The organism is Burkholderia paludis, from assembly GCF_000732615.1.
Classification (GTDB): Bacteria; Pseudomonadota; Gammaproteobacteria; order Burkholderiales; family Burkholderiaceae; genus Burkholderia; species Burkholderia paludis.
The window spans coordinates 1-55,872 of record NZ_JPGL01000032.1 but is presented as its reverse complement, the minus strand read 5'-3'; the positions used below and the strand labels follow the sequence as shown (position 1 = coordinate 55,872).

Below are 55,872 nucleotides of genomic sequence, written 5' to 3'. Positions count from 1 at the left end.
CGCCACGCAACTCGGCGAATTCACGACCCTCGACCCAAGCGGGATCTACGAGCTGGTGCCGTCCGAGTACGTCGCGAACACCTACGAACGGCTCGTGCGCGTCGACCTGAAGGACCCGACGCGCTTCGACGGGCAGATCGCGCAATCGTGGACGGTCGGCGCCGACGGCGTGACCTACACGTTCAGGCTGCGCCCCGGCCTCACGTTCCATTCCGGCAACCCGGTCACGGCCGACGACGTCGCGTGGTCGCTGCAGCGCACCATCCTGCTCGACAAGGGGCCGGCCGGCGTGCTTGCCGACCTCGGCCTCACGAAGGCGAACGTGGCGCAGAAGGTGCGCGCGCCCGACCCGCAAACCGTCGTGCTCGAAACCGACCGCAAATACGCGCCGAGCTTCGTGCTCAACGTGCTGAGCGCCTGCCCGGCGTCGGTCTTCGACCGGAAGCTGCTGCTGTCGCACCAGCAGGGCAACGATCTCGGCAGCGGCTGGCTGCGGACCAACGACGCGGGCTCGGGCCCGTACCAGCTCGTCAAGTGGACGCCCAACGAGACCATCGTGCTGCAGCGTTTCGACAAATACCGCACGCCGTACCCGATGAAGCGCGTCGTGCTGCGCCACGTGCCCGAAGCGTCCGCGCAACGGCTGCTGCTGGAGAACGGCGACGCCGACGCCGCGCGCAACCTGAGCCCCGACAGCCTCGCCGCGCTGTCGAAGGCCGGCAAGATCAAGGTCGCGTCGTGGCCGGTGTCCGCGCTGCTGTACCTGAGCCTGAACACGAAGAACCCGAACCTCGCGAAACCCGAGGTGCAGCAGGCGATGAAGTGGCTCGTCGACTACGACGGCATCCAGCGCAACATCGTCAGCACGACCTACAAGGTGCATGAAACCTTCCTGCCGGAAGGCTTTCTCGGCGCGTCGAACGCGCGGCCGTACCGGCAGGACGTCGCCAGGGCGAAGGCGCTGCTCGCCAAGGCCGGCTTGCCGAACGGCTTCGACGTGACGATGGACATGCCGAACGACTATCCGTACCTCGAGATCGCGCAGGCGCTGCAGGCGAACTTCGCGCTCGGCGGCATCCGCGTGAAGCTGATCCCCGGCGATGCGAAGCAGGCGATCGGCAAGTATCGCGCGCGCCAGCACGACATCTTCGTCGGCGAATGGTCGCCCGACTACATGGACCCGAACAGCAATGCGCGCGGCTTCGCGTGGAATCCGGACAACTCCGACCAGTCCCCCACGAAGATGCTCGCGTGGCGCAACAGCTGGAACATTCCGCAACTGACGAAGGACACCGAGGACGCGCTCGTCGAGCCGTCGCCCGCGAAGCGCGCGCAGCGTTACGAAGCGCTGCAGAAGGCCGTGCTCGCGAACTCGCCGTTCATCATCATGTTCGAGAAGGTCGTGCAGGTCGCGACCCGCCCGGGCGTGACCGGGCCGGAAATCGGGCCGATCAACGACCTGGTGTCATACCGCACGCTCGCGAAGTAATCGGGCCGGCCCGCGCGGCCAGCCCTGCCGGCTCGCGGGCAATCGCCGCGGCCCGCCGCGCCGGCGCTATGCCCTGCGGCGACGGCGATTTACAATGGCCGGCACCGCCGGGGCGGGAGCGCCCGCCCGGCGGCGCCCTCGCCATCGAATCCACTTCGCCCAGGACACCAGGATGCGCACGCTACAGCAACTGCGGATGGAATTCCTGCAGTACAAGATCGAACCGACCGGCTGGCTCGGCGACAGCCCTTCACGCTTCGACTTCTATACGGAAACGGCGCTCGGGTGCGACAGCATCCTCGAGCTCGGCGTATTCACCGGGCTGACCACGACGGCCTTCCTGCTCGCGCAGCCCAGGCGCCTCGTGTCGGTCGACATCTCCGACGAGTATTTCCACATCCGGCACGAACTGGAACAGGCGGCGAAGGATCTGTCGGTCGACTTCGAATTCAGGGTTGCCGACGATCTGGCGATGGAGCCGCTGGCATCCGACCTGCTGTTCATCGACACCACCCACACCTACGAGCAGACGCTCGCCGAACTGAACCGGTTCGGCCCGCTGGCTCGCAAGAAGATCGTGCTGCACGACATGAGCGAGTCCGGCGTGTACCAGGCCGTGTTCCAGTGGCTGTGGGAAAACCGGCAATTTCATATTACGTATCACGACAGCCGCGGCTGCGGCGCGGTGGTCTGCGAGCGCCACGTCGGCTACTGAGCCGGGCGCGCGCAACAGGGGGAGAACATGCATTCGAGCGAGCACGCGGTCTGCGTGGCGATCAACGACAACAACCGCGCGTGGTACGAAATGCTCGTGCCCTTCCTGCTGTCGCTGCGGCAGACCGGCTACGACGGGCGGATCGCGGTGATCGGCTACGGGCTGTCCGAACGCAAGCGGCAGATCCTCGCCAGCCAGTCGGTCGACGTGATCGAAGCGTCGGCCGAGTACGCGCTGCCGGTCGGCCGCTTCATCGAGGCCGCCGAATATTGCGCGCGCCACCCGCAGATCCGCAAGCTCGCGCTGTACGACGCCGACATCTGGTTCTGCGCGCCGACGTTCGACCTGTTCTCGCACATCGGCGACGACCGGATCCACGCGTGCCCCGACCCGCTGTTCTGCACGTTCGTCGTCACGCCGCTGATCGGCGAGCGACGCGACCATCACTGGCGCCTCGTCGTCGACGAAGTCAGGGCGCGCCACGGCGGCGCGCTGCAGGCCGGGCTCGTTGCCGGGACCGCCGACGCCTGGGCGCGTTACGCGAATCACCTGCGCGACTGCATCGCCCGCGTCGGCACCGATTTCCAGGAGTGCTTCGGGCTCGACACGACGTTCCTGCACCTGTGGAGCGCGCAAGGCGAAACGGCGCTGCTCGACCCGGTCCAGAACTTCGTCAGCAAGTACGGCATCCACGAGTCGTTCGACGAACACGACGGCCGCACGACGCTGCGGTACCACGGCGAGCCGATCCGCGCGTTGCACATGACCGGCGACATCCGCTTCCTCGACCGGTGGCGCTACTACGCCAACCACATCGACGCCGCGCTGCGCGACGGCGCGCCGTTCGCGCTGTCCGACGGCACGCGGGCCCCGGCGGACGCGATCGCCGCCCGGATCGCGGCAACGGACTACGTGCGATCGGCCGGGCTGTCCGTGTCGTCCGCGTCGCTCGAGGGGAGCGCCGGCGCCTACCTGCAGGCGCTCGACGAGCCGGGCGGCACGATGCTCGTCGGCAGCGGAAATCATGAAGTCGTGTTCACCGCGACACGCGACATCGCCAAGCTGAATGTCTATGTCACGCACCCGTCCGGCTCGCCGTCGCCGCTGCTGAGCGAAGTGCTGGTCGACGGGCAGGCGCAGCGCAAGGGCACCGAACTGACCGCGCATTTCGCGTACCAGGTGGTGGCCGGCACCGTCGTCACGCTGCGCTCGACGAGCCTCGGCGGCCAGCAGTGCAACGCGATCTGGCGGCTGCGCGAGGCGCCGGACATGCAGCAGTAGGCGCCCGCCCGCCGCCCCGTTCAGGCGAATGCCGCCCACACCAGGTACGCATTGAGCCCGACGATCGCGACCGTCGCCGCACCGGCGACGATCCGCAGCGGCATCCGCATCGCGTAGGCGCCCATCACGTCCTCGCGCGCCGACAGCATCAGCAGCGCGATCATCGGCATCGGCAGCACGAAGCTCAGCACCACCTGGCTTGCGACCATCGCACGCGTGACATCGCAGCCGAGCGCCACCACCGCGAACGCCGGCACGACCGTCACCGCGCGCCGCACCCACACCGGCAGGCGGCGGTGGATGAAGCCCTGCATCACGACCTGCCCGGCCATCGTGCCGACCACCGAACTCGACACGCCCGACGTCAGCAGCGCGACGAGAAACAGCGCGCCGGCAGCCGGCCCGAGCACCGGCACCAGCGTGCGATACGCGTCGCCGATGTCGGTCATGCCGGGCGCACCCAGGTGGAACGCCGACGACGCCATCATCACCATCGCGAGATTCACGAACCCCGCCAGCCCCAGCGCGACGACGACCTCGCGGTTCGAGAAGCGCACGAGGCGCCGCCGCTGCGCGTCGTCGCGCGGCGGGGTGCGATCCTGCGTCAGGCCGGAATGCAGATACAGCGTGTGCGGCATGATCGTCGCGCCGACGATCCCGACCGCGATCGTCAGCGCCGCGTGATCGGGAATCTGCGGCACGACCAGGTGGAACGCGGCCGCGCGCCAGTCCTGCGGCGCGATCAGCAGTTCGCCGAGATAGCACGCGCCGATCACGCCGACCAGCGCCCCGATCGCGGCCTCCAGCGGCCGGAAGCCGCGCCGTTCGAGCGCGAGGATCGCGCAGGTCGCGAACGCCGTCGCGATCATCCCGGCGAACAGCGACAAATGGCACAGCAGCCCGAATGCCAGCGCGCCGCCGAGGAATTCGGCGAGGTCGGTCGCCATCGCGGCGATCTCGGACGCGATCCACATGCCCCACACGACCGGCGCGGGAAACCGGTCGCGGCACAGCTCCGCGAGATTGCGGCCGGTCACGATGCCGAGCTTCGCCGACATCGCCTGGAACAGCATCGCGATCGCGTTCGCGGCCAGTACGACCCACAGCAGCCGGTAGCCGTACGCGGCGCCGGCCTGGATGTTGGTCGCGAAGTTGCCGGGATCCATATAGCCGATCGACGCGATCACCGCCGGGCCGACGAACGGCAGCAGCGCGGCGACGCCGGTGCGGCGCCCTTCCAGCGCCGCGCATGCCGTGCTGTCGGTACGCGCGGTGGACAGGCCGGGCAGCGCGAAGCCGCCGGCGGGTTTGCTCGTGACGGGAATCATGGTGACGTTCCGTTCGGATGAGGGAGTGTTCCTGACATTCGGGCGCCGCAGCCGGCCGGCCGCGGCGGCGGCGACGTTACAGCGGCACGACGTCGGGACGGGTGCGCGGGAATTGCGCGAGCACCTCCGGCGCGACGTTCAGATGCGCCTCGACGAGCTTCGGCGGCGTATGCGCGAGCCAGTCGGACAGCGACACTTCCGCGTAACGGTCGGTCCTGAAGATCTCGAGGAACACCAGATCGGTGGCGCCGGTGTTCTGCACGTAGTGCCCGAGGCTTTTCTTCACGTAGCCGACGTCGCCCGCGCGGAAATCGGCCGTTTGCGCCTTCGGCCCGGTATCGAACACGGTCATCCGCGCGCTGCCCTGCAGGTAGTACTGCCATTCGTCCGCGTTCGGGTGCCAGTGCAGTTCGCGCATGCCGCCCGGATGCACGGTGACCAGCGCCGCCGCGACGGTCGTCGACACGTTGAAGTTGGTGCTGTCCGCGATCCGCACTTCGCCGCCGCGCGTCTTCCTGACCGGCTTCATGTCGCCGAGCGCGAACACGAACGGATGCGGCGGCGCCCCGGCCGACGATGCCGCCGCGCGCTGCGCTTGCTCGAGCGGGCCCGGTTCGTCGCCCTGGAAGATCCACAGGTTGTCGAGCGGAATGTTGCCGAACGCATCGGCCGGCACGCCGAAGTTGAGCGCGAGCACCTCGGGTGGCGTATGCGCGACCCAGTCGGTCAGCAGCAACGTGTTGAATTCCGACGCGCGGCCATTGTCGAACGCGAGCAGGAATTCGGCGCCGTCGGCGCCGAGCCCCTGCAGCGAATGCGGCAGGCCGGGCGGGAAATACCAGAGATCGCCGGTCTTCACGTCCTGCACCGAGGGCCGCCCGAGTTCGTCGAGCACCGTGATCCGGCAGCGGCCGTCGAGCATGATCGCCCACTCGGCCTGCTGGTGCCAGTGCATCTCGCGAATGCCGCCGCGCGTCAGGCGCATGTTCACGCCCGAGATGGTTTCGGAAATCGCAAAATCGTCCTGCGTGACTTCACGCGCCCAGCCGCCATCCTGAATTCTTTTATGGGCATTATTGAACGACGCCCAGAATAACGGCATGCCGTTGATATCGGTGGCGGGCGGATCCTGAAAAGACGGAAACTGACTGGCGATCGCCGGGTTCTTCGGCCCCGGATCGGTCAGGCTCTGGCGATTGCGCGCATTGACCGCGCCTTCCGGCGGACGGTCCGGATTACCGAACGAAGCGGCCTTCGCCGATGCCGCGAGACCCGCGGCGGCAATGGCGCCGGCCGTCCCGGCCAGCATTTTGCGTCGAGAAAGATTCGTCATGGTTTCTCCTTCATTCTTTCAATCGAGTGAATTCCCATTACGGGAAAAATGCCGTTTTCGAATTATCGAAAATCGAACATCCCGTCACGCAAGTTAAATACAGTTCGCCGAAAAACTTAAATGAATTATTAATATGAATTAATGATTTAAGCTGATCTTCTTTATTTTTGTAATTATTGCGGTGCAGCGGGATGGCGAATGCGGAAGGCGTTCGATGGATGCGGAAATGCGATGCGCCCGGCCATGAGGGCATGCATGACATGCGATACGATTCGGATTGCTGATCGTTTCGATTCGATATGGCCGAAACCGGAACGCCGGCTACCGGCTACCGGTGCCGCAACCTGAAGCGGTTCAGCCTCGCGGCATCGCGTCGAGCCGTTGCGCGGCGAGGCGCAAGCCGCCCAGAATCCGCTCCGCGACCCGCGCCGAAAAACCCGGCGGCAACGCCGCGCCGACCGACTCGATCACCTGCGGCGTCATCGCGACGAGCCGTTCCACGATCGGCGTCGCGATATCGCCGAGCAGGCAATGCTCGGCCATCGCGCTGAAGTGGCGCCGCGTGATGTCGCGCATCGCATAGTGCTTGCGCTTGCCGTGCACGGCCATTGCGAGCTTCGCCTTGTGCCACGACCACTGGTTCGCGCCGTCGCCCTCGACCGGCCAGATCGACATCACGTCGTAGAGCGGCGTCAGCCGGAAGCGGCCGCCCGGCAGCAAGCGCAGGCTGAAGTTCTTCGCATGCCCGTCCGGTGCGGCGAGCATCCAGAACACGATCAGGGCTGCGAACAGCGTGTCGAGATCCTCGCGCGCCGTTTCGGAGCGGCGCAAGAGGCCGGCCAGATCGGGCACGCCGGGGCCGCCCTGCGACTCGTACTTCAGATGAGGCGGCACGCCGAGCGCCTGGCAGAAATCCTCCTGCGGCAAGCGCAACAGCCACCGGCCGTCGCGATGCAGCACGCGATCGAAGCGCTCGACGGACAGAACCTGATGCGCGCCGAAACGCACGATTTCCGCCTGCGCGGCCGGCAGGCCGAACGCCCGCAGGATGGCGAGACACAGCCACTCGTTCTCGACCGAGGCCGTCAGGTCGGCCCGCTTGTTGCCGACCAGCCCGAGCGGCAATTTCAGGATATGCGTCGTCGGCGTGGCGCCGTGCGGGCGCATCCACCGCCCGCGATGAAACAGCAATGCGGTCTTTTCCTGCGCGCCGGCCAGCGACAGCCGGAAATCGTCGTCGTCGCCGGCTGCCGTCGCCACCCCGCTCGCCTGATCCAGCACGCGTGCGACGTCGTCGTCGGACAGCGGCGTACCGTCGATACGATCCAGGCCGGCGGGCGCATCATCCTCGTCGAGCAACTGCACGGCCCCGACGCAGTCGCGGCCGAGCGCGGCAAGCAGATCGAACGGCTCGGTCGTCGCCGTGCCGAACCGGGCCGCCAGGCGGCGCCGAATGGCATCGCTGTCCGGCAGCAGGTTGTCGAAGAAGTGCGTCACGCGTTCGCCGCGCAACGGCGCCTCGCCGACACCGAACGGCAGCGACAGCGACAACGGGCGGCCAGCGGCCGACTGTTTCCAGCCGGCGTCGTACAGCAGCTCAGTGTCGCCGCGCGCGGGAATCCGCCATGTACCGACCCGCTGGCCGTTCGTCCAGATCGACAACGCGCGCGTGTGCGATTTGCGCCCCATCGCTTACCACTCGACGTCGGCTGCGTCGCGCCCGTCCTTCGTGCGGATGCTGATTTCGAGGCCGTACAGCGCGGTCAGCTCGAGCAACTGGCTGAGCGACAGACTTTCGGTACGCGTGGTTTCGAGCGACGACAGGCGCGGCTGGCCCACGCCGATTCGCCCGGCCGCTTCCGCTTGCGTCAGGCCCTTTGCCTGACGCGCGGAAGACAGGATTTCGCCCAATTGCGCGGGCGTATTGACGATGAAGTTCACGGCATGTCTCCCGGAAGACGATCGATGCAGTATATGCCTGACAGGCATATATGCATATTATTCCTGTCAGACATAAACGCAATATATGCCCGACAGGAATAAACACACCTCCTTCGCATCCGTCCGCCCTCACCGACGAACGCGCATCCGACCCTATCGTCTATCGTCACACCATAGTTTTTATCCGCTGGCGCGAATGATTTTGGCTTCGTTAGATGCATGACATTCGAGCATCAGACGACAACGATCTAACAGCCGATGACCTGCGCATTCGCCCGTACCGTCGAATCCCGCTATGCCGAGCTTACGCCGACCGCGAAGCGCATCGCGAGCTACATGCTCGCGAACCTCGACCGGCTCGGGCTCGAAACGGCCGACCAGATCGCGCGGCAGGCCGGCACGAGCGGCATCTCGGTCGGCCGCTTCCTGCGCAGCGTCGGCTATCGCAATCTCGACGACCTGAAGCGCGAGTTGCGCGGCGGCGGCGATCGTCCGTGGATGATCACCGACCGGCTCGACGAATACCGCCGCATCACCGGCACGCAACCGGCGCACGGCAGCGGCAACGGCAGCGACGGCGCGCTCGCGTCGTCGCTCGAACGCGAACTCGACGCGATCCGCCACGTGTACCGGCTCGCAGAAGGCCCGGCGTTCGCGCAGGTCGCCGACCGGATCGCGCATGCGGACGCGGTATTCATCCTCGGCATCCAGTCGACGCGCGGGATCAGCAACGCGTTCAGCAGCTACCTCGAATACCTGCGGCCGCGCGTGTTCTATTCCGATGGCCAGTCGGGCTCGTACGTCGATTCGCTGAACTCCGAATTCGAGCGGCCGTACTCCATCGTCACCGACACCCGCGCGTATTCGCGCGGCGCGCGCCGCTATTGCCAGGCGGCCGTCGAACGCGGGCAGCCGTTCGCGCTCGTCACCGATCTCTCGTGCCCGTGGGCCCGCGAATGGCCGGCCGACCTGCTGCAGGTGAAGACCGACGTCGGCCAGTTCTGGGATTCGCTCGCGCCGCTCACCTGCCTGTTCAACCTGCTGATCACGGCCGTGGTCGACCGCCTCGGCTCCGCGATCGACCGGCGCGTCGCGCGCAATCGCGAGCTGCAGCACACGTTCGACCAGTTCGAATCCTGAAGGCAAGTAACCTCCGAACCGCCGATGACTCCTTCCCGCCTCGTCGAAATCACGCCCGCCACGCATCGCGTCGAGATCGATCTCGTCTACGCGACCGGGCGCAACCTGACCGGCAAGCCGATCTACCGCCACGCGCACTGCCTGCTGCTGGAGCCGGCCGAGGCCGCGTTGCGGCGCGCCGTGGCGATCGCGGCGCCGGCCGGCCTCACGCTGCGCATCTACGACGCGTACCGGCCGCCCCAGGCGCAACAGGTGCTGTGGGATTTCCTGCCCGATCCGAACTTCATCGCCGATCCCGGCCGCGGCTCGAATCATAGCCGCGGCACCGCGCTCGACCTGACGCTCGTCGCGGCAAGCGGCGAGCCGCTCGACATGGGCACGGGCTTCGACGAGATGGTCGCCGCGTCGGGCCACTTTCACGCGGGGCTGCCCGAAGCCGTGCAACGCAACCGCCTGCTGCTGCTCGGCGTGATGCAGGCGGCCGGCTTCGCCCACATCGACAGCGAGTGGTGGCACTACGAGCTGCCCGGCTCGCGCGCGCTGCCGCAGATCGACAACGCGGCGAGCGGCCCGTGGCGCCTGATGTGACCGCCACGCGCATGCCCCGCGGCGCGCAGGTTCAACGACTCGAAAGACTTCAACGACAGATGGAGCGCACATGAAACCCCTGACATCCCGGCTCGTCGCCGCGCTGGCCGCCGCGTCCGTACTCACCGCCGTTCCGCTGGCCGCCGCGCGCGCGGAAACGCCGAAGGACATGTTCGTGATGGCCACGCTGCTCGACGAATTCACGACGCTCGACCCGGGCGAGATCTACGAGCTGGTGCCGGAGGAATACGTCGCGAATACTTACGACCGGCTCGTGCGGGTCGACCTGCGCGATCCGGCGAAATTCAACGGCGACGTCGCGCTGTCGTGGACGGTGAGCGCCGACGGGCTGACCTACACGTTCAGGCTGCGCCCCGGCCTCAGGTTCCACTCGGGCAACCCGCTGACGGCCGACGACGTCGCATGGTCGATCCAGCGCGCGGTGCTGCTCGACAAGGGCCCCGCCGCCGTACTGACCGGCATCGGGCTCACGAAGGCGAACGTCGCTGCGAACGTGAAGAAGCTCGACGACCTGACGGTGGCGGTCACGACCGACCGCAAGTACGCGCCGACCTTCGTGCTGAACGTGCTCGGCTCGTGGCCCGCGTCGGTGCTCGACAAGAAGCTGCTGCTGTCGCACCAGCAGGGCAACGATTTCGGCAACGCATGGCTGAAGACCAACGAGGCCGGCTCCGGCGCGTACCGGCTCGTCAAGTGGACGGCCGGCGACAGCCTCGTGCTGCAGCGCTTCGACGGCTATCGGCTGCCGCTCGCGATGAAGCGGATCGTGCTGCGCCACGTGCCCGAGGCGGCGAGCCAGCGCCTGCTGCTGGAAAGCGGCGACGTCGACGCGGCGCGCGACCTGAGCCCCGACGATCTGGCGTCGATCGCGAAATCCGGCAAGGCGAAGGTGTCGGCCTCGCCGCAGGCGACGCTGCTGTATCTCGGCCTGAACACGAAGAACCCGACGCTCGCGAAACCCGACGTGCAGGAAGCGCTGAAGTGGCTGGTCGACTATGCCGGCATCCAGGGCAACGTGGTGAAGACGACCTACAAGGTGCACCAGACCTTCCTGCCCGAAGGCTTCCTCGGCACGCTGAACGCGAACCCGTACCGGCTCGACGTCGCGAAGGCGAAGGCGCTGCTCGCGAAGGCCGGCGTGCCCAACGGCTTCCAGGTGACGATGGACGTGCGCAACGATTACCCGTACACCGAGATCGCGCAGGCCGTGCAGGCGAACTTCGCGCAGGCCGGCATCAAGGTGCAGCTGATCCCCGGCGACAACAAGCAGACGCTCGCGAAATACCGCGCGCGCCAGCACGACATCTACATCGGCGACTGGTCGGCCGACTACATCGACCCGCACAGCAACGCGCAGGGTTTTGCGTGGAATCCCGACAATTCCGACAAGTCGAGCTATAAAATGCTGGCCTGGCGCAACAGCTGGGACATCCCGCAACTGACGAAGGAGACCGACGCCGCGCTCGCCGAACCCACCGCCGCGAAACGCGCGCAACAGTATCAGGCGATGCAGAAGGAAATGCTCGCGCGCTCGCCGTTCGTGATCATGTTCGAGAAAGTCGCGCAGGTCGCGACGCGGCCCGGCGTGAGCGGGCTCGAAATCGGGCCGATCAACGATCTCGTGTCGTACCGTAACCTGAAAAAGCAATAAGATTCGCCGCATGTCGACTCCCGTCTCCTCCCTCGAAGCGCTGCGCACGCTGCCCGCGCGGCGCCCGGCCGTACGCTGGGCACTGCGCGGGCTGCGCTGGGCGCTCACGCTCGCCGTCACGTTCGCGGGGCTGCTCGCGCTGACGTTCGTGATCGGCCGCAAGGTGCCGATCGATCCCGTGCTCGCGATCCTCGGCGATCGCGCGTCGGCCGAAGCCTATGCGGCCGAACGCATCGCGCTCGGGCTCGACAAGCCGCTCGTCACGCAATTCCTGATCTATGCACGCGACGTGCTGCACGGCAATCTCGGCGTCTCGCTGCTGACCGCGAACCCGGTGCTCGACGACATCAAGCGCGTATTCCCGGCCACGCTCGAGCTGGCGACGATCGCGACGCTGATCGGCATCGCGATCGGCGTGCCGCTCGGCGTCGCGGCCGCCGTGAAGCACAACCGGCCGATCGACCACATCGCGCGCTTCGTCGGGCTGATCGGCAATTCCGTACCGCTGTTCTGGCTCGGGCTGATGGGGCTGCTGCTGTTCTATGCGCGGCTGCGCTGGGTCGGCGGGCCGGGCCGGCTCGATCCCGTCTACGACGGCATGGTCGAGCCGCACACGGGCAGCCTGCTGATCGACGCGGCGCTCGCGGGCGAGTGGGACGTCTTTCGCAACGCGCTGTCGCACATCGTGCTGCCGGCGGCGATCCTCGGCTACTACTCGGTCGCGTACCTCAGCCGCATGACGCGCTCGTTCATGCTCGACCAGTTGAGCCAGGAATACATCGTCACCGCGCGCGCGAAGGGCCTGTCCGAGCGCCGCGTGATCTGGCGTCACGCGTTCGGCAACATCGCGGTGCCGCTGCTCACCGTGATCGCGCTCACCTACAGCAACCTGCTCGAAGGCTCCGTGCTGACCGAGATCGTGTTCGCGTGGCCGGGGCTCGGCTCGTACCTGACGGGCGCGCTGCTGAACGCCGACATGAACGCCGTGCTCGGCGCGACGCTCGTGATCGGCGCGATGTTCATCACCGTCAACCTGCTGACCGACGCGCTGTACCGCGTGTTCGATCCGCGGGCGCGCTGAGGGCGGCTCCGACATGACCGCTTCCCCCCTGCTTCTTTCATCGTCCATGCCGAAGGTCGTCCAATCATGAACGCCGAGCACCTCACGCTGCGCGCGTGGCTGCTGTCCGACACGCCCGCGTCGCGCTCGCAGGCCGCGCTCGGCCTCGCGTACCGGCGCTGGCGCCGGTTCGCCGCCAATCCGCTCAACCTGTTCGGGCTCGCGATCCTCGTCGTGCTGATCGTCGTCGCGATCGTCAGCCCGCTGATCATGCCGCACGACCCGCTGCGCCAGGTGCTGTCCGACCGCCTGCTGCCGCCCGGCTCGCCGTCGTACTGGCTCGGCACCGACCAGCTTGGCCGCGACATCCTCTCGCGGCTGATCGCCGGGTCGCGCCTCACGCTCGGCATCGCGCTGCTCGTCGTCGTGATCGTCGTGCCGATCGGCCTGCTGATCGGCACGACGGCCGGCTATTGCGGCGGCTTCGTCGACAGCGCGCTGATGCGCGTCACCGATGTCGCGCTCGCGTTCCCGAAGATCGTGCTGGCGCTCGCGTTCGCGGCCGCGCTCGGGCCCGGCGTGATCAACGCGGTGGTCGCGATCTCGATCACCGCGTGGCCCGCGTATGCGCGGCTCGCACGCGCGGAGACCATCCGCATCGCGCAGGCCGACTACATCCACGCGGCACGGCTGCAGGGCGCATCGGGCCCGCGCATCCTGCTGCGCTACATCGTGCCGCTGTGCATGTCGTCGGTGATCGTGCGCGCGACGCTCGACATGGCCGGCATCATCCTGACCGTCGCCGGCCTCGGCTTCCTCGGCCTCGGCGCGCAACCGCCGAGCCCCGAGTGGGGCTTCATGGTCGCGTCGGGCCGCAACGTGCTGCTCGACGCGTGGTGGGTCTCGACGCTGCCCGGCGGCGCGATCCTGCTGGTGAGCCTCGCGTTCAACCTGCTCGGCGACGGGCTGCGCGACGTCTTCGATCCCCGCCACGGAGCCTGACATGCCGATCCATACCGCCACCGCCGCCGCGCCCGCGCCGCTCTGCGAGATCGACGGCCTGAAGATCGGCTTTCGCGGACACGACGGCGTCGTGTCCGACGCCGTGCGCGACCTGTCGCTGACGCTCGCGCCCGGCGAACGGCTCGGCATCGTCGGTGAATCGGGTTCCGGCAAATCGCTGACGGGCCGCGCGCTGCTCGGCCTGCTGCCCGACGCCGCCCGCTGGTCCTCCCGCACGATGCGCTTCGCGGGCCGCGACCTGCTCGCGATGTCGCCCGGCGAACGCCGGCGGCTGTGCGGCAGCCAGATGGGCATGATCCTGCAGGACCCGAAGTATTCGCTGAACCCCGTGATGACGGTCGCCAGGCAGATGGGCGAGGCGTTCCGGCGGCACGAGCCGGGCTTGCGCGGCCGCGCGCTGCGCGAGCGGATCGTCGATGCGCTGGCGGCCGTGCAGATCCGCGACCCGGCGCGCGTCGCCGATGCGTATCCGCACGAGCTGTCGGGCGGCATGGGCCAGCGCGTGATGATCGCGATGATGGTGTCGACCGGCCCGCGCCTGCTGATCGCCGACGAGCCGACCTCCGCGCTCGACGTCGCGGTGTCGATGCAGGTGCTCGCGGTGCTCGACGCCATGATCGCGCGGCACGGCACGGGCCTGATGTTCATCAGCCACGACCTGCCGCTCGTGATGTCGTTCTGCGATCGGGTCGCGGTGATGTACGCGGGCCGCGTGGTCGAAACCTGCGCCGCGCGCGACCTGCGCGACGCGTCGCATCCCTATACGCGCGGGCTGCTCGCGGCGAATCCGCCGCTCGCGAACCCGCCGGACGAACTGCCCGTGCTGCGGCGCGATCCGGCGTGGCTCGATCCCGCACCGCATGCCGACCGGCAGGAGGCCGCACGATGATCGACGTCGATCACGCATCGATCCGTTTCCCGACCCGCACGGGTCACGTCGACGCCGTGCGCGACGCCAGCTTCGCGGTGCGCGACGGCGAGGTGTTCGGGCTGGTCGGCGAATCGGGTTCCGGCAAGTCGACGCTGCTGCGCGCGCTGACGGGCCTCGTGCCGCTCGCGTCCGGCAGCCTGTCGATCGACGGCCGGCCGGTGGGCGGCAAGCCCGACCGGGCCGCTCGCCGCCACGTGCAGATGGTGTTCCAGGATCCGTACGCGTCGCTGCATCCGCGCTTCACGGTCGACCAGACGCTGCGCGAGCCGCTGTCGATTCACGGCATGGACGACGCCGACGCCCGCATCGCCCGCGCGCTGTCCGAGGTCGGCCTCGGCCCCGCGTTCCGGTTCCGCTACCCGCACCAGTTGTCGGGCGGGCAGCGGCAGCGCGTCGCGATCGCGCGCGCGCTGATCGTCGAGCCGCGCGTGCTGCTGCTCGACGAGCCGACCTCCGCGCTCGACGTGTCGGTGCAGGCCGAGATCCTGAACTTGCTGCGCCGCCTGCATCGCGAACGCAACCTGACGATGATCCTCGTCAGCCACAATCTCGCGGTGATCGGCTTCCTGTGCCAGCGCGTCGCGGTGATGCAGCACGGCGAGATCGTCGAGCAACTGCGGATCGAGGACGTGCGGGCCGGGCGGGTCGCGCGCGACTACACGCGCACGCTGCTGAACGCGACCGAAGGCTATCGCCGTCTCGACCCGGTGGCGGATACGCCGGCCACCTGAGCTCGGGGCGACGCGCCGGCGCGCGATACGCCGCACGCCGCGCGTGCGGCCGCCGCCGCATGGAACCCTCGCGCGCCGCGGGGGTCCACTTCCTTTCGACCATCGCTCAACTGCAATAGGGAGGCGTTCATGCTGCAATTCATCGAAACCCTGGTCGTCGGGCTCATCGTCGGCCTTCTCGCCCGCGCGCTCAAGCCCGGCGACGACAAGATGGGCATCCTGATGACCACCGTGCTCGGCATCGTCGGCTCGCTGTTCGCCGGCTATGTCGGCCGCGCCGCCGGCTGGTACGCGCCGGGCCAGGGCGCGGGCTGGCTCGCGTCGATCGTCGGCGCGATCGTGCTGCTCGTGGTCGTCGGCGCGGTGCGCAAGCGCATGAACTGATCCGCCGCCGCACGGCGCCACGCCGTTCGCGAACACGGCCGCTCCTCGCACGAGCGGCCGTTTGTCCTTGGCGCGGGAAATTCATCCGTGCATCGCCCGTCCATCCGTCAACTCGTTGACTGCGCAACGACCGGCGACGGCCCGCCCCGGCGGGCGGTTCTTCCGTTCAGCTTACAAGCCCGGCGCGACTCCCGCCTTGTGCTCCCGCAAATCCGGCCTACATTGAAACAGGCAACGCCGCGTTATTTGCTTATTACCGCTATTTCCGATTTTTCATTCAAGAGACCCGATGGATTTGCCGTTTACGCATACAGCCTCGCAGCGTTGACGGACTGCCACCCGAGCGGCCTCGCTGCGACGCGCTTCCTCTCTGGAGCCTGTCATGAAGCATCGTCCCGTCGCCGCCGCGTTCATCCTGGCTGCATCGCTTCTGGCCACTTCCTCGTCCTTCGCCGCCGGCACGTCCGGCATCATCCACTTCTCCGGCATGATCGTCGAGCCGCCCTGCTCGTTCGCGCTCGACACGACCGACGCCGCCTCCGCTCGCGTGCGCCCCGACTGCCCGCGCCCGGCAACCGGCCAGATCGCGTTCGTCGATGCAGCGAGCCAGCAGGCAATCAAGACCACGACCTTTACTCAGGCCTCGCGCGCAATCGTTTTACCTGACCGTCCGGGCAACAATCATGGGCCGATCATCGCGGTCGTGACCTACCAGTAAAGCCGTTCGCCGACGCGGCCGGCGGCGGCGCCGGTCAATCCCGGTGACGGGCGATCCAGTCGCTGAACGCGCGGATCTTCTGCTGGCTGCCGATGGTCTCGGGATACACGAAGTAGTAGCGCGCGCCCGTCTCGAGCACGATGTCGAACGGCCGCTCCAGCCGGCGCGCACTGACGTCGTCGTCGACGAGCGTCACGTCGCCGATCGCGACGCCGAAGCCCTGCATCGCCGCGTTCGTCGCGAGATCGAGCGTGTCGAACGTCGGCCCGCGCGCGGGATCGACACCGCGCTCGCCCGCATGTTCGAGCCAGGCGCGCCAGTCGCGATGGTCGCGGGTCGGGTGCAGCAGCGTATGGCGCGCAAGATCGCCGACCGCGCCGAGCGGCGACGCCTGCCGCAACTCGGGCGCGCACACGGGCGTCAGCCGTTCGTCGAACAGCGGCAGCGCGACGACCCCCGCGCCCGGCGACGTGCCGTAGACGATCGCCGCATCGAACGGCTCGGCCGAGAAATCGACGACATGCTGCCACGCGGTCGTGATCTGCACGTGGAGATCGGGATGTTCGCCCTGGAAGCGCATGATGCGCGGCAGCATCCAGCGGATCACGCAGGTCGGCACCTTCAGCGCGAGATCGGTGCGCTGCCGTGTGAGCTTCATCGAGATGTCCTCGATCCGCGCGAAGCTCTCGTCGACGACCGGCAGCAACTGCTCGCCCTCCGCCGTCAGCGTGAGGCCCTTCGCATGTCGCTTGAACAGCGGAAAGCCGTAATGCGCCTCGAGCGTCTGGATCTGCCGGCTCACCGCGCCCTGCGTGATGCACAGCTGCTCGGCCGCGCGCGTGAAGCTGCGGTGGCGGGCCACCGTCGAGAAGATCTGCAGCGCGTGCAGGGGCGGAAGTCGGCGCATGGCGAGCGGAGAACGAGGAACGGCGCGGGAGAAGAACCGCGCGCCGACGCCGGCGCGCGCAGACCGACACGATAAGCCAAACGCCCGCTTTGCGCGAGACGCCGCTCGCTCAGGCCGTCGTGGTCAGCGCGCCTGCCGCGATGCGGGCCGCCGATGCGACGACATCCGCACGGGCCGCCGCGTCCGCCTGCGGCTGCGTGAACGACACGGCCATCACGATCGGCGCGCGCGACGGCGGCCACAGCACCGCAACGTCGGTGGTCGTGCCGTAGCCGCCCGTGCCGGCCTTGTCGGCCACGCGCCAGCCGGGCGGCACGCCCGCCGCGATGCCGGTCGCGCCGGTCGCGCCGACGGCCATCCATTCCGCAAGTTGCGTGCGCTGCGGCTCCTGCAGCGCATCGCCGAGCAGCAGCCGCTGCAGCGTATCGACCATCGCGACCGGCGTCGACGTGTCGCGCTCGTCGCCGGGGGCGGCACGGTTCAACTCGGGCTCCCAGCGATCGAGGCGGAACGTCGTGTCGCCGCTCGCGCGCGCGAACGACGTGACGGCCTGCGGGCCGCCGAGCACGCCCATCAGCAGGTTGCCCGCGCCCTTGTCGCCCGACTGCAGCATCGCCGCGCACAGCTGCGCGATCGTCATGCCCGTGTCGACGTGGCTTTCCGTGACCGGCGAGCCCGACACGACTTCATAGCGGCGGTACAGGATGCGGCGCGGCAGCAGCGACGCGTCGAGCGAGCCGCGCGCGAGCATCGCGGCGGCCGCGACGACCGCGTAGGTGCCGCACAGCGGGAAGCGCTCGCGGGCGTGATGCGCGATGCGCACGCCGTTCGACGTATCGAGCGCGGCGACGCCGAGCCGGCCGTTCGACGCCTTTTCGAGCGCGCCGAGTTCGGCTTGCGCCGTATGCGCATGCCCCTGGTCGGCAACCGGCGCGGACGTGCACGCGGCGACGAACGGCGCGGCGACGGCGGCGAGCAACAGCGAGCGGCGAGTCGGAGAGTGTTCCATGGATGAGGTGTGTTCGGTCGGAAACGATGGCACGAAGCAACGCGGGCGCGCACCGGCGGCCTTCGCCGTGCATCCGCGAAAGACGGCCGCCGGCCCCGCGGGCAGCGCGGGATTCGCATGAACAGTCCCTAGCGTAGCAGCGACCGCCGCCACGATCCAGCGCAACGGCCCCGCGTCACCCTTGCGACGAAGGCAGGTACGGCACCGGATTCACCGGCTTGCCGTCGCGCCGCACTTCGAACAGCAGCGCGACGCGCGAGTTGTCGAGGTCGCCCATCTCGGCGATCTCGTCGCCCTGGCGCACGATGTCGCCCGTCTTGACGAGCAGCTTGCGGTTGTGCGCATAGGCGGTCAGGAAATCCGCGTTGTGCTGGACGATGATCAGGCTGCCGTAATCGTTCAGGCCGGTGCCCGCGTACATCACGCGGCCGTCGGCCGCCGCGCGAACCGGGTCGCCCGGCCGGCCGGCGATCTGGATGCCGCGGTTCTGCCCCGGCCGGAACCCGTCGACGATCTTGCCGTCGGCGGGCCACTTGAGCGCGACACCGCCGGCATGCCGGCGCATTTCCTTGACGACCTGACGGTCGCTCGCGCTCGATGCCGTGACCTGCACGGCCGCCGGGCGCCCGGCCGCGTCATTGCCCGCGGTTTGCACCCCGGCCGCATCCGATGGCGGCGTCTGCCGCCTGACGATGCGCAGCACCTGTCCCGTGCGCAGCCTGCCGCGCGCGTTCAGCCGGTTCCAGCTGCGCAGGTCGGCAACGCTGCACGCGTTCGCGGACGCGATGCGCGCCAGCGTGTCGCCGCGCTTCACGACGTACTGCCGGGCGACGAGAATCGGCGCGGGCGGCATGGCCGACGCGGCGGCCGGCGATGCGGCGGACGGGCCCGACGGCGATCCGCCCGCCTGCGTGTCACCCGGCGCGGCGGATTGCGGGCCCGCGCAGCCGGCCATGACGAGCACGGCGGCCAGGCCCGGCAACCACCCCGCGTGACGATGAATCCCGCGCGTTTTCATGGACGATCCGACTCCGGTTTGACAATCTTTCAAGCATCTCAAAAACGGAACGGCCGACGTGTAACCGGATGCAAACAGTGATGACAAACGATCACGAACCGGGTGCCGGCCAGCATTGGCTACCGGTAATACGGTCCGTTCCGGAAAAACTTGATGGTTGAATCGCAGGAAAGCGGAAGGATTTTCGTTCTAAAAAACTATGACGCGACACATTTCGATAGGCATCGGACGGCACCCGCCGCGCGCGGCGGCGTTCAATGCAGCCATGCGACGCCTTCGGAACAGGCCCACGCGATGCCGATGCACAGGAACAGCAGGTGCAGCGCGATCTTGAACGACACGCCCCACGATGGATCGATCCGCATGACGGGCTCCCCGGTTGAAGTGCGCCCATGATCGGCCATCGATCCTGCCCCGAAAATGCGGAAGCGGCGAATCGGGCCTCAGGCTGTGCCTGAGACCGGGGCCGCGGTTCCCTGCTACCTTATCGGCCATTCCAATACGATCGCCCCGCCCATCATGCGTTTCGACCTGACCGACCTGCGCCTCTTCCTGAACATCTGCGACGCCGGCACGATCACGAGCGGCGCCGAGCGGACCCACATCACGCTGCAGGCCGCCAGCGAGCGCATCCGCGGCATGGAGGACGAACTGGGCGTGCCGCTGCTGCACCGGACCAAGTCGGGCGCGCAAGCCACCGACGCGGGCCGTGCGCTCGAACACCACGCGCGCACCGTGCTGCAGCAGATCGACCACATGCGCGGCGAGTTGCAGCAATACGGCCAGGGGCTGCGCGGACACATCCGCCTGCTGTGCAACACCGCGTCGCTGAGTGAATACCTGCCCGACGCGCTGGCCGATTACCTGCCGCATCATCCGAAGCTGTCGATCAGCGTCGAGGAGCGCTCGAGCCAGGAGATCGTGCATGCGATCCGCAACAAGACGGCCGAGGTCGGCATCGTCGCCGATTCGGTCGGGCTGGGCGGGCTCGAACAGAAGCCGTTCCGCGAGGACTGGCTGATCGTGGTCGTGCCGGCCGCGCATCCGCTCGCGTCGCGCGACGCGGTTTCGTTCGACGCGATCGCCGACGCCGACTTCATCGGCCTCACCGACGGCAGCGCGCTACAGGTGCATCTCGCCGATCAGGCGCGCGCGCTCGGCAAGCGCATCCGCTATCGCGTGCAGCTCAAGAGCTTCGACGCGATCTGCCGCGTGATCGCAAGCGGCGTGGGCATCGGCATCGTGTCGCGGCATGCGGCCGAGCGCGCGATGCAGACGATGGACGTGCAGCTCGTCGAGCTGTCCGATCCGTGGAGCCACCGCAAGCTGACGCTGTGCGCGCGGTCGTTCGACGCGCTGCCGAAGTACACGCGGGAGTTCGTCGCGTTCCTGTCCGGCGAAGCCGCGCCCCGGTAACGGGCGCCGCCCGCACGCGACGCCCCGTTTCATGGATCGAGTCGCCTCGATCCTTATGGATAACGTTTTCTCTTCAATATCAGTCAACAGGCGCCGCCGGACGATCCCGCAGCCTGCCGCTTCCGTGCCTGCCTTCGTCGCGACGCACCATCGCCTTCCGAAAGAAACTCCCGCTATTTCCGCACAATCCTGATTCCCTCACCCGCTCCAGCCTGATCCTCATTCGGGTTTTTCCCGGCCCGTCCGACGTGAAAGTTAATTGACATCATGCCGATCGATGCCTAAATTTGGAAAACGTTTTCCATCGTAACGGCGCGGCACCGGACACGGCCCGCGCAGGGAGAACGCTTGCCCGCTCGCGTCGTGATTCAGGCCGTCCGCCTTCAGGGATCAGGGTTGCAAGGCGGCGGCCGGGTACGGGCACCGAGCGAGGCAACAGCCGCACCCGCCCGTCCTTCATCACCATTCAAAAACTGGAGACACAATGCATCCGCGCAGCAGATTCGCGCTCGGCGCCGCGCTCAGCGCCCTTTCCGTCCTGTTCGTCAGCGCATGCGGCGGCAACGACGTGACCGCCACGCCGCCCTCGCCGACGCCGGCGCCGCCTTCCGGCTCGACGCCTGCCGCCGCGCTCGCGCCGAACTCGCTGCAGGCGCTCGTCTACGGCGCGGCCGACACCAGCGTGCCGGCCGGCACGAACGTTCCCGCCACGATGATGGGCCAGATGCGCGCGCTGTTCGACCTGATCCGGAAATCGCCCGACTTCACGCAGGTCGTGATGGATCTCGGCGACGGCACGCCGGTCCACGTGCTCGACACGAACACCGGCGACAAATTCCTGCCCGGCAAGCTCGCGCTCGGCCTGTCGTACATCCTGATCGATATGAAGGCGAAGAACGACCCGCAGTACGCGAGCTACCTCGCGACCTACCGGACGATCACGACCGCGATGATGGCGCAGTCGGGCGGCAACTACACGTATGCGAATACGTCGTGGGGCGAGTACTACTACCTCGTCGCGCTGAACAACCTGAAGGCGCACGGCATGCTCGGCGAAGCGTTCAGCGACGCGATGCTCGCGACGCTGCAGCAGCGGCTCACGTTCTGCGACATGTTCGGCCCCGACGCGAGCGGCAAGACCGATACGTGCCCGGCCGCCGGCACGCCGATCGACATCGCGTCGCTCAACACCGCGCAGAACTACTATGCGGTGTCCTACGGAATTGCCGGGCTGCGCCAGAAGCTCGGCTGGAGCAGCCCGTCGTTCGCGTCGAAGACCGATCCGTCCGTCGCGACGATGGGCGCGCGCGATGCGCTGCTGTACACGCTGACGAACCACATCCGAAACGACTCGTCGGGCGGGTTCTCCGACGAAGCGTCGAACACGCACACAACCTATTACGACCAGGCGCGCTTCGACCGCTACAGCACGCTGCTGATCGGCGAAGTGACCGAGCGCACGTTCGAGATGGGCAACGAGGCGAACCTCACGCCCGAGCTGAAGGGCTATCTGCGCAAGTCGGTCGACCTGATCCTGCCGCAGCTCAACGCGGATGGCGAGGGCTTCAACTACGGCCGCTCGATCGGCCCGTACGGCGATTCCGCGTTCATGGAAGTGCTGACGGCCGCGGCCAACGCGGGCGTGCTGTCCGACCAGGAGAAGCAGATCGCGTATGCGTTCATCTACAAGGCCGCGCAACGCTTCGATACGGTCTGGTACGACCCGACGCTGCCGACGCCGTCGGTGAACATGTGGGTCAAGGGCCGCGGCACCGACGCGTATCGCGGCAAGCCGCGCGTGATGGGCGAGAACTTCAGCCTGCTGCACCAGTACCTGTACGTAAACGCGTGGTGGAACAAGCTCGGCTTCGGCGGCAAGGCGCCGATGGCCGACGCGGACTACGGCGCATGGCTCGACGCGCTGCCGCGCTACACGCTCACCTGGTACAACCAGCCGGGCGACACCGCGCATCCGTACAACGCGGCGCTGCTCACCGTGCGCGACGGCCGGCGCGTGATCAACCTGAACCTCAGCCAGGCGCCGGACTACAACTCGTACACGCCGTACTACCCGGTGCCGTTCTCCGACAAGCTGATCTACGGCACGACCGATCTCGGCTACGCGCTGCTGGTGCCGCAGGTGACGTACAACGGGAAGACCTACATTCCCGTCACCTACTACCGGAACCTGAACGTGCAGCAGAGCAACGGCCAGGTGATCGTGTCGTTCGATACGGCGAAGTTCCGGCTTGCATCGAAGAACGCCGCGTACACGACGGACCTCGACCTGCAGGTGCATACGGTGCTGACCTTCGCGCACGGCACAATCGCGCGCAGCGATACGCTGAGTTCGGGCACGCTCGCGGGCAACCTCGCCGTCGAGACGGACTTCACGTCGTTCGCGGATTTCGCGTCGACGCGGGCGAACGGCGACGGCGTGTCGGTGACGTACGCGAACGGCGCCGCGACCGGCTATACGGCTTCCGGGTTCGACAACTGCGCGCTGTCCGCCTTCGACACGGTGAACGGGACGACGAATCCGCTGTCGACGACGCCGATCGGCCAGCTGCATTCGGACTTCGCCTGCACGACCCGGCCGTTCGCGCTCGGCGCGGGCGCGACCCGCACGTTCGGGTGGACGCTGAAGTACGCCGACCCGGCCTGAGCGGCGTGACGGCCGCCGTCCCGCGACCGCCCCCGGCCCGGATGTCGAGGCCCGGGGCGGGCCGGGGCGGCGGACGGCTCGCCCGCCGCGCGACGCCCGCTCACAGCCACCCCGACGCGCTCATATACGCGCCGAGCGCGATCAGCCCCACGAAGAAACAGCGCTTGAACGCCTTCTCGCTCATCACGCGCCGCGCATACTGCCCGCCGGCCATCCCGACCAGCGCCGGCACGAGCGCGAGCCCGGACACGCCGAGATCGACCGTCTGCAGCGCCCCCGTCACGTGCAGCTGCACGCCGAGCACGATCGTCGACGCCGTGAAGGACAGCCCGAGCGCCTGGATCAGGTCGTCCCGGGACAGCCGCAACGCCTGCAGGTACGGCACGGCGGGCACGACGAACACGCCGGTCGCGGCCGTCACGACACCCGTCAGGTAGCCGACCGCGGCCGACAGCCATCGCTCATGGCGCCCCGGCGCGGGCAGCCGTGCGGCGGCCAGCCCCCACAGCCCGTAGAGGATCAGCACCACGCCGAGCGCGGCGTGCGTCCACGTGCTGCCGGCCGCGAGCGCGGGCAGCCCGCCCGTCAGCGTGCCGATCGCCAGGCCCGCGAGCAGCGGCCACAGCCGGCGCAGCAGCGGCCCGAACGACGGGCCCAGCCACAACTGCCACACGTTGGTGATGAACGACGGCACGAGCAGCAGGCTCGCCGCGGCCGACGGCGGCATCGCGAGCGTCAGCAGCCCCATCGCGATGGTCGGCAGGCCGAGCCCGATCATTCCCTTGACCGCGCCGGCCAGCAGGAACACCAGCACGACGATCGTCAGCGTATGAATTGGCATGGAAGGCATCCCGTCAGGTCACGTCAGGTCACGTCAGGTCACGTCAGGCGCCGATGGTGCCGCTCCGCCACGCCGTCCGCCATCTGGTTTTGCCTGAGGCTGGCTCGGGCCCGCCGGATCGGGCCCCTTGCATCACCCCCGCCCGTGCTCGCTGTCGAGGTGCGCCATCTGTGCGGCCGGATAGCGCTCGCCGGCAGCCGCCCCGGCGGGAACCGCCGCTTCGATGCGAGCCAGATCATCGACCGTTAGTTGCAATTCAGTCGCGAGCAGGCCGTCCTTCAGTTGCGTGCGCTTGCGCGCGCCGACCAGCGGCACGATGTCCGCGCCGCGCGACAGCGCCCACGCGATCGCGACCTGCGCGGGATTGCTGCCCTTCTCGTCGGCGATTGCGCGCAGTGCGTCGACGAGCGCGAGGTTGTGCGCGAGGTTCTCGCCCTGGAAGCGCGGGCTCGCCGCGCGAAAATCGCGCTCGCCCTGCCGCGCCGTGCTCCAGCGCCCGCCCAGCAGCCCGCGCGACAGCACGCCGTAGGCCGTCACGCCGACACCGAGCGCGCGGCAGGCGGGCAGGATGTCGGCCTCGACGCCGCGCGACAGCAGCGAGTATTCGATCTGCAGGTCGGCAATCGGCGCGACGGCCGCCGCGCGGCGGACCGTATCGGCGCCGGCTTCCGACAGGCCGATATGGCGCACGTACCCGGCCTTCACGAGATCGGCGATCGCGCCGACCGTGTCCTCGATCGGCACGGCCGGATCGACGCGCGACGGCCGGTAGATGTCGATGTAGTCGGTGCCGAGCCGCTTCAGCGAATACGCGACGAAATTCCGGATCGCGTCGGGCCGGGCATCGTAGCCGGCGAACCCGCCTGCCGGATCGCGCAGCGCGCCGAACTTCACGCTGAGCAGCACCTGGTCGCGCGCCCGACCGCGCAGCGCGTCGCGGATCAGCATCTCGTTGTCGCCCATCCCGTAGAAATCGCCGGTGTCGAGCAGCGTGATGCCGTTGTCGAGCGCCGCGTGCAGCGTCGCGATGCTTTCGTCGCGGTCGGTCGGCCCGTAGAAATCCGACATCCCCATGCAGCCGAGCGCGATCGCCGATACCTGCGGGCCGGTGCGGCCCAGTTGACGCGTGTCCATGTTCGTTTCCTTCCGGTGGCGGGTGAATGAACCGGATTCTGGGCGCATGGCCGCGCGCGATAAACGCGAAACGCTCCACCAAACCGTTCGACGCTGATTAACAATGGAGGCTGTTCCAATCCGTCAACGCACCCGCCCCGCATGGACCATCTGCAAGCAATGCGCATCTTCGCGCGCGTCGCCCACCTCGGCAGCTTCACGAAAGCGGCCGAGCAACTCCAGTTGCCGCGCCCCACCGTCAGCAACGCCGTCCAGTACCTGGAAAAGCACCTGAAGATCCGCCTGCTGCAGCGCACGACGCGGCGCGTCGCGCTGACCGTGGAGGGCACGACCTATTACGAGCGCTGCGTGCGGCTGCTGGCCGATCTCGACGATGCGGAGACGCTGTTCGAGGACGCCGGCGCATCGCCGCGCGGCGTGATCCGCGTCGACCTGCCCGAACGCTTCGCGCTGAACCAGGTGATTCCGGCGCTGCCGGATTTCCACGCGCGCTACCCCGACCTGCGCGTCGCGATCAGCACCACCGATCGCCTCGTCGATCTCGTGGCCGACGGCATCGACTGCGCGGTGCGGATCGGCGTGCTGTCCGACACGTCGCTCGTCGCCCGGCGCGTCGGCGAGATGACGCAGATCAACTGCGCGTCGCCCGCGTATCTCACGCGTCACGGCACGCCGCGCTCGCCGGACGAACTGCCCGACCACGTCGCGGTCGGCTATTTTTCGAGCCGTACCGGCCGCGAGCTGGACTGGGAATACATGGACATGGATTCGGGCGAAATGCACGCCGTGAAGATGCGCAGCACCGTGTCGGTCAACAGCTCGCAGGCTTACCTGGCCTGCTGCGTGGCCGGCCTCGGGCTGATCCAGGTGCCGCGCGACGGGCTCGCGCCGCTGCTGGCCGACGGCTCGCTGGTCGAGGTGCTGCCGGAATGGAGCGCCGGGCCGCTGCCCGTGTCGGTGGTGTTTCCGAGCGGCCGGCATCTCGCGCCGCGCGTGCGGATCTTCGTCGACTGGCTGGCGGAAACGCTCCGCGGCACGCCCCGGACGGACTGACGACGGCCGGCGCCGGGGGCGCCGGGCGCCGCCCGATCAGAACTTGTGGCGGATCGCGGCGCGCACCGCGAACTGATTCGACGACGACGACGGGCCGTCGGTCCCGACGATGTAGCCGCCGTCGGCCGCCGTGCCGGTCTTGTCGCCGGCGACCTTCTGCCATGCGCCCTGCAGGTAGACGTCGGTGCGCTTCGACAGGCTGTAGTCGGCCATCAGGCCGACCGTGTGGTACTGCGGCTTGATCGAGCCGGACGCGGCATCGAACTTGCCGTCCGTGTACACGTACTGCGCGCCGAGATAGAAATCGGGCGTGAGCTGGTACTTGCCGTTGATCTCGAAGTTCTGGAACTTCGTCGCGGTCAGCCCGAGGCCGGCGAACGTCGAGGCCGGCAGGTAGACCGTCGACACCGGGTTCTTCATGTCGGCCTTCGTGTAGACGAAACCGATCGTGGCCGCCCCGAACGTGTAGTTGACGCCGCCGCCGAAGATCCGCAGGCGGTCGGCGATGAAGTTCGCGTCGTCGGCCGCGATCGCGCCCGCGCTGCCGGCGCCCGGATTGTTCGCCTGCAGGTACGCCGCCGCGACCTGCAGCCCGGCCAGCGAATACTGCGCGCCGAGGCTGTACTGGCGGTTGTTCGAAAAGCCCGTGCTGTTGCTGAAGCTGTAGGTGCCGCCGAACGTCAGGCCGTTCCAGTCGTTGCTCGCGTACTTGACCGTGTTGTTGACGCGGAACGAGTTGTCCGTGTTGTCGTTGTCGAACGGGTGCGAGAACAGCGTGCCGCCCCAGTTGCCGTTCGCGGTCAGCGGCGCGAGATAGTCGACGACCGAGTCGTACTGGCGGCCGAAGGTCAGCGTGCCGAAGCGGGAATCGCTCAGGCCGACGAAGGCCTGGCGGCCGAACATGCGGCCGCCCTGGCCGAGCCGCCCGTTGTTCACGTCGAAACCGCTTTCCAGCGTGAAGATCGCCTTGAGCCCGCCGCCCAGGTCCTCGCTGCCCTTCAGGCCCCAGCGGCTGCCCTGGGCGTAGCCGCTCGCGAGCTGGTAGTTCGTCTTTCCGACCCCGTTGACGTTCACGTTGTTCGTGTAATTGAAGCCCTCGTCGATCACCCCGTACAGCGTCACGCTGTTCTGGGCAAAGACCGGCGCGGCGAAAGCGGCGAGCGCGGCGGTAATAATGACGTGCTTCTTCATGACGGATCTCCGGAGCCGGGGGCCGGGCAGGTCGAGCGCCCGGCGAATGTTTGGTCTGTTGTATGTGTGGCCCGCAGGGCGGACGACGCGGTGTGCGGCCGCGTGAGGACAAAATGGTGTCACGTCGCAAACCGTCCGTCCATCGGGGTAAGTGAACCCTGCGCAAAACGTTGCGCTCGTCCAACTGCCCCGTTGCGCAGACTGCCTGACCGGGCTTATCGGCAGCGACGCGCGTGCCGGCCATCCGCGTAAACCCGATATCCCCGGCATCGGTGGCACAATGCGCATCCGTTCGTCATTTCTTCACGAAGTCATGCTTCACCCCGATTCATGCGCGGCGCGTGCCGCCCGCGCGCGCCGCCCGCGCCGGGAGCCGGGCCGATGACCGCGCCGGCCCGGGCCGGGCGCTACGCCGAACTCGATTTCTTCCGCGGCCTCGTGCTGCTCGTCATCGTCGTCGACCACATCGGCGGCAGCATCCTGTCGCGCGTGACGCTGCACGCGTACGCGCTGTGCGACGCGGCCGAGGTGTTCGTGTTCCTCGGCGGCTTCGCGACCGCGATCGCGTACAACTCGCTCGCCGAGCGGCACGACGAAGCCGCCGCGCGCCAGCGCTTCATCCGCCGGGCGTTCGAGATCTACCGCGCGTTCCTCGTGACAGCCGGCCTGATGCTGCTGATCACGGCCGCGCTGAACGCGTTCGCGATCGACGGCCCGAACATGCCGACCAACGACCTCGACGGCCTGCTCCACAAGCCGCTCGCCGCGCTGCGCGACATCCTGCTGTTCCGCCGCCAGCCGTACCTGGCGTCGGTGCTGCCGATGTACGCGTTCTTCGCGCTGCTCGTCCCGCTCGCGCTGCCGCTCGCGCGCACGCAGCCATGGCTGCTGGTCGCGTTCAGCGGATCGCTGTGGTACGCGGCGCCGCATGTCGCGCGCTTCCTGCCGACCGTCGAGGGCGCGCCGTGGGATTTCAATCCGTTCGCGTGGCAGTTCCTGTTCGTGATCGGCGTGATCGCGCGCTGCCGGCCCGTCTACCAGACGCTCGCGCCCAAGCCGCAGGGCTGGCTGCTGACGGCCGCCTCGCTCGCGGTCGTCGCGGCCGGCGCGTACTACCGGCTGCGGATCGAACCGTTCCCGACCGATCCGTCCATCAAGCAGAACCTCGGCACGGTGCGGCTCGTGAACTTTCTCGCGATCGCGTGGCTCGCGGCCAAGCTCGTGCACCTCGGCTGGATGAAGAAAGTCGCGCACGCGATGCCGTGGATCGGCACCATCGGCCGGCAGGGCCTGCTGTGCTTCGTCGCCGGCACCGGCATTTCGCTCGCGGTCGATTCGGTGCTGTACCAGGCGACCGAAGGCTACCTCGACGTGCCGCTCGGCCTGGCCGCCGACGTCGTGGCGATGGGCCTGCTGTATCTCGTGGCCAAACTCTACGGGCCGCTGGTCGCGCGGCTGCCGTTCCGTTCGCGGCGATGACGCGCCGCGCCGTCATGCGCCGCTGCTACGCTAGCCGGCATTTTTCCTGAAACGATTCGACATGCGCCGACTCGCCCTTCCGTTCGCCGTTGCCCTGCTCGCCGGCTCCATCGCCACCGCCCGCGCCACGCCGGCCGCGCCCGTCATCGCGCCCGCGCCGCCGCCGGCCGCCCAGACCGCGACGACGCCGTCGGCCGCCCAGGAGCAGCCGCAGCTCAATCCCGGCAGCAGCATCGTGCTGCGCACGTTCCGCTCGGCGGCGCTGAAGCGCGACTGGTCGTACACCGTCTACCTGCCGCCCGGCTACAACCCGGAAGGCGCGCGCTACCCGGTGATGTACCTGCTGCACGGCAACGCCGGCAACGCGAACGACTGGATCACGCAAGGCCGGCTGCAGGCCACCGCCGACACGCTGATCGAGCGCCGCGAGATTCCGCCCGTCGTGATCGTGATGCCGCAGGGCGGCACCGACTGGTACGTCGACCGCAAGGAGAAGATGCAGAGCGCGTTCCTCAACGACCTGCTGCCCGAGGTCGAGGCGCACTTCGCGGTGTCGAACCAGCGCGCGGGCCGAGCGATCGGCGGCGTGTCGATGGGCGGCTTCGGCGCGCTGCGCTTCTCGCTGCTCGAACCCGGGCTGTTCTGCGGCGCGATGCTGCTGAGCCCCGCGATCTATGCGAACGAGCCGCCGCTCAATTCCGCCGCGCGCTACGTCGGCGTGTTCGGCGACCGGCAGTTCGATCCGCGCGTGTGGCATGAACTCAATTACCCGGCGCTGATGCGCGGCTATTTCGCGCGCACCTGGCGCATCCCGATGTTCATCGCGGCCGGCGACGACGACCTGACGATCCAGGCCGAATCGAGCGTGCTGTACACCCACCTGCGCCGTGCGCAGAACCCGGCCGAGCTGCGCATCGTCGACGGCGGGCATACGTGGGACGTGTGGCGCGGGCTGCTCGGGCAAGGGTTGAAGTACGCGCTCGAATGCGTGAAATGACGGCGGACGGGCACGGTTCCGCCCATTTTGGCGGAGCCGCGCGCTAACCGGCCGGCAGCGGGCCGCAGGCTTGCGCCCCGTCCCGCCCGCGCCACGCGGGCGCACCCGTCGGGCCCGCCCCGCACGCTCAAAGCCACGTGCCGCCCTGCCGTTCGTTCGGCGCCCCGGCCAGCGCATCGAAACCGTGGATCCAGTCCAGGTGATGCAGCACGCTGTCGCGTGCGGCAAGACGCGCATTGCGCGCCTGCGCGGCCGGCCCGTCGGGCAGGTGCAGCACGTCGGCCACCGAGATCGACGCGTACTGCACCTTGCGCGTCCGGCCTCGGCGCAGGCGCTCGTACGCTTCCTGCGCTTCGCGCCAGCGCCCCGGGCCGGCCTGCGCCAGCTGCGCCGCCAGCACCACCGCATCCTCGATCGATTGGTTCGCGCCCTGCCCGTGGTGCGGCACCAGCGCATGCGCGGCGTCGCCGATCAGCGTCACGCGCCCGCGGCTCCAGCGGCCGAGCGGCGGGCGATGGAACAGCCCCCAGCGCTGGCTGACCGGCACGGCCGTGATCATCTGCACCACCGCCGGATGCCAATCACGGAACACGCGCAGTTGCTCGCCCTCTTCCGCCGGCATGACCCAGTCGCGCGACGGCCACGGCGACGGATGACGCTCGACCAGCAGGAAATTCTGGTCGCCGTTCGCGCCGATCGGATAATGCAGCAAATGCCCGTGCGGCCCGACCCAGTACTGCAGCGTTTCGGGATCGGGCAGCCGGTCGAGGCGCGCGGCGGGCACCACGCCGCGAAAACCCGAGCAGCCCGAATACAGCGCATCGTCATAGCCGAGCATCCAGCGCCGCGTGATCGAGCGCGCGCCGTCCGCGCCGATCGCGAGATCGGCGTCGACGCGCACGCCGTTGTCGAACGACAGCGTGACCCGATCGGCATGCTGCGCGAGATCGGTCAGCCGATGGCCCAGATGAATGCACTCGAGCCCGACCGCCTTCGACAGGACGGCCTGCAGATCCGCCCGATGCACGCCCCAGTACGCGCCGCCGAATTGCCGGCGATAGTCGGGATCGCCGCGATGACGGCCGATCACCGCACCGCTGCGCCCGTCGCGATAGACGAGGCCCGGGATGTCGGCGCACACCGCATCGAAGGCCGCGCGCAGCCCCATGCGTTCGTAGAAGCGCGTCGCATTGGCCGACAGCGCGACCGCCGCGCCGACTTCGCGCAGCGCGTCGGTCTGCTCGTACAGCTGCGCGTCGATGCCGTGCTCGCGCAGCGCCAGCGCGAGCGTCAGGCCGCCGATGCCGGCGCCGACGATCGCAATCCTCAGGTTCGTCTGCATGATGAAAGTGTCTCCGGTCTTCCGATGTGGGGTGAGGGTCCAGCGCGGCGTCGTGTCGAATGCATGCGCCGTACCGGTATTGTCGGAAGCGGACTTTCATCCCGCAATAAAATGACCTGAATCTGCTTCATCACCAAACGCAATGATTCACGCAAGGCGGACTCCATGGAACTGGGCGATATCGATCTCAACCTGCTGCTGCTTTTCCAGCGGCTGATGCAGGAGCGGCGCGTGTCGAGCGTCGCCGAGCAGATGAACATGAGCCAGCCGGGCGTGAGCAACGCGCTTGCGAAGCTGCGCCGCCGGCTCGGCGATCCGCTGTTCGTGCGCGGGCCCGGCGGCGTGGTGCCGACCCCGTTCGCGCTGCGCCTGGCCGAACCCGTGTCGCACGCGCTCGCGACGCTGCATGCCGCGCTCAATCCCGAGACCGGCTTCGATCCGCTGCGCGCGTCGCGCACGCTGACGATCGGCATGACCGATATCGGCGAAGTGGTGTTCCTGCCCGCGCTGCTCGAACACCTGTCGCGCGCGGCGCCGGGCATCGCGCTCAATACCGTGCGCAACACGAGCGTCAACCTCGGCGACGAAATGGCCGACGGTCGCGTCGATCTCGCGATCGGCCTGCTGCCGCAGCTCAAGGGCGGCTTCTATCAGCGCCGGCTGTTCGATCAGCGCTACGTGTGCCTGTTCCGGCGCGGGCATCCGCTCGAGGCGGCGCCGCTGACGGTCGACGCGTGGCGCGCGGCCGAACACCTCGTCGTGGTGTCGGCCGGCACCGGTCACGGGCAGGTGGACGAATGGCTGAGGCGCCGCCGCGTGCAGCGCCAGGTGCGGCTGACGGTGCCGCATTTCATGAGCGTGGGCTACATCCTGCAGCGCACCGACCTGATCGCGACGGTGCCGGAGCATCTCGCGCAGCAGCTCGCCGCGCCGTTCTCGCTGGGCTGGCGCGCATTGCCCGTCACGCTGCCGGGCGCGCCGATCCATATGCTCTGGCATGCACGGGTCAACCAGGACGAAGGAAACCGCTGGCTGCGCGCCGTGGTGGTCGACCTGTTCGCGGATTCGCCCGCGCGGCCGCGCAAGGCCGCACCCGGCCGGAAGAAATAGCCCGGGCGTTCGCGCAACCGAATGCGCGCGACCCGGCGCCCGACCGTGCGCGCCGGGGATTTCGGCTACATTGGCGAAGTGGCGGCGGCCCCGCTCGTCGGCCGCCACGCCCCTCATTCACCCAGCAGGAAATCAAGCCATGTCTGTCACGAAGAAATTCGCCGCCGTCACGGGCGCCGGTTCCGGCATCGGTCGCGCGGCGTCCGTCGCGCTCGCCGGCGCGGGCTTCACCGTCGCGCTGCTCGGACGCAACGAGGATTCGCTGCGCGCAACGGAGGAAGCGATCCGCGCCGCCGGCGGCGAAGCGCGGGTGTTCCCCGCCGACGTCACCGACGAGGCGTCGGTCGACCGCGCGTTCGCGCAGATCGCGCAGCAGTTCGGACGGCTGGACGTGCTGTTCAACAACGCGGGCCGCAACGCCCCGCCCGTTTCCCTCGACGAATACGATCTCGACGTGTGGAACAGCGTCGTCGCGACGAACCTGACCGGCGTGTTCCTGTGCGCGCGGGCCGCGTGGCGCCTGATGAAAGCGCAGACGCCGCAGGGCGGCAGGATCATCAACAACGGCTCGATCTCGGCGCACGCGCCGCGCCCCGAGACGATCGCGTACACCGCCACCAAGCACGCGGTGACGGGCATCACGCGGTCGCTCGCGCTGGACGGCCGCCCGTACAACATCGCGTGCGGCCAGATCGACATCGGCAATGCCGCGACGCCGCTGACGGAACGGATGACGCAAGGCGTCCCGCAGGCCGACGGCAGCCTCGCGCCCGAGGCGCGCATGGACGTCGCGCATGTCGCGAACGCGATCGTCCAGATGGCGAATCTGCCGCTGGACACGAACATCCTGAACATGACGATCATGGCGACCGCGATGCCGTTCGTGGGGCGCGGCTAGACGCGCGCAGCGGCCCGCACCGGGAGACCTCGCCGAACGCGGCGCGACGTCTCCCGGCCCCGGCGCGCGTCGCGCGTCACGCGGCGCGTCGCTCAGGCGAGCGCCGGCGTACGTCGCCGGACGTCGCGCTGGTCGATGCCGAGGCGCGCCGCCAGCCAGTCGCAGATGAACTCCTGCCCGAGCGTCGGATTGTCGACCTGGCAGTGCGCGGCGCCGGTTTCATCCGGATCGAACAGCCGGAGCGTCGCGTCGACGCCATGCGCCTTCGCGTATTCCCAGGTATCGGTTGCCGTCTTCAGCCCGAGCCAGTCCTCGGTGCCCTGCAGCACCAGATACGGCACCGCGATCCGGTCGATCACGCCCGCCAGGCGAAAATCCCGCGCCTTGTCCACCACGCCCTGCGGCGTCGTGCAGCCGAACACCCATTTCAGGTGTCGCCAGATGAGCCGCTCCGGCGTATCGAGCCAGCCCGCGAACAGCGACGCCATGTCGAACATCACCGAATCGGACACCACCGCGACGATGCGCCGTTCGAACGCCGCGGCGCGCGCTGCATAGACGCCGCCGACACTCGCGCCGTACAGCGCGATCCGGCCGGCATCGACGTCGCCGCGCGTGAGCAGGTAGTCGACACACGCGCCGACCGGCACCTCGGTATCGGGACGATTGACGATGCCCTGCCGGCGCAGCGTGCCGCCCTGCCCGGGCAGATCGACCAGCAGCAGCGACATGCCGCGCGTGAGCGCGTGTTTCGGCATTTCGTGGAGCAGCTCGTCCTTGTACTCGTCGAGCCCGCCGAATGCGATCACGGCCGGCGAACGCACGCCGGCGCCCGCGCACGGGATGAAATACGCATCGAGATGCGCGCCGTCCCCGTACGGGATCCGCACGACCTCGCCGGCGGGCGTCAGCCCGTCGAGATAGCGATGCGAGCAGCGTTCGACGCTGTCGAACGTATCCCGCCGCCGCGCGTCGTCGTGCGCCAGATAGAACTCCGACGACCGGTAGTAGTTGGCCGCGCGCAGCCAGTTGCTGCTCGCGGTGCGCAGGAAGCCGCGCTCGAACGCGTCGAGCGCGCGCCGCTCGCTGGCCTGCGCGAGCACCTGCCATTCGCGATACCAGCTCTCGGTGTCGCCCGGCGTCATCCGCGACGCCGCGCGAAAGCATTCGCCGATCAGGCTCGCGCCCTCTTGCGCCCCGCCCAGCGTGCGCGCGAACTGGAAACTCAACTCCGGCTCGCCGGGCCACTGCACCCAGCCTTCCGCGCGATAGGCGCCCGTCATCCCGTCGTCCTGCCGATTCATGTCATGCCCTCCGATATTACCGATACGTAAATTTCCGGCCGTGCGACCGCGTCGCAACATGGGTTTCCCGTCATCATGTGTGCGGCATCGCGTCCCGACGGCCGGGGCGAGATGCGTCGCGCCCCCGGCTCTTGAATTTACATATACGTAAATTCAAGAGCCGAAAAAACGAGGCATCGAGGGTGCCCCGTCCTTGTCGCGCCAACGCCCGGGAAGTGTACGCCGCGATGACGGGCCACGACAAGCGTCATGCGTCTCGTCGCCCGGATTCGTGCCGATGCGGTATATTACCGTTACGTATCGGTAAAAACCTTCTCCCCGGTGGACGTTCATGAGCAAGAAAACCCGCGTTGCGTCGCTGCTGTCGGCGCTGCCGCTCAAACCGCGACGCCGCGAGCCGCTGCAGGTTCCCGCCGACCAGATCGGCCAACGGCTGCGCGCGCTGCGCCAGTCGCGCGATCTCACGCTGAACGAGGCAAGCCGGCTGACCGGCGTGCCCGCGGCGACGTTTTCGCGCATCGAGACGAACAAGATGTCGCCGACCTTCGGTGTGCTGCACCGGATCATCGAAGGCATGGGTTTCGACTGGCGCGACGTGCTGACCAGCCAGCCGCGCCATCGCGCTTCGCTGAGCGTCAACCGCGCGGAAGACATCGTCACGACGCGGATCGCCGGCATTCCGTACGAGTATGCGCTGCTGCATCGCGACAGTTCGGCCGGGATGATCACGCTGCGCATGCAGGTCGACGCGCGCACCGTGGAAGAAGCCGGCGGGCTCGCCGGCCACGAGGGCGACGAGTTCTGCTATGTGCTGTCGGGCGAACTCGAGCTGCACTTCGAGCACGGCGAGCCGACGCGGCTGCGGGCCGGCGAAAGCGCGCTGTTTTCGTCGCATCGACCGCATGCCTACGTGGCGCCGTCGCCGGACGGCGCGATGCTGCTCGTCGTGCTGACGCCGCCGGGCCACGCGCAGGCGAAAGCCGTGTCGCCGTAGCGCGTCATTCCGCCTTGGCTTTCCTGCCGACGGGCGGCGGCTTGCGAACGACGAACTGCCGGCGGTCCTTGCCGCGAATCCAGAGCGGCGCGTTGCCGCGCCCGCTCCACTCCTTCCCGCTATCAGGATCGCGATACCGCACCGGCAGCGTTTTCACGACGTACGAGCCCCGGCGGCCGTTGCGGCCGATCAGGTCACGATGCTTGATCGCATACGTGTCCATCAACGAGTGAACCTTCTCGATCGCATCGACGCGTTCGCGCGCACGGGCGCGCTCGATTTGCTCGTCCAGTTCGGCCAGCTCGACAACGAGCTGCGCATAGGTCTTGCTCACGCTCATCTTCTGCTTCCTGCCCCGCTTCCGCATGAGAACCGACATGATTCGCATGACTAACAGACTGTCTCACGATGCGCCGCAAGGGCAGGCATTCCCCTGCCCGCCAGGCGACGCGCTCCGTGAACCGACGCCGCGGCGGCAACGTCACGCCGAACGATCGTCCGCACGAGGCCAGCCCCGCACGTGAACAGTCGGATGCACAATCGCGCGCCGCATTTCACATATCAAGTGATATCTGAAATACAATCGTAATGGTATCTATCTCAAATATCAACTGATATCCTTCCGGCCATGACCACGGCACCCCTTCCCGCGCGGCCGAGCCGCGAAGAAAGTCGACTGCAGACCCGCGCCCATTTGCTGGCCGCGGCGAAGCGGCTGTTCGTCGACCGCGGGTTCGGCGCCACGTCGCTCAGGGATATCGCGGCCGAGGCCGGCTATACGCAGGGCGCGTTCTATTCGAATTTCGCGAGCAAGGAGGCGTTGTTCGTCGAACTGATGCGGGAGCGTTCAAGGACGCAGGTGGAAGATATCGCCCGGGCACTGGGCGACCCGTCCGCGTCCGGCGACGACATCCTGAACGCGCTGGAAGTCTGGTCGCGAACCGTCGACGCCGAACCCGAGTGGTCGGTGCTGGGCGTCGAGTTCAAGCTTCAGGGGCGACGCAACCCCGCGTTCGCGACGGCATCGCAGGCGTTGCTCGATTCGCATCGCGATGGCCTCGCCTGTTGCATCGAACAGATTTTCGCGAGGATGAAGAAGGTGCCGCCCGAATCGCCGACCGTACTGGCCGTCTCGTTCATGGGCCTTTCGCAGGGGCTGTCGCTGCAGCAGTCGATCCTGTCCGAGGTGCCGATCGGGCGCATGATCATGGTGTTCCTGCGCAGCCTGCTGGCTGCTGCGGCGCCGGTGCGCTGACCGGCCAGGTCACGGGCGGCAGGGAAATCGCCGGCGCCGCGATGAAGCCGGATCGCGCGCGACACCGTTCGAGCCGTTGCGGCCGTTCGGCGTGCCCGACGGCGCCCGGCGCCGCCGGGCCGTTCTCGCGTGCGCCGACCGCCCGCCATATCCGTGCGCATCGTCGCGACGACGATGCGCCGCACACGAATGTCCGTCGTCACACGCTCGCGATCGCCTCGGCGACACGTTCGAACGGCACGCGCCCCTGACGAAGCTCGATTGCGTCATCGCTCCCGAACGCGATATGGCCGCTGTTCAGCCCGTGATTCAGCTCGATGAATCCGTCGATTGCCGCGCTCGAGAACGGATTCATCGCGAGTACGCCGGCCCACGCGGCAGGTTCGAGCGCCAGCGCCCGCACCGGCCGACTCAGCACGCGTGCCAGGATTGCCGCGATGTCCGCGGGCGAATACGCAGCCGGCCCCGCCAGGCCGATCTTGCGGATGCCCGCCCAGTCTTCCAGCAACAGGCTTGCCGCGGTGCGGCCGATGTCCTCGGTCGCGACCATCGGAATCGCGCGCTCGACCGGCGCGAGCAGGCTCGGCAACACGCCCTGCGCGCGAGCCGGACCGACGACGCGCGCCCAGTTCTCCATGAAATACGCGGCGCGCAGGAACACGACCGGGACGCCCAGCTCCGCCAGCCGCTGCTCGGCCGTGCGGTTGGTCTCGATCACGCCGGTGCCGCCGGCCCGATCCGCACCGACCGACGACAACAGCACGATTTTCGGCAAGCCCGCCGCGCGGGCCGCTTCGGCGACGGCGCGCGCCGTCACGTCCGCGTGTTCGAACAGGTTCTCCAGCGCATAGTTGGGCGGCTTGACCAGATACGCGCCGCGCGCGCCGGCGAATGCACGCGCCAATGCGGCGGCGTCGGCCAGATCGGCGACCGCCACCTGCGCGCCCTGCGCGGCCCAGCCCGCCGCCTTCGCGGCATCGCGCACGACCACCCGAACCGGCACGCCCGCATCGATCAGCGCCTGGGCCGCGACGGCCCCCGTGCGCCCCGTTACCCCCGTGACAACGTACATGTGCTCTCCCGACAGCCGCTCCAACCGTTGGAGCGATGGCTTCGATGATGTACGCTGGCCATCCATAACTCAAATGCATACCGATCATGTCCAGCATGCACGAAGTGGATTTGCGCACCGTCGACCTGAACCTGCTCAAGCTGCTCGATGCGTTGCTCACGGAGCGCAGCGTCACGCGCGCCGGCGTGCGGCTCGGCCTGACCCAGCCCGCCGCGAGCCGCGCGCTGGGCCGCCTGCGCACGCTGCTCGACGATCGCGTCGTCGTCCGCACGCCGAAGGGGCTCGAATTCACGCCGCGTGCGGCGTCGCTCGCGCTGCGCGTGTCGCGCGTGCTCGCGGAGGCGGCCAGCATCGTCGCGCCGGCGATCTTCGATCCGGCAGGCGCGCGCGGGCAATTCTCGATCGCCAGCCTCGACCACCTGGCGCTGACGCTGATTCCGGACGTGAATGCGCGGCTGTCACGGCGTGCGCCCGGCATGGATCTCGAGGTGCCGCCGTCACGCGGCAACAACGCCGCACTCGTGACGGACGGCACGGCCGGGATCGCGCTCGGCGCGTTCGACGACGATACGTTGCCGGCCGGCATCTATCGCCGCAAGCTCTACGACGACAGTCTGGCCTGCATCGTGCGCAACGGGCATCCGGCCCTCTCGGCGCGGCTGACGCCGAAGCGTTTCGCGGCGCTGTCGCACGTGCTGGTGACGATCGGCGGCCGCGGCGGCGAACGGGTCGACGCTGCGCTCGCGCGGCAGGGGCTGCAGCGGCGGATCGCGATGCGCCTGCCGCATTTCCTGGCGGCGCCGATGGTAGTCGCGAAAAGCGACATGACACTGGTGCTGCCGCAACGTCTTGCGCGGCATGTCGCGTTGTCGATGCCGGTCGCGCTCGTGAAGCTGCCGGTCGAGGTGCCGTCTTTCACGGTGTCGATGATCTGGCATGAGCGCACGCACGACGATCCCGCGCATCGGTGGCTGCGGCAGCAGGTCGTGGAGGTCGCGCAGGAGATGGAATCGCGGGCGTCGCCACCGGCGCCTTGACCGCCCGCCTTCCATCCGCCGCACCGTCCGGCGCGACGCGCACGCGGGACGGCCCGGCCTTGCACCGGGCCGACGGCTACGCGGACGCGGCGCGCTCGAGGAGGTCCAGCGCCACGTCCACGATCATGTCCTCCTGCCCGCCCACCATCCGGCGCTTGCCGAGTTCCACGAGAATGTCGACCGGCTTCAGGCCGTACTTCTTCGCGGCCACTTCCGTGTGACGCAGGAAGCTCGAATACACGCCCGCATAACCGAGCGCGAGCGTCTCGCGATCCACGCGCACCGGGCGGTCCTGCAGCGGGCGCACGATGTCGTCGGCGGCGTCCATCAGCGCGTACAGATCCGTGCCGTGGTTCCAGCCCATGCGTTCCGCTGCCGCGATGAAGACTTCAAGGGGGGCATTGCCCGCCCCCGCCCCCATGCCCGCGAGCGACGCGTCGATTCGGTCGCAACCCTCTTCTACCGCGACGATCGAGTTCGCCACGCCCAGCGAGAGATTGTGGTGCGCGTGCATGCCCGTCTGCGTTTCCGGCTCGAGCGCGGCCTTCACTGCGCGGAAGCGGTCGCGCACGTCGTTCATCGTGAGGGCGCCGCCGGAATCCACCACGTAGATGCAGGTCGCGCCGTAGCTTTCCATCTTCTTCGCTTCGACGGCGAGATTCTCCGGCGTCGTCATGTGGCTCATCATCAGGAAGCCCACGGTGTCCATCCCGAGTTCGCGCGCATACTCGATGTGCTGCTTCGAGATATCGGCCTCGGTGCAGTGCGTGGCCACCCGTACGATACGCGCGCCGGCGCCGTACGCGGCCTTCAAGTCGTGGATCGTGCCGATGCCGGGCAACAGCAGCGTCGCGATCCGCGCGTGCGTGACCACGTCGGCCACGGCCTCGATCCATTCGAGATCGCTGTGCGCGCCGAATCCATAGTTGAAGCTCGATCCTTGCAGGCCGTCGCCGTGCGCGACCTCGATGCTGTCGACCCTGGCCCGGTCCAGCGCCCGCGCGATGTCCTGCACGTTCCGGATCGAGTATTGATGGCCGATCGCGTGGCTTCCGTCGCGCAGCGTCACGTCGGAGATATAGAGCTTCCCGTTCGGTTGGTTCATGGCCTTAAACTCCTTGCGCCATGCGCTCGGCGGTGGCGAGCGCGGCGGACGTCATGATGTCGAGGTTGCCCGCATAGGCGGGCAGATAGTGCGCGGCGCCCTCCACTTCGAGGAACACCGACGTCTTCAGGCCGCTGAACCTGCCGAGGCCCGGCAGGTTCAGCGGCGCATCGGCGGGAATCTCGTCGAACTGCACCTTCTGCTTCAGGCGGTAGCCGGGCACATAGGCGTTCACCTTCGCGACCATCTCCTCGATGGACTGCTCGACCTTGTCGCGGTCGGCCGGCTCGGACAGCGTGTAGACCGTGTCACGCATCATGACCGGCGGCTCGGCCGGATTGAGCACGATGATGGCCTTTCCCTTCTCGGCGCCGCCCACCGCCTCGATCGCCCGGGAAGTCGTCTCCGTGAATTCGTCGATGTTCGCCCGCGTGCCCGGGCCCGCCGACTTGCTGCTGATCGACGCGACGATTTCCGCGTAGTGCACCTTGGTCACGCGCGACACCGCGGCGACCATCGGAATGGTCGCCTGCCCGCCGCAGGTCACCATGTTGACGTTGAGCGCCGCGAGGTGAGCGTCGACGTTCACGACCGGCACGCAGTACGGACCGATGGCCGCCGGCGTGAGGTCGATGACGCGCATCGAGGGCTTGAACGTGCGCAGCAGCGCGTCGTTCTTCACGTGCGCGCCGGCCGAGGTGGCGTCGAACACGAAGTCGATCTCGCTGAACCCGGGCAGGTTCGTGAGGCCGACGACGCCTTCGTGGGTGGTCGCGACGCCGAGCCGCGCGGCGCGCGCGAGACCGTCGGAGGCCGGATCGATGCCGACCATCGCCGCCATCTCCAGATGCTTGCTGTTGCGCATGATCTTGATCATCAGATCCGTGCCGATATTGCCGGAGCCGATGATCGCGACCTTGAGTTTTTCGGAAGCCATGGGAATTCCTGTATCAGGCGGAGAAAGTCGCGCGTACGCTGCCGAGGCCGTCGATCTGCGCGAGGTAGGTGCCGGGTTCCGTCACGGCGACCATCGGGCCGAGCGCGCCCGTCAGCACCACGTCGCCGGCGCGCAGCGGCGTGCCGAGCTCGACCATGCGGTCGGCGAGCCACACGGCCGCGTTGAGCGGATTGCCGAGACAGGCAGAGCCGCTTCCGCGCGAAAGGACGTCACCGTCGCGCGACAGCGTCATCGCGCAGGCCGTCAGATCGATCTGCGAAAGCGGCACCTGCCGGCTGCCGATCACGAAGCGGGCGCTCGACGCGTTGTCGGCCACCGTGTCGATGAAGCGGATGTCCCAGTTCCGGATCCGGCTGTCGACGACCTCGACGGCCGCCACCGCGCAGGCACTGGCCGCGACGATATCGTCGAACGTATGCCGTTCGCGCGTGAGGTCGTGCGCCAGCACCAGTGCGATTTCCGCTTCCACCTTCGGCTGGATCAGTTCCGACAGCGCAATCGGCTGATCGTCGCCATGCGTCATGCTCGCGAACAGCGCGCCGAAATCGGGCTGGTCGACGCCCAGCTGCTGCTGCACCGCAAGCGACGTGAGGCCGATCTTGCGGCCGACCAGCCGCTCGCCCGCCTCGATGCGGCGGGAAACGTTGAGCTGTTGAATCGCGTAGGCGAACTCGACGGCGGACATGCCGCTGTCGCCGCCCGGGAATTGCTCGCGTATCGGCCCGGTCGGCGTGCGGTGCGATTCCGCGATGCACAGTTCATTCGCAATGGCGCGAATGACCTCGTCAGTACTCATTGTGTACTCCTTTGAAAACCTGTCTTTTCCTAGAATGGCACGACCGCCTTCAGCCAGACGCTGCTGCCGTCCGGACGGTTGCGAACCATCGCTTCCTTGATGAATCGACCTTCGATCGAGAAGTGCTTCGCCTGGTAGCGGATACCCGGGCCGACGCCGAGCACCCGCCCCTTGAATCCGTCCGGCGCGACCGCGACGCCGCCCACCGTGTCGTTCGCCAGTTGCTGCATGTAATACCCCTCGACGGCGAGCGCCAGTTGCGGCAGCACGTTGTAGCCGATGCTGTAATCGGCGGCGAAATAGTCTCCCGATCGATAGTCGGTATCGTTGTTCCGGGTATTGATGGTGTATGAGAATTTCGTCGAAATATCGAATCCGTTCGGATCCAGATACGAAAATCCGCCCATCGGCCGGAACGAGTAATAGTGGTTGCCGAGATTCGCGAGACGGGTCTTGTCATAGGCCCCCGTCGGCGTCACCACTTCAGCGGCGACCGCCCAGTGAAAGTTTCCCCGATGCCATGACAGCAACGGCGCGAAGACACTGTCGCCCAGCCCCGTGCGGCTGTCGTGACGGCCTCCGGCGCTGATGCTGAGGGTCGTCAACGGGAACAATGCGTAGAACCCGAGCAGGCCGCCTGCAATCGTCCTGTCCGTCATGTAGACCAGTCGCGGCGCGATCGTATTGGCATGCACGCCGAAGCCCGGAATCATCGAATTTCCATCGTTTCCGGAAAACCGGCTCGCGTTGTAGGTGTTGTAGTAAATCAGCCCGTAAAACCCCGGGGGCGGAAGCGCGCCGGCCTCGAACCCTTCCGCACCCAAACCCACTGTCTGCCCTCCATTCTCGGTTGCATGGGCCGATACCGCACACAGGATTGCCGCCGCAACGGCAACCCGCCGCACCTCTTTCGTCGTCAAGATTTGTCTCCAATATTTGAATTTATGCGCGACTGCTTTTAGTTATTCGTTCGGTACCGCGTCCTTCATTCCGATATGAAGTCCTTCACGAGTTTCGCGAATCGTTCCGCGTGCTCGATCTGCGCCCAGTGTCCGCACTCCCCGAAAACGTGGAGTTGCGCATGCTCGAGCCAGTTGAACAATGTCAGGGAAGCTTCCAGCGGCACGACGCGATCCTCGCGGCCATGAATGATCAGTGCGGGCATCTTCAATTGCCGCAGGCTTTCCTCCGTGTTGGCCATGCTGTCGACCCACCGCTGGCGCGGCGCCGGAAACATCGACGCGAACGATTCCTGAAAGCCGGGCTGGATGCTTGCCCGATAGCGCAATTCGGCGAGTTCGTCGGTTACCAGCGTACGGTCGTAGGCAAAGATGTCGAGGATCCCGCGCATGTTCTCGCTCGACGGCGTGTATCCCCACACCGCATCGAGTCCCGGCGTCAGCGTGAACGGCGCGCCTGCACTTCCCATGAGCACCAGTTTCCTCACACGCGCCGGATAGCGGATCGCGAACGCCAGCGAGATGCCCCCGCCGAACGAGTTCCCGACCAGGTCAACCTGCTCGACGTCGAGCGCATCCAGCAAATCGGCAAGTTGCCGCACCCATGCGTCGATGCTGTGAACCTGCCCCGGAATGCGCTCCGTGAAGCCGAATCCCGACATGTCCGGTGCGATGACGCGCGCATGCTCCGCAAGCTTCGGCATCAGGAGACGCCAGTTCGCCCACGCCGTCACGCCGGGCCCCGATCCATGGATCAGGACGATCGGAAAGCCTTCGCCAAGGTCGTGATAGTTCGTGTCGAACGAGCCCGTGCGAATGCTGTGTGCAATTTCGATACTTTTCATGATGACATCCCGTTATGCGGATCAAGAATGAGAATCTGTCGAATCAGGTCATGACAGAAATAAAGGACTCCTTGACTTTTCTTTCGTGATAGAAGAGTCCCCTTGCAATCTCGTCGGCCGTCCACGTCAACGAAGGACGATCCGGATACCAGATGTATCCGCCGCTGAAGACTTCGTTGCGATTGCCCGAAGGATCGAAGAAATAGAGCGTTTCGCCGCGTGTCGCGCCGTGACGCGTCGGCCCGACATCGTGGGACACGTCGTATTCCGCGACCAGGTCGGCCGCCCTGAGCACGTCGGACCACGAATCCACGTTGAACGACACGTGGTGAAGCTTCCCCTTGACGGGCGCACGCATGAACGCGACGTCGTGAGGCTTGGTGCTGCACGTCAGGAAAACGGCGACCAGCGTTTCACCGTCGACGAACTTCTCGGTGACCTGGAATCCGAGCACGTCGACGAACAGCGCCGCCACGCCGTCCACGTCGTCGCCGTACAACGCGCAATGGTCGAACCGGGTCGGGTGAATGCCCTTCAGGCCCGCCGCCATCACGCCCGGATTGGTGGTCGGCATGCCGTTGCCTGTCAGGGTCTTCCGGGCGAACAGTTCGAACAGGTGGCCGGTGGGCGCGACGAATCGCAGCCGGCGCCCGGTCTCGAGATGCTCCCCCTCCGGCACCCACTCGATCGGGACGCCGGCCTCCCGAAGCCGCCCCGACAACTCGTCCAGCGCCGCGTCGCTGGCGACCTTGAAGCCCATGTAGTCGAGCCCCGGCGAATCGGACTCGCGCAGGACGACGCTGTGATGATCGTGCTCGTCCCACGCCTTCAGATAGACGCGGCCGGCCGCGTCCCTGCCCGTTTCCAGCAGGCCCAGGACGTCGCAATAGTGGCGAACGGCCTCGTCCAGATCCATCACGCGAAGGGCGACATGCCCCGGGCGCAACACACCTTGCATGCTCATTTCAAGTCTCCTGAATGTATTGATGGGTACCGATGTGCTCGTTAAATCTTTCTTCCCAGCTTCTTCAAGCGGATGTCGGAAAGCGGCAGGACCTGGCACGCCAGCACGATCCGCTCCGCTTCGTCCGCCTCGCTGACCTGTGCGCGGCTCATCTTCCGGACGCGGTACGTGCCCTCCAGAATCCGGACCCGACAGATTCCGCAGCCGCCGTTCCGGCAGCCGACCGGAACGCTCTCGCGGCGCGCCTTCTCCATGCCATGCAAAAGCGAGACATCCGGTCCGCAACTGAAACGCTCGCCGTCGTCCTCGACGGTCACGACAAATTCCGTCTCGTACATGGACGCCCCTTCAGATATTCCGGAACAGCGGACTGCGCGTCCCGCGCTGCTCGGCGTCCGCGCCGCTGAAAAACCGTTCCAGGTAGATGTCGCGTTCGAACAGGCGCCCCTTCATGAGCGTCCGGATCGACGCTTCGATCATCGGCGGCGGTCCGCACAGGTACGCCTTGTGCTCGCGGAAGTCGCCCTGGAACACCGCCTCGGCGGCCTCATGCACGAAGCCCCGGCGCCCCTGCCACGCGGAATCGGCCGGTTCGTCCGAGAGCACGGGCACGTACGTGAAGTTCGGGTAATCCTTCTCGAGCGTCTCGAACAACCCGGCGTAGTACAGCTCCGCGCGATTGCGGGCCCCCTGGAACAGATGGATCGCGCGGGTGTCGCCGCTTTCCAGCATGTCCATGACCATCGACTTCGGGCTGGAGAGGCCCGAGCCGCCGGCGACGAAGATGACCGGGCGCGCATCCGACTTGCGCACGTAGAACCGGCCGAGCGGCCCCGAGAAGCGCAAGCGCTCGCCGGCCTGCAGCGATTCGTGGAGATACGTCGTCGCCACGCCGCCCGGGACTTTCCGGACATGCAGCTCGATCAGCTCCGCGGACGGCGTGCTCGCGATCGAGAAGGCGCGCGGTTGCCCGGCCCCCGGAACGTGCAGGTTCAGGTACTGACCGGGCTGGAAATCGAGCGCCCCGTCGAGCACGCGCAGCCTGACCTGCCGGATCGTCGGCGTCAGGTCCTCGATGGATTCGACGACCGAATCGAAGTCGCGCAGCGGAATCGGCCGCGCATCGCCGTCGGATTCGATCTCCGCCTCGATCACGATGTCGGAGACCGGCGTCGCGCAACACGCGAGACACTTCCCCTCTTCGCGCTCGGAATCCATCAATGCAAAGGGAGAGGGGTCGCCGTGCTCGAACTCGCCATCGACGACCTGCACCTTGCAGGTCGCGCACAGCCCGTGACAGCAGGCGTGCGGCAACCAGATGCCATGACGCAGGGCGGCGTCCAGCAACGTCTGCCCCTGCGCCACGTCGATGACCTGACCGATCGGCTCAATGGTTAGCTGGTAAGTCATGGACATCACCTTCAGGAAAGCGTGTTGCGGTCTGCCGGCGTGACGAACGTCCGGAACGACAGGAAAGCCTTGTGTTCGAGGCCCAGCGCGGCAAACGACAGCGCCGGATCGAAATCGACGCGCCGATCCGACACGCTCCACTCGGTGCGCGCCCAGTCGATGTGCGGCCATTCCGGATCGGACGCGAAGGTCGTGGCCGGGAGAACCGTCTCGACGAACGCCCCGAACGTGAGGTCGGGCGGGACCGGCAACGTGATCGGCGAACAGAAGTTCAGATGGCCGTCCCATCGGACGAACAGCAGTTGTTGACCGTGGAAATGCTCGACACGGTCAGTCACGTTGCCCTGGTAACCGGGCTGAAGGGATACGACAGGCATGAGTGTCTCCATGGCGGTCACCTTCCGGTGACCGCACGATATTTTTCGGGATCGACGGGGAGCGGCGTCAGGCCGCGCGCACGACGGGCGAGTCAGGCTGCTTCCAGCGCGCCCAGTTCTGCGCGTCCTGAGACGTTTCGAACGCACCGGCATCCGCGACGGGGTCGATATGAGCGCTGCGGATGACATCCTCCAGCCCGGGCCCGCCGGCGTTGCCCTGAAGGATCTGGTGCACCGGCAGCCGGGCCTGGACGTACTTTTCCGGCTCGTGGTCGAAGATGTCCTTGCAGCCGTCGGAGCAGAAGTGGTACGCGTCGCCGAGATAGCGGCTTTCGCGGTGCGCAAGGCGCGTCGGGTCATCCGGCTCGGTGAAGACCATCGGCAACTGGCAGGTCTGGCACAGGCACGGCAGGCTCGTGTTGAACCAGCGCTTGCCGGCCTGTTCGCCTGCCTTCCACTGCTCGAAGCGCGGACGGTACAGCGCGTCGAACGATTGCGGATACTGCCCGGAGAGCCAGGCCATTTCGTCGTCCTGCGGCATCCACGCATGCACGCCCGCGCCCCAGCAGTACTGATAGAAAAGCGACCACGTCTGGTGCGATACGTGGTGCTTCTCCTTGACCGACTGCTCCCAGTATTTCGGCATCCGGATGCCGTACCGCGACAGATCCTCGAAGAGCGCGCCGCCGCTCTGCTCGAAGTAGATCTCCCAGGCTTCGCGCCACGACATGATGCGTTTCGGCAGCATGTAGTCCATCATCATCGCGACGAGGGACAGCAGGCGGTAGCCGCGCCAGAACCACTTGTCGATCCATCGCTGCACGATCGGAACGTTGTCGGGGTCCTGCTCGAGCATGAACTTGATCACTTCGAGCCCGAGCGTCATGTGGCGCGCCTCGTCGGACTGCGCCGAGAAGCCGAACGTCACGGTCGCCATGTCGCCGTTGTACGCCGCGCCCGACATGAACGGCATGAACAGCAGGTTCGTCAGGACGAACTCGAACGAGAACGACGTCGCGGTCAGGAACTCGAACGGGCCCGCGGTCATCGCATCGTTGACGAACGATTTCGGTACCGACAGGTACCACGCGCGGTCGAAATTCTGCGGCCACGAATGGAAGCCGTTGAAGTACTTGTTGTAATGACTGAGCGTGTGCACCTGCGTCTGGCAGTGGCGCAGCTCGTCGATCGCCTGCATCTGGCAGGCCACCCGCGGGCCGACGCCGCGCAACTGGCGCCCCACCATCGCGAAGCCGCGGTGCGCGTTGTATTCGATCGGCGTGACGCCCGTCAGGAAGATCTTGATGGCGTTGATGTAGCGTGCGTCGCTGACGTTCAGATGGCCGTTGTTCTGGGAGAAGGCGTCGATGATCGCGTAGAGCTTGCGCTCCTTCTCCGCCTGATACTTCCAGTAGGCATCCATCGTGAGACGAAACGGATCCTCCCATTTGTCCCAGTCGTGAATCTTGATCCCCTCGAACTTGTCGTAGGGAAAAACCTCGTCCATGGATGCATAGGTGGTCTCCCACCCGAGGCCGCGCGTCATCAGGCCGTACCGCTGCTTGAGGGTCAGTTTCTTCGCCGCTGCCGGTTGATTCTGGGCATTCATTGTCTGTCTCCGCTCTTGTTCCGGCTAGTTGAACCAGCCGATCACGAACTCTTCGTCCGTTTCGTCCACGTTCCCCGATATGCTGATCAGGTTCACGTGCAGTTCCTGTACATCCCAGTTGCGCCCGAGGTGCGCCTCCACCGTCGAACGCTTCACGCAGAGCCGCCGGGCGGCATCGATCTTGACCATCGCGGGCATGTAGACCACGTTCGCGTGGGGGTTGTCCTCCTCGATCGCCTGCACGATAGGCCGCGTGTCGTCATTGCTCTGGAGCGCGAGGAACACCATCTTGCTCATGCCGCACCTCCGCGACCGGCCAGACCGAGCTTTTGAATCCGCGCCTCGAACGACGCATCCAGCTCCGCGAGCAGGCCTTCCGGCACCCGCTCCCCGAGACCCTGCGCGATGGACGCGACGGCCGGTTGAATCACGGCGCGTCGCTCGCTCGTCCAGCGCTCCACCCGGTCGCGGTTGGCCTCGGATTCCCCGACCACGGTCCGGATGACCGAATCGACCCACCCTTTCGTCTCGTCGAACCAGTCGTTCATGAAGGCGGTCAGCATCGCGAGCTCCATGCCGCCGCGCTCGTCCGCCCAGCTCTCGACGCATCGCCGCACGAACGGATAGACATACCCGTCGAACACGAGGTCCTGCGCCACGAACAGCTCGAAGAAGTCGCGGCAGACGAAACTCCGCTCGACGGCCGCGCGCAGCGGCTGCCACTGCGCGCCTTGCAGCCACGCATCCTTGGCCGCGTCCAGCAGCGGCCCCTGCTGCGGATCGAACATCAGGCCGATCCGCGTCAGGTACTGGGCCGTGCCGAGCCGGTCCATCGTCGCGAACATCGTCGCGTTGGTCAGCGCCGCGCCGTAGCCATAGGCGGTGACGTAGTCGTTGTTCATGTTCGCCGCCCATTCGTAATGCCGGAGCGGTACGAGCACGTCACGCACGAATTCCACGAAGGCGGCGCTCACGCGCGCGACGAAGCCGCTGCGTTCGGCGAGTGCGAAATTGCTTTCGAACACGTCCTGCTGACGCGCGCGCGCCATCGTGTAGGTGCCGTAGTAAAACTGGCGCGGGTCCTTCAGCGCGTACCAGTCGGCCATTTCGATCGAGCTGCGCGCCTTGTCGTAAAGCTCGCGCTCGGGCTCCCAGAGGGGCCGGTAATGGAAGTTGACCTCCTCCTGAATATCGAAGCTCGCTTCCTGATATCGCGAAGCCGGCTTGTCGCCGAAGCGTCGAGCCGTATAGGCGTACGTATTCCTGATCGGCTGCACCGATGAGGTCTTGATGTCGATCTGCACGTTGTCTCCTCCAGAAAAATCGCGCGGGCTCAGTCCTGCACACCGGGTTGCCCGTACTGCCATTTGCATCGATCCCGTTCCAGCCCTGCCTCCTGCTCGGGGGTCAGCCGCTGTGCTCCGTGACGCCGGCAAAACGCCTCGAAAAGCGGGGTCGGCATGATCATTTCGACCGCGAGGTCGGGATCGCCGATCGAGAACTCGAACTCGACGAAACGCCCGTTGCGCATGCCGAGTACGCGTACGAAACACGCATCGGGCACCACGCCCGGATTCGGAACAGGAACTTCGATATCGATCACGATCGCCTCCGTTGTGTGCACGACTTTTAGCAACCCCCGTGCCAGCAGACGAGGCGGTTGATTTCATTGCGGAAATCCGGGCGGCTCGGCCTACGTGCCGCGAAGGCGGCTTGCGAAAATTCGACAATTGCCGGCCGCTTGCGAAATTCATAAAGCCGCGCCGCGCCGCGCATCCGGGGATCGGTAAAGGCCTGACTTTGCAGAGCGGGCCGGCGCTTGTAAGCTCCGCTGTTCGAGAATCACGACGGACGTCGGCCCCACAAGACCGACCCTCAACCGAAGAGGCACATTGCATGAGCAAGGCACGTAGAGCGGAGACAGCCACGTGGGAGCCCGGGTCGCCGGGCATCGAGGAGGTAGCGAGCCGGATCCGGTTCCTGTTCGACAGGGCCCAGATCTGGCTGGACGAGGAACGGATGGTGCTGATGCACTCCTCCGCGCTGTGCTGCCTGCGCGGCGAGCTCATCGAAACCCTGGGCATCGAGCGCGCCAGGGGCGTGCTGACACGCATGGGATATGCGTCGGGCATCCGGGATGCCGGGATCGTGCGCCAGCGCTACCCGGGCATTTCCGACCTCGAACTGCTGTACAAGGGGCCGCTCCTTCATGCGCTCGAGGGCATTGCGAAAGTCGAATCGACCCGGATGGAAATCGACATCGCGAGCGGCCACTACTACGTCGATTGCCTGTGGAAGGACTCGATCGAGCTCTACCTCAACGACAAGCTGCTCGGCCCGAGCGACGGCCCGGTCTGCTGGTCCGAGGTCGGGCACGCGACCGGCTTCGTCAGCGGGCTCATGGGCCGCTTCGTGCTCCACCGGGAGGTGGAGCGCACCGCCAACGGCTGCCGGTTCATCGGCATGCCGCTGGAAAAGTGGCCCGACGCCGCGGACGAACTCAAGTACTACCAGGCGGATTCGATTGCCGAGGAAATCCTGTCCTTGCGACAGGAAGTCGAAACCCTGCGCTCGACCATCCAGGAGCGCGGCGTGCCGGCCTCGCTGATCGGCGACAGCCCGCGGTTCCGCGACGCCTGGTCGCTGATCGAGCGCGCGGCCCCGAGCCTGATCACGGTGCTGCTCCTCGGCGAGACGGGCGTGGGGAAGGAAGTGTTCGCCCGCGCGCTGCACAACGCCAGCCCGCGCGCCGAGAAGCCGTTCGTCGCGGTGAACTGCGGCGCGCTTCCCGCCGAGCTGCTCGAATCCGAACTGTTCGGGGTCGAGAAAGGCGCGTACACGGGTGCGATGACGTCCAGGGAAGGCCGGTTCGAGCGTGCGAACGGCGGCACGCTGTTTCTCGACGAAATCGGCGAACTGAGCCTCGGCGCGCAGACCCGCCTGTTGCGGGTCTTGCAGGAGGGCGAGATCGAGCGCCTGGGCGACACCACGACACGCAGGATCGACGTGCGCCTGGTCGCCGCAACCAATGTGGACCTGGAGAAGGCGGTCGACGAAGGACGCTTTCGCAAGGACCTGTTTTATCGGATCAATGCCTATCCCGTCGTCATCCCGCCGCTGAGGGATCGCAAGGAGGACATCCCCGTCCTGTCCAGACACTTCCTGGGCGAGCTTGCCGCCCGCGAGGGAAAGCGAATCGCCGGCCTCACCGACAAGGCGCGGTTTGCGCTGTCCGAATACGAATGGCCCGGCAACGTGCGCGAACTGCGCAACGTGATCGAACGCGGCGTCATTCTCACGTCCGACGGCGAACGGATCGACCTGCAATCGTTGTTCCCGCAACTTCCCGCGTCGACGCGCACGGGAAAAGCCGCGCGACTCTCGCGCGACGGCGGGATCTCGTCGTCGGGCGACGACATCGTCGAGCAGTTCATCGAACATGCGCTGAACAGGAGAATGCGCATGGAGGACGTCGAAACGCTGCTCGTGAACGCCGCCATCGAACGAAGCCAGAGCAATCTCAGTCACGCGGCCAGGCTGCTCGGCGTGTCGCGCGCCCAGATCGCCTACCGCGTCAGCAAGCGGATTCCGCCCACTCCGTCCGAATGAGCGACGACGCGGGACGCGCGCTGCGATACGCGGCGCGCGCCGCCTTCATCCCGCACGCTCGCCGAGCATCTCCAGATACCGCCGGGTGGCGCCCCACTCGCCGCCGATGCGGCTGATCACGACCAGCTCCGATTTCGGCGCGCGCCCCGCCAGCTTCCGGAACACCACGTTGGCCAGCGCGATCCTTTTCACCGGCTCGGGCGCGAGCACCACCCCGAGACCGGCCGCCGTAAGCGCCAGCGCGGACAGCGTGCTGCCCATCCTGTACATGACGCGCGGCTCCTTGCCGAGCACCTGCCGCAGGATCTCCAGCTGCCCTTCGCTGTCGTGGTCGGCGGCATAGACGATGAGCGGCTCGTCCGCCACCGCCGCGACGCTCACCGAACGCTGTTTCGCCAGCGGATGCCGGTCGCTCATCGCCACTTCCCACGCCCAGCTGCCGACCGTTCGCACGTCGAGCTTCGCATCGAAGTCCTTGCAGAACACCGGGCAATAGCCGATATCGAGCTGGCCCGCGAGAATCGCGTCCTGCTGCGCGACCGGCGCCATTTCGCGCAGGTCGAGCACCACGTCGGGCCACGCCGCATGAAACGCGGCGAGATCCTCGGACAGCCGTGCCGACGCGACCGCGTTGCCGACGAAGCCGATCCGCACCACGCCTGCCTCGCCGCTGGCCGCGCGCTGCACCAGCGTCTTCGTGCGCTCGGCCTGTTCGATCGTGCGCCGCGCCTCGGTCACCAGCAGCCGCCCGGCGTCCGTCAGCGCGACCTTGCGCGTGCTGCGCTCGAACAGCGCCCCGCCCAGTTCCTCCTCGAGCGCGCGGATCTGCGCGCTCAGCGCGGGCTGCACGATATGCAGCCGCTCCGCCGCGCGGCCGAAATGGCCTTCCTCGGCAACCGCAAGAAAGTAGCGCAAATGACGAAGATCCATGGTGTCTATTTATCACTCGAAACGATCAATCCTGAAATTTAAACGATTAGATCGGAAAATCAACTGCACTCATACTCGTGAACGGATGCTGCGACACAGCCCATTCTTACAGGAGTCCAATCATGTCCGATCGCAACCGTATTGACGTTCACCAGCACATCGTCCCGCCTTTCTGGGCCGACGCATTGCCCGCGCATGGCGGCGATCCGTCCGGCTGGAGCTGCCCCGCGTGGAGCGTGGACAGCGCGCTCGCCTTCATGGATTCGGTGGGCACCGCAACCGGCGTGCTGTCGCTGACGGCGCCGGGCGTGAAGGGATGGCACGGTCGGGAAAAGCGCGACATCGCACGCAAGGTGAACGACTACACCGCGGAAGTCGTCGCGAAGCATCCGACCCGGTTCGGCAACTTTGCGACACTGCCGCTGCCTGACGTCGACGGCGCGCTCGCTGAAATCGGCTACGCGTTCGACACGCTGAACGTCGACGGCGTCGTACTGCTCAGCAACTACGATGGCGTCTACCTCGGCGACGCGGCGTTCGAACCCGTGTGGGCGGAACTGAATCGCCGCAATGCAGTGGCCTTCATCCACCCGTCGATGCCCCCGCTCGCGCAGATGGCAGGCTTGCCCGGCCCGATGCTCGACTATCCGTTCGATACGACCCGCACCGCGGTGCAGCTTGTTCTCAACGGCGTCGTTTCCCGATACCCGAACGTACGCATCATCCTGTCGCATGCCGGCGGGTTCCTGCCGTACGCGGCTTACCGCGTCGCCCAAGTGGCGCCGCTCGCGCGCAACGACGTGCCGGCTGCCGACGGCGTGCTCGATCTGCTCCGGTCGTTCTACTTCGACACCGCGCTGTCGTCTCCGTCGGCGCTGCCGAGCCTCGCGGCGTTCGCGAAGCCCGACCGCATCCTGTTCGGAAGCGATTTCCCGTACGCACCCGCGCCCATCAGCGCGATGTTTACGGCCGAGCAAGACGGCAGCACCGTGCTGGGCGCCGACCAGCACGCCGCGATCAACCGCGGCAACGCACTGCCGCTGTTCCCGCGTCTCGCCGCGTTGAACCCGTAACGCGCTGCGCGCTGCCGCGCCCCCGGCGCGCGGCATGCGCATCACGTCCCGACAGCCGGGGCGTTGCCGGCCGGCTATGGCGTGATGCACGCCGCCGGTCGCTGCCATGATTCACGGTTGTATCGTGACCCGACGGGTAATCGCCGATACGGGTCCGGCGCGGATATCCCGATACGGCGCCCGACGTGGCGCCGGGATCTGCCGCCGTGGTCGACGGCGGCCCTCCGCACACGCTGTTCAGTCAACCTGCCGCCGTCGATGTCTTCGCAGGCGGCGGCGGCAGAAGCCCCGTATCGACCGGGCCATGCAACGAATCGAGCACTGCACGATGGTCCATCCGTCTTCAACTCGCGACGTCAGCCCCGCAGCCCTGCCGACCGGCGACGGGCTGGAGCTTCTTCTGTACCGCACCCGGGCGGCCATTTATCACACGATCTCGCCGCGCATGAAAGCCCGACTGGGCATCACGGTCGCGCAGGCCCGCATCCTGCTCATGCTTGCCAATCGCCCGCTCTGCATGACGGCTGATCTCGCACGGGAACTCGATATGGACGCCGGCGCCGCTGCACGGATGATCGGCCGCATGGAGCAGCAAGGCCTGCTGACGCGCAAGCGCTGCGACGGCGACCGGCGAATCGTTCGACTACAGATCACGCAGGAGGCCCGGTTGCTCGCCGAGCGAATTCCGGCGATCGTCTCGACGGCTTCCGACGAGTTGCTGTCGATGCTCGATCCGGACGAAATCCTGTCGCTCAAGAGCATGCTCGGCCGCGTCGTCGAGAACGGGATGCGTCACGGCTGATACGCAGGGGGTGGGCTGGCCGTCGAATCGCCTCCTCATGCCCGGTCTCCCGGCTCAGTGACTGAAATCCGGAGCGCTGCACGATTCGAATCGGTGGGGATGTCGCGTGAACCCGAGTGTCGGCAGCGTCACCAGGCAGGCGCCGGGCGACGTCCGGCTCGATCGGGCCCGCGTCGGGTTCTTCAATGTCGTTGCCGATAGCGCGCCAGGTCTGGCTGACGGCGTGCCTTCCATGTAGATAAAGGCTTCGCGATTGCACCATGCCGTGCCCGCTCGACGAACGCATCGCCCCACGGGCGTCCGTTGCGCGCCGGCCTTGCAGCGAGCGCTGCCGGCCGGCAAGTCACGCCCCGCTGCTACGATCGTTTCCGCGTGGCGGAAACCTCGTCGGCTTCGTCCAGTATCTTGCCGACGCTCTGGCGGATGACCTGATCGCCGGATAGCTTCTTGCGATGCAGGAAGCGCTCGGATGGACGAAGCTGCGCCAGCCCGATCAGCAACGCCTGCAAATGCAACGCCTCGGCTTCCGAAGTCGGCTCGGCCGACTTGTTCCGCCCATGCGCGCCCAACCCGAAATCCCGGCACAACACGTCGTTCAGAGCTTCATGGGTTGTCCAGAACAATTCCCTTGCGGGGCCTTCCGTCACGGGTTCGGCCAGGAACAATTCGTAGTGCATCATCCATGCTCCCGCGGACGCACTGATGCGCCCGGCCTCGGGTTCGGCCAGCATCGCGCGACAGAAGCGCACCAGGCGTCGCGCGGGCCGTACGGATTCGCCGGAGCCCGCGAGTCTCGACAACTCGTCGCACACGCGCGCACGAACGCGCATGAACACGCCCAACAGCAGCGCGCTCTTGTCCTTGAAGTGCCAGTAGACCGCCCCGCGCGTCACCCCCGCGGCTTCGGCAATCTCCTCGAGCGAGGCCGCACGATATCCGCGCTCGATGAAACAACGCTCACTCGCGTCGAGAATCGCTTCGCGAGTGAGCGTTGCCACTTCCTTTGTACGCCTAGCCACTATCGGCCCCGATGGAGATCAATTCGAACGGGGAGACGGTGGCGTCGAACCGGTGGAACCATATTCGACCGGCGCATCCGGCGCGCGCGGCGCCTCGCCGGCGCGCTCGATCCACCCGCCGCCCAGCGCGCGATACAGATCGACCAGATTGGTCCAGCGGGCCAGACGCGCGCTGATCAGCGATTGCTGCGCCGAGTACAGATCCGTCTGCGCGGTCAGCACCGACAGGTAGCTGTCGACACCGTTCCGGTAACGCAGGTCCGACAGGTCGAAGCGGCGCTGCTGCGCGTGCTCGTTGCGCGCCAGCGCCGCGATCTGCTGGTCGTACGTGCCGCGCGCGGCCAGGCCGTCCGACACCTC

55 protein-coding genes (1 of these 55 only partly in view) are annotated in these 55,872 nt (G+C 67.3%); 25 read left to right on the top strand and 30 right to left on the bottom strand.

What is annotated here, in order from left to right; all coding sequences use genetic code 11:
* The 3 genes from GQ56_RS0120975 to GQ56_RS0120965 all read left to right on the top strand — a co-directional run.
* Window positions 1-1,489: the 3' portion of an ABC transporter substrate-binding protein gene (locus GQ56_RS0120975; RefSeq protein WP_031400491.1), read on the top strand. 101 nt of this gene lie to the left of the window's left edge; 1,489 of the gene's 1,590 nt are visible here — the last part of the coding sequence; its start codon lies beyond the left edge, outside the window; the stop codon is at window positions 1,487-1,489.
* A 172-nt stretch (window positions 1,490-1,661) separates the two neighbouring features.
* Window positions 1,662-2,204 (top strand): class I SAM-dependent methyltransferase, encoded by a 543-nt coding sequence (locus tag GQ56_RS0120970; RefSeq protein ID WP_031400490.1) that lies wholly within the window; start codon window positions 1,662-1,664, stop codon window positions 2,202-2,204.
* Window positions 2,205-2,231: 27 nt separating this feature from the next.
* Window positions 2,232-3,485, top strand: coding sequence for a hypothetical protein (locus tag GQ56_RS0120965; protein ID WP_031400489.1), 1,254 nt, complete (start codon window positions 2,232-2,234; stop codon window positions 3,483-3,485).
* 20 nt (window positions 3,486-3,505) lie between these two features.
* Here GQ56_RS0120965 and GQ56_RS0120960 read toward each other — a convergent pair whose 3' ends face one another.
* The 4 genes from GQ56_RS0120960 to GQ56_RS0120945 form a co-directional block, all read right to left on the bottom strand.
* Window positions 3,506-4,813, bottom strand: a complete 1,308-nt coding sequence (locus tag GQ56_RS0120960; protein WP_031400488.1) for an Nramp family divalent metal transporter — start codon at window positions 4,811-4,813, stop codon at window positions 3,506-3,508.
* Window positions 4,814-4,889: 76 nt separating this feature from the next.
* Entirely contained in the window at window positions 4,890-6,146 is a 1,257-nt protein-coding gene (locus GQ56_RS0120955) for an oxalate decarboxylase family bicupin (RefSeq protein WP_031400487.1), read from the bottom strand.
* A gap of 354 nt (window positions 6,147-6,500) precedes the next feature.
* A complete protein-coding gene (locus tag GQ56_RS0120950; RefSeq protein ID WP_031400486.1) occupies window positions 6,501-7,835 on the bottom strand; it encodes a type II toxin-antitoxin system HipA family toxin in 1,335 nt (444 codons plus the stop codon).
* Window positions 7,836-7,838: 3 nt separating this feature from the next.
* Window positions 7,839-8,087, bottom strand: a complete 249-nt coding sequence (locus GQ56_RS0120945) for a helix-turn-helix domain-containing protein (protein ID WP_031400485.1) — start codon at window positions 8,085-8,087, stop codon at window positions 7,839-7,841.
* A 258-nt stretch (window positions 8,088-8,345) separates the two neighbouring features.
* Between GQ56_RS0120945 and sapR the strand changes: the two genes are divergently transcribed.
* The 9 genes from sapR (at window position 8,346) to GQ56_RS0120900 (ending at window position 16,334) form a co-directional block, all read left to right on the top strand.
* A complete protein-coding gene (sapR, locus tag GQ56_RS0120940; protein ID WP_031400484.1) occupies window positions 8,346-9,227 on the top strand; it encodes a sap1 transcriptional regulator SapR in 882 nt (293 codons plus the stop codon).
* Window positions 9,228-9,251: 24 nt separating this feature from the next.
* Entirely contained in the window at window positions 9,252-9,815 is a 564-nt protein-coding gene (gene ddpX / locus GQ56_RS0120935; RefSeq protein ID WP_031400483.1) for a D-alanyl-D-alanine dipeptidase, read from the top strand.
* Between the two features lie 70 nt (window positions 9,816-9,885).
* Window positions 9,886-11,487, top strand: coding sequence for an ABC transporter substrate-binding protein (locus GQ56_RS0120930; RefSeq protein WP_031400482.1), 1,602 nt, complete (start codon window positions 9,886-9,888; stop codon window positions 11,485-11,487).
* Window positions 11,488-11,497: 10 nt separating this feature from the next.
* The gene (locus tag GQ56_RS0120925; RefSeq protein ID WP_031400481.1) at window positions 11,498-12,568 is read left to right on the top strand and encodes an ABC transporter permease; all 1,071 of its coding nucleotides are present in this window, start codon (window positions 11,498-11,500) and stop codon (window positions 12,566-12,568) included.
* 66 nt (window positions 12,569-12,634) lie between these two features.
* Entirely contained in the window at window positions 12,635-13,549 is a 915-nt protein-coding gene (nikC, locus tag GQ56_RS0120920; protein ID WP_031400480.1) for a nickel transporter permease, read from the top strand.
* A 1-nt stretch (window position 13,550) separates the two neighbouring features.
* Window positions 13,551-14,459 (top strand): ABC transporter ATP-binding protein, encoded by a 909-nt coding sequence (locus tag GQ56_RS0120915; RefSeq protein ID WP_031400479.1) that lies wholly within the window; start codon window positions 13,551-13,553, stop codon window positions 14,457-14,459.
* Window positions 14,456-15,232: an ABC transporter ATP-binding protein gene (locus tag GQ56_RS0120910; RefSeq protein ID WP_031400478.1), complete on the top strand. Its 777-nt coding sequence runs from the start codon at window positions 14,456-14,458 to the stop codon at window positions 15,230-15,232. The genes GQ56_RS0120915 and GQ56_RS0120910 overlap by 4 nt, the downstream gene beginning before the upstream one ends.
* A 129-nt stretch (window positions 15,233-15,361) precedes the next feature.
* Window positions 15,362-15,616: a GlsB/YeaQ/YmgE family stress response membrane protein gene (locus GQ56_RS0120905; protein WP_031400477.1), complete on the top strand. Its 255-nt coding sequence runs from the start codon at window positions 15,362-15,364 to the stop codon at window positions 15,614-15,616.
* 382 nt (window positions 15,617-15,998) lie between these two features.
* Entirely contained in the window at window positions 15,999-16,334 is a 336-nt protein-coding gene (locus GQ56_RS0120900) for a type 1 fimbrial protein (RefSeq protein WP_031400476.1), read from the top strand.
* Window positions 16,335-16,368: 34 nt separating this feature from the next.
* Here the strand turns inward: GQ56_RS0120900 and GQ56_RS0120895 are convergent, their stop codons facing one another.
* The 3 genes from GQ56_RS0120895 to GQ56_RS0120885 all read right to left on the bottom strand — a co-directional run bounded on the left by GQ56_RS0120895 (window position 16,369) and on the right by GQ56_RS0120885 (window position 19,268).
* Window positions 16,369-17,241 (bottom strand): LysR substrate-binding domain-containing protein, encoded by an 873-nt coding sequence (locus GQ56_RS0120895; RefSeq protein ID WP_031400475.1) that lies wholly within the window; start codon window positions 17,239-17,241, stop codon window positions 16,369-16,371.
* Between the two features lie 109 nt (window positions 17,242-17,350).
* A complete protein-coding gene (bla, locus tag GQ56_RS0120890) occupies window positions 17,351-18,250 on the bottom strand; it encodes a class A beta-lactamase (RefSeq protein ID WP_031400474.1) in 900 nt (299 codons plus the stop codon).
* Window positions 18,251-18,425: 175 nt separating this feature from the next.
* Window positions 18,426-19,268: a peptidoglycan DD-metalloendopeptidase family protein gene (locus GQ56_RS0120885; RefSeq protein WP_031400473.1), complete on the bottom strand. Its 843-nt coding sequence runs from the start codon at window positions 19,266-19,268 to the stop codon at window positions 18,426-18,428.
* A gap of 519 nt (window positions 19,269-19,787) precedes the next feature.
* Here GQ56_RS0120885 and GQ56_RS0120875 point away from each other — a divergent pair.
* Window positions 19,788-20,684: a LysR substrate-binding domain-containing protein gene (locus GQ56_RS0120875; protein WP_031400472.1), complete on the top strand. Its 897-nt coding sequence runs from the start codon at window positions 19,788-19,790 to the stop codon at window positions 20,682-20,684.
* A 484-nt stretch (window positions 20,685-21,168) separates the two neighbouring features.
* Entirely contained in the window at window positions 21,169-23,349 is a 2,181-nt protein-coding gene (locus GQ56_RS0120870) for a hypothetical protein (RefSeq protein WP_031400471.1), read from the top strand.
* A gap of 100 nt (window positions 23,350-23,449) precedes the next feature.
* On the opposite strand, the gene GQ56_RS0120865 is transcribed toward GQ56_RS0120870, so the two are convergent.
* A complete protein-coding gene (locus GQ56_RS0120865; protein WP_031400470.1) occupies window positions 23,450-24,190 on the bottom strand; it encodes a sulfite exporter TauE/SafE family protein in 741 nt (246 codons plus the stop codon).
* 132 nt (window positions 24,191-24,322) lie between these two features.
* Window positions 24,323-25,324, bottom strand: a complete 1,002-nt coding sequence (locus GQ56_RS0120860) for an aldo/keto reductase (protein ID WP_031400469.1) — start codon at window positions 25,322-25,324, stop codon at window positions 24,323-24,325.
* A gap of 141 nt (window positions 25,325-25,465) precedes the next feature.
* Between GQ56_RS0120860 and GQ56_RS0120855 the strand changes: the two genes are divergently transcribed.
* Entirely contained in the window at window positions 25,466-26,377 is a 912-nt protein-coding gene (locus tag GQ56_RS0120855) for a LysR family transcriptional regulator (protein ID WP_031400468.1), read from the top strand.
* Window positions 26,378-26,413: 36 nt separating this feature from the next.
* Here the strand turns inward: GQ56_RS0120855 and GQ56_RS0120850 are convergent, their stop codons facing one another.
* Window positions 26,414-27,568 (bottom strand): porin, encoded by a 1,155-nt coding sequence (locus GQ56_RS0120850; RefSeq protein ID WP_031400467.1) that lies wholly within the window; start codon window positions 27,566-27,568, stop codon window positions 26,414-26,416.
* Window positions 27,569-27,949: 381 nt separating this feature from the next.
* Between GQ56_RS0120850 and GQ56_RS0120845 the strand changes: the two genes are divergently transcribed.
* Both GQ56_RS0120845 and GQ56_RS0120840 read left to right on the top strand, forming a co-directional pair.
* Entirely contained in the window at window positions 27,950-29,047 is a 1,098-nt protein-coding gene (locus tag GQ56_RS0120845; protein WP_031400466.1) for an OpgC domain-containing protein, read from the top strand.
* 61 nt (window positions 29,048-29,108) lie between these two features.
* Complete coding sequence (locus GQ56_RS0120840) at window positions 29,109-30,044, top strand: alpha/beta hydrolase (RefSeq protein WP_031400465.1); 936 nt, start codon at window positions 29,109-29,111, stop codon at window positions 30,042-30,044.
* Between the two features lie 127 nt (window positions 30,045-30,171).
* On the opposite strand, the gene GQ56_RS0120835 is transcribed toward GQ56_RS0120840, so the two are convergent.
* On the bottom strand, window positions 30,172-31,386 hold the full coding sequence (locus GQ56_RS0120835) for an FAD-dependent monooxygenase (protein WP_031400464.1): 1,215 nt from the start codon (window positions 31,384-31,386) through the stop codon (window positions 30,172-30,174).
* 165 nt (window positions 31,387-31,551) lie between these two features.
* Between GQ56_RS0120835 and GQ56_RS0120830 the strand changes: the two genes are divergently transcribed.
* Window positions 31,552-32,496 (top strand): LysR family transcriptional regulator, encoded by a 945-nt coding sequence (locus tag GQ56_RS0120830; protein ID WP_031400463.1) that lies wholly within the window; start codon window positions 31,552-31,554, stop codon window positions 32,494-32,496.
* 139 nt (window positions 32,497-32,635) lie between these two features.
* Window positions 32,636-33,394 carry an SDR family oxidoreductase gene (locus tag GQ56_RS0120825; protein WP_031400462.1) on the top strand — a complete coding sequence of 253 codons (759 nt, stop codon included), beginning with the start codon at window positions 32,636-32,638 and terminating at the stop codon, window positions 33,392-33,394.
* Window positions 33,395-33,486: 92 nt separating this feature from the next.
* Here GQ56_RS0120825 and GQ56_RS0120820 read toward each other — a convergent pair whose 3' ends face one another.
* On the bottom strand, window positions 33,487-34,698 hold the full coding sequence (locus GQ56_RS0120820) for an alpha/beta hydrolase family protein (RefSeq protein ID WP_052001437.1): 1,212 nt from the start codon (window positions 34,696-34,698) through the stop codon (window positions 33,487-33,489).
* A gap of 331 nt (window positions 34,699-35,029) precedes the next feature.
* Here GQ56_RS0120820 and GQ56_RS0120815 point away from each other — a divergent pair, with 331 nt between their 5' ends.
* On the top strand, window positions 35,030-35,692 hold the full coding sequence (locus GQ56_RS0120815; RefSeq protein ID WP_031400460.1) for a helix-turn-helix domain-containing protein: 663 nt from the start codon (window positions 35,030-35,032) through the stop codon (window positions 35,690-35,692).
* Between the two features lie 4 nt (window positions 35,693-35,696).
* Here the strand turns inward: GQ56_RS0120815 and GQ56_RS0120810 are convergent, their stop codons facing one another.
* On the bottom strand, window positions 35,697-36,032 hold the full coding sequence (locus tag GQ56_RS0120810) for an H-NS histone family protein (protein ID WP_031400459.1): 336 nt from the start codon (window positions 36,030-36,032) through the stop codon (window positions 35,697-35,699).
* A 288-nt stretch (window positions 36,033-36,320) separates the two neighbouring features.
* Between GQ56_RS0120810 and GQ56_RS0120805 the strand changes: the two genes are divergently transcribed.
* On the top strand, window positions 36,321-36,947 hold the full coding sequence (locus GQ56_RS0120805; protein ID WP_031400458.1) for a TetR/AcrR family transcriptional regulator: 627 nt from the start codon (window positions 36,321-36,323) through the stop codon (window positions 36,945-36,947).
* A 199-nt stretch (window positions 36,948-37,146) separates the two neighbouring features.
* On the opposite strand, the gene GQ56_RS0120795 is transcribed toward GQ56_RS0120805, so the two are convergent.
* Complete coding sequence (locus GQ56_RS0120795; protein ID WP_031400456.1) at window positions 37,147-38,019, bottom strand: NmrA family NAD(P)-binding protein; 873 nt, start codon at window positions 38,017-38,019, stop codon at window positions 37,147-37,149.
* An 86-nt stretch (window positions 38,020-38,105) separates the two neighbouring features.
* Between GQ56_RS0120795 and GQ56_RS0120790 the strand changes: the two genes are divergently transcribed.
* Window positions 38,106-39,056 carry a LysR family transcriptional regulator gene (locus tag GQ56_RS0120790; RefSeq protein WP_235212724.1) on the top strand — a complete coding sequence of 317 codons (951 nt, stop codon included), beginning with the start codon at window positions 38,106-38,108 and terminating at the stop codon, window positions 39,054-39,056.
* A 76-nt stretch (window positions 39,057-39,132) separates the two neighbouring features.
* Here the strand turns inward: GQ56_RS0120790 and dmpG are convergent, their stop codons facing one another.
* From dmpG to GQ56_RS0120725, 13 genes are all read right to left on the bottom strand, one after another.
* The gene (gene dmpG, locus GQ56_RS0120785; RefSeq protein ID WP_031400454.1) at window positions 39,133-40,161 is read right to left on the bottom strand and encodes a 4-hydroxy-2-oxovalerate aldolase; all 1,029 of its coding nucleotides are present in this window, start codon (window positions 40,159-40,161) and stop codon (window positions 39,133-39,135) included.
* 4 nt (window positions 40,162-40,165) lie between these two features.
* Window positions 40,166-41,098 (bottom strand): acetaldehyde dehydrogenase (acetylating), encoded by a 933-nt coding sequence (locus GQ56_RS0120780; protein WP_031400453.1) that lies wholly within the window; start codon window positions 41,096-41,098, stop codon window positions 40,166-40,168.
* Between the two features lie 13 nt (window positions 41,099-41,111).
* Entirely contained in the window at window positions 41,112-41,915 is an 804-nt protein-coding gene (locus tag GQ56_RS0120775; RefSeq protein WP_031400452.1) for a fumarylacetoacetate hydrolase family protein, read from the bottom strand.
* A 29-nt stretch (window positions 41,916-41,944) separates the two neighbouring features.
* Complete coding sequence (locus GQ56_RS0120770; protein WP_200877993.1) at window positions 41,945-42,835, bottom strand: SphA family protein; 891 nt, start codon at window positions 42,833-42,835, stop codon at window positions 41,945-41,947.
* Between the two features lie 65 nt (window positions 42,836-42,900).
* Window positions 42,901-43,719 carry an alpha/beta fold hydrolase gene (locus GQ56_RS0120765; protein WP_031400450.1) on the bottom strand — a complete coding sequence of 273 codons (819 nt, stop codon included), beginning with the start codon at window positions 43,717-43,719 and terminating at the stop codon, window positions 42,901-42,903.
* A 43-nt stretch (window positions 43,720-43,762) separates the two neighbouring features.
* The gene (locus GQ56_RS0120760) at window positions 43,763-44,683 is read right to left on the bottom strand and encodes a catechol 2,3-dioxygenase (protein ID WP_031400449.1); all 921 of its coding nucleotides are present in this window, start codon (window positions 44,681-44,683) and stop codon (window positions 43,763-43,765) included.
* A 41-nt stretch (window positions 44,684-44,724) separates the two neighbouring features.
* The gene (locus GQ56_RS0120755) at window positions 44,725-45,021 is read right to left on the bottom strand and encodes a 2Fe-2S iron-sulfur cluster-binding protein (protein WP_031400448.1); all 297 of its coding nucleotides are present in this window, start codon (window positions 45,019-45,021) and stop codon (window positions 44,725-44,727) included.
* Between the two features lie 10 nt (window positions 45,022-45,031).
* The gene (locus GQ56_RS0120750) at window positions 45,032-46,093 is read right to left on the bottom strand and encodes an NADH:ubiquinone reductase (Na(+)-transporting) subunit F (RefSeq protein WP_031400447.1); all 1,062 of its coding nucleotides are present in this window, start codon (window positions 46,091-46,093) and stop codon (window positions 45,032-45,034) included.
* An 11-nt stretch (window positions 46,094-46,104) separates the two neighbouring features.
* Window positions 46,105-46,470 carry a phenol hydroxylase subunit P4 gene (locus GQ56_RS0120745; protein WP_063962860.1) on the bottom strand — a complete coding sequence of 122 codons (366 nt, stop codon included), beginning with the start codon at window positions 46,468-46,470 and terminating at the stop codon, window positions 46,105-46,107.
* 67 nt (window positions 46,471-46,537) lie between these two features.
* Window positions 46,538-48,079: an aromatic/alkene/methane monooxygenase hydroxylase/oxygenase subunit alpha gene (locus GQ56_RS0120740; RefSeq protein ID WP_031400445.1), complete on the bottom strand. Its 1,542-nt coding sequence runs from the start codon at window positions 48,077-48,079 to the stop codon at window positions 46,538-46,540.
* A gap of 24 nt (window positions 48,080-48,103) precedes the next feature.
* The gene (locus tag GQ56_RS0120735; RefSeq protein ID WP_031400444.1) at window positions 48,104-48,376 is read right to left on the bottom strand and encodes an MmoB/DmpM family protein; all 273 of its coding nucleotides are present in this window, start codon (window positions 48,374-48,376) and stop codon (window positions 48,104-48,106) included.
* Window positions 48,373-49,383 (bottom strand): aromatic/alkene monooxygenase hydroxylase subunit beta, encoded by a 1,011-nt coding sequence (locus GQ56_RS0120730; protein WP_031400443.1) that lies wholly within the window; start codon window positions 49,381-49,383, stop codon window positions 48,373-48,375. The genes GQ56_RS0120735 and GQ56_RS0120730 overlap by 4 nt, the downstream gene beginning before the upstream one ends.
* 29 nt (window positions 49,384-49,412) lie before the next feature.
* On the bottom strand, window positions 49,413-49,682 hold the full coding sequence (locus GQ56_RS0120725) for a phenol hydroxylase subunit (protein ID WP_235212723.1): 270 nt from the start codon (window positions 49,680-49,682) through the stop codon (window positions 49,413-49,415).
* Window positions 49,683-49,720: 38 nt separating this feature from the next.
* Between GQ56_RS0120725 and GQ56_RS0120720 the strand changes: the two genes are divergently transcribed.
* A complete protein-coding gene (locus tag GQ56_RS0120720; RefSeq protein WP_321029200.1) occupies window positions 49,721-51,688 on the top strand; it encodes a sigma 54-interacting transcriptional regulator in 1,968 nt (655 codons plus the stop codon).
* Window positions 51,689-51,733: 45 nt separating this feature from the next.
* Here the strand turns inward: GQ56_RS0120720 and GQ56_RS0120715 are convergent, their stop codons facing one another.
* On the bottom strand, window positions 51,734-52,618 hold the full coding sequence (locus GQ56_RS0120715) for a LysR substrate-binding domain-containing protein (protein ID WP_031400440.1): 885 nt from the start codon (window positions 52,616-52,618) through the stop codon (window positions 51,734-51,736).
* Between the two features lie 122 nt (window positions 52,619-52,740).
* Between GQ56_RS0120715 and GQ56_RS0120710 the strand changes: the two genes are divergently transcribed.
* Window positions 52,741-53,691, top strand: coding sequence for an amidohydrolase family protein (locus GQ56_RS0120710; protein WP_031400439.1), 951 nt, complete (start codon window positions 52,741-52,743; stop codon window positions 53,689-53,691).
* 304 nt (window positions 53,692-53,995) lie between these two features.
* The gene (locus tag GQ56_RS0120705; RefSeq protein WP_052007278.1) at window positions 53,996-54,493 is read left to right on the top strand and encodes a MarR family winged helix-turn-helix transcriptional regulator; all 498 of its coding nucleotides are present in this window, start codon (window positions 53,996-53,998) and stop codon (window positions 54,491-54,493) included.
* Between the two features lie 356 nt (window positions 54,494-54,849).
* Here the strand turns inward: GQ56_RS0120705 and GQ56_RS47060 are convergent, their stop codons facing one another.
* Together GQ56_RS47060 and GQ56_RS0120695 are read right to left on the bottom strand one after the other, a co-directional pair.
* Entirely contained in the window at window positions 54,850-55,491 is a 642-nt protein-coding gene (locus GQ56_RS47060; RefSeq protein ID WP_052001434.1) for a TetR/AcrR family transcriptional regulator, read from the bottom strand.
* Between the two features lie 39 nt (window positions 55,492-55,530).
* On the bottom strand, window positions 55,531-55,872 hold a 342-nt coding region (locus GQ56_RS0120695; protein WP_031400436.1), incomplete at its 5' end, for a TolC family protein.

What these genes read in the sequence shown, in the direction of transcription:
- GQ56_RS0120970 (WP_031400490.1), top strand. Translation starts at nt 1,662, where the DNA reads ATGCGCACGCTACAGCAACTGCGGATGGAATTCCTGCAGTACAAGATC.
- GQ56_RS0120965 (WP_031400489.1), top strand. Translation starts at nt 2,232, where the DNA reads ATGCATTCGAGCGAGCACGCGGTCTGCGTGGCGATCAACGACAACAAC.
- GQ56_RS0120960 (WP_031400488.1), bottom strand. Translation starts at nt 4,813, where the DNA reads ATGATTCCCGTCACGAGCAAACCCGCCGGCGGCTTCGCGCTGCCCGGC.
- GQ56_RS0120955 (WP_031400487.1), bottom strand. Translation starts at nt 6,146, where the DNA reads ATGACGAATCTTTCTCGACGCAAAATGCTGGCCGGGACGGCCGGCGCC.
- GQ56_RS0120950 (WP_031400486.1), bottom strand. Translation starts at nt 7,835, where the DNA reads ATGGGGCGCAAATCGCACACGCGCGCGTTGTCGATCTGGACGAACGGC.
- sapR (WP_031400484.1), top strand. Translation starts at nt 8,346, where the DNA reads ATGACCTGCGCATTCGCCCGTACCGTCGAATCCCGCTATGCCGAGCTT.
- ddpX (WP_031400483.1), top strand. Translation starts at nt 9,252, where the DNA reads ATGACTCCTTCCCGCCTCGTCGAAATCACGCCCGCCACGCATCGCGTC.
- GQ56_RS0120930 (WP_031400482.1), top strand. Translation starts at nt 9,886, where the DNA reads ATGAAACCCCTGACATCCCGGCTCGTCGCCGCGCTGGCCGCCGCGTCC.
- GQ56_RS0120925 (WP_031400481.1), top strand. Translation starts at nt 11,498, where the DNA reads ATGTCGACTCCCGTCTCCTCCCTCGAAGCGCTGCGCACGCTGCCCGCG.
- nikC (WP_031400480.1), top strand. Translation starts at nt 12,635, where the DNA reads ATGAACGCCGAGCACCTCACGCTGCGCGCGTGGCTGCTGTCCGACACG.
- GQ56_RS0120915 (WP_031400479.1), top strand. Translation starts at nt 13,551, where the DNA reads ATGCCGATCCATACCGCCACCGCCGCCGCGCCCGCGCCGCTCTGCGAG.
- GQ56_RS0120910 (WP_031400478.1), top strand. Translation starts at nt 14,456, where the DNA reads ATGATCGACGTCGATCACGCATCGATCCGTTTCCCGACCCGCACGGGT.
- GQ56_RS0120905 (WP_031400477.1), top strand. Translation starts at nt 15,362, where the DNA reads ATGCTGCAATTCATCGAAACCCTGGTCGTCGGGCTCATCGTCGGCCTT.
- GQ56_RS0120900 (WP_031400476.1), top strand. Translation starts at nt 15,999, where the DNA reads ATGAAGCATCGTCCCGTCGCCGCCGCGTTCATCCTGGCTGCATCGCTT.
- GQ56_RS0120895 (WP_031400475.1), bottom strand. Translation starts at nt 17,241, where the DNA reads ATGCGCCGACTTCCGCCCCTGCACGCGCTGCAGATCTTCTCGACGGTG.
- bla (WP_031400474.1), bottom strand. Translation starts at nt 18,250, where the DNA reads ATGGAACACTCTCCGACTCGCCGCTCGCTGTTGCTCGCCGCCGTCGCC.
- GQ56_RS0120885 (WP_031400473.1), bottom strand. Translation starts at nt 19,268, where the DNA reads ATGAAAACGCGCGGGATTCATCGTCACGCGGGGTGGTTGCCGGGCCTG.
- GQ56_RS0120875 (WP_031400472.1), top strand. Translation starts at nt 19,788, where the DNA reads ATGCGTTTCGACCTGACCGACCTGCGCCTCTTCCTGAACATCTGCGAC.
- GQ56_RS0120870 (WP_031400471.1), top strand. Translation starts at nt 21,169, where the DNA reads ATGCATCCGCGCAGCAGATTCGCGCTCGGCGCCGCGCTCAGCGCCCTT.
- GQ56_RS0120865 (WP_031400470.1), bottom strand. Translation starts at nt 24,190, where the DNA reads ATGCCAATTCATACGCTGACGATCGTCGTGCTGGTGTTCCTGCTGGCC.
- GQ56_RS0120860 (WP_031400469.1), bottom strand. Translation starts at nt 25,324, where the DNA reads ATGGACACGCGTCAACTGGGCCGCACCGGCCCGCAGGTATCGGCGATC.
- GQ56_RS0120855 (WP_031400468.1), top strand. Translation starts at nt 25,466, where the DNA reads ATGGACCATCTGCAAGCAATGCGCATCTTCGCGCGCGTCGCCCACCTC.
- GQ56_RS0120850 (WP_031400467.1), bottom strand. Translation starts at nt 27,568, where the DNA reads ATGAAGAAGCACGTCATTATTACCGCCGCGCTCGCCGCTTTCGCCGCG.
- GQ56_RS0120845 (WP_031400466.1), top strand. Translation starts at nt 27,950, where the DNA reads ATGACCGCGCCGGCCCGGGCCGGGCGCTACGCCGAACTCGATTTCTTC.
- GQ56_RS0120840 (WP_031400465.1), top strand. Translation starts at nt 29,109, where the DNA reads ATGCGCCGACTCGCCCTTCCGTTCGCCGTTGCCCTGCTCGCCGGCTCC.
- GQ56_RS0120835 (WP_031400464.1), bottom strand. Translation starts at nt 31,386, where the DNA reads ATGCAGACGAACCTGAGGATTGCGATCGTCGGCGCCGGCATCGGCGGC.
- GQ56_RS0120830 (WP_031400463.1), top strand. Translation starts at nt 31,552, where the DNA reads ATGGAACTGGGCGATATCGATCTCAACCTGCTGCTGCTTTTCCAGCGG.
- GQ56_RS0120825 (WP_031400462.1), top strand. Translation starts at nt 32,636, where the DNA reads ATGTCTGTCACGAAGAAATTCGCCGCCGTCACGGGCGCCGGTTCCGGC.
- GQ56_RS0120820 (WP_052001437.1), bottom strand. Translation starts at nt 34,698, where the DNA reads ATGAATCGGCAGGACGACGGGATGACGGGCGCCTATCGCGCGGAAGGC.
- GQ56_RS0120815 (WP_031400460.1), top strand. Translation starts at nt 35,030, where the DNA reads ATGAGCAAGAAAACCCGCGTTGCGTCGCTGCTGTCGGCGCTGCCGCTC.
- GQ56_RS0120810 (WP_031400459.1), bottom strand. Translation starts at nt 36,032, where the DNA reads ATGAGCGTGAGCAAGACCTATGCGCAGCTCGTTGTCGAGCTGGCCGAA.
- GQ56_RS0120805 (WP_031400458.1), top strand. Translation starts at nt 36,321, where the DNA reads ATGACCACGGCACCCCTTCCCGCGCGGCCGAGCCGCGAAGAAAGTCGA.
- GQ56_RS0120795 (WP_031400456.1), bottom strand. Translation starts at nt 38,019, where the DNA reads ATGTACGTTGTCACGGGGGTAACGGGGCGCACGGGGGCCGTCGCGGCC.
- GQ56_RS0120790 (WP_235212724.1), top strand. Translation starts at nt 38,106, where the DNA reads ATGTCCAGCATGCACGAAGTGGATTTGCGCACCGTCGACCTGAACCTG.
- dmpG (WP_031400454.1), bottom strand. Translation starts at nt 40,161, where the DNA reads ATGAACCAACCGAACGGGAAGCTCTATATCTCCGACGTGACGCTGCGC.
- GQ56_RS0120780 (WP_031400453.1), bottom strand. Translation starts at nt 41,098, where the DNA reads ATGGCTTCCGAAAAACTCAAGGTCGCGATCATCGGCTCCGGCAATATC.
- GQ56_RS0120775 (WP_031400452.1), bottom strand. Translation starts at nt 41,915, where the DNA reads ATGAGTACTGACGAGGTCATTCGCGCCATTGCGAATGAACTGTGCATC.
- GQ56_RS0120765 (WP_031400450.1), bottom strand. Translation starts at nt 43,719, where the DNA reads ATGAAAAGTATCGAAATTGCACACAGCATTCGCACGGGCTCGTTCGAC.
- GQ56_RS0120760 (WP_031400449.1), bottom strand. Translation starts at nt 44,683, where the DNA reads ATGAGCATGCAAGGTGTGTTGCGCCCGGGGCATGTCGCCCTTCGCGTG.
- GQ56_RS0120755 (WP_031400448.1), bottom strand. Translation starts at nt 45,021, where the DNA reads ATGTACGAGACGGAATTTGTCGTGACCGTCGAGGACGACGGCGAGCGT.
- GQ56_RS0120750 (WP_031400447.1), bottom strand. Translation starts at nt 46,093, where the DNA reads ATGACTTACCAGCTAACCATTGAGCCGATCGGTCAGGTCATCGACGTG.
- GQ56_RS0120745 (WP_063962860.1), bottom strand. Translation starts at nt 46,470, where the DNA reads ATGCCTGTCGTATCCCTTCAGCCCGGTTACCAGGGCAACGTGACTGAC.
- GQ56_RS0120740 (WP_031400445.1), bottom strand. Translation starts at nt 48,079, where the DNA reads ATGAATGCCCAGAATCAACCGGCAGCGGCGAAGAAACTGACCCTCAAG.
- GQ56_RS0120735 (WP_031400444.1), bottom strand. Translation starts at nt 48,376, where the DNA reads ATGAGCAAGATGGTGTTCCTCGCGCTCCAGAGCAATGACGACACGCGG.
- GQ56_RS0120715 (WP_031400440.1), bottom strand. Translation starts at nt 52,618, where the DNA reads ATGGATCTTCGTCATTTGCGCTACTTTCTTGCGGTTGCCGAGGAAGGC.
- GQ56_RS0120710 (WP_031400439.1), top strand. Translation starts at nt 52,741, where the DNA reads ATGTCCGATCGCAACCGTATTGACGTTCACCAGCACATCGTCCCGCCT.
- GQ56_RS0120705 (WP_052007278.1), top strand. Translation starts at nt 53,996, where the DNA reads ATGCAACGAATCGAGCACTGCACGATGGTCCATCCGTCTTCAACTCGC.